This is a genomic window from Lentzea fradiae (assembly GCF_900100955.1).
Taxonomy (GTDB): Bacteria; Actinomycetota; Actinomycetes; order Mycobacteriales; family Pseudonocardiaceae; genus Lentzea; species Lentzea fradiae.
Genome location: NZ_FNCC01000004.1, coordinates 451,248 through 508,918, shown reverse-complemented (window position 1 = coordinate 508,918; position 57,671 = coordinate 451,248). Strand labels below are relative to the sequence as shown.

At 69.6% G+C, this 57,671-nt stretch carries 55 protein-coding genes and 1 pseudogene (2 of these 56 cut by a window edge); 17 read left to right on the top strand and 39 right to left on the bottom strand.

Annotated elements, in window-relative coordinates; translation table 11 throughout:
* Positions 1-533 carry the 3' portion of an ABC transporter substrate-binding protein gene (locus BLT23_RS12100; RefSeq protein ID WP_245743904.1) on the top strand. 463 nt of this gene lie to the left of the window's left edge, so 533 of the gene's 996 nt are visible here — the last part of the coding sequence; the start codon falls outside the window, past its left edge; it ends in the stop codon at positions 531-533.
* 34 nt (positions 534-567) lie between these two features.
* Here BLT23_RS12100 and BLT23_RS12095 read toward each other — a convergent pair whose 3' ends face one another.
* The 4 genes from BLT23_RS12095 to BLT23_RS12080 all read right to left on the bottom strand — a co-directional run bounded on the left by BLT23_RS12095 (position 568) and on the right by BLT23_RS12080 (position 5,368).
* Positions 568-2,073: an aldehyde dehydrogenase family protein gene (locus BLT23_RS12095; RefSeq protein WP_090048491.1), complete on the bottom strand. Its 1,506-nt coding sequence runs from the start codon at positions 2,071-2,073 to the stop codon at positions 568-570.
* 95 nt (positions 2,074-2,168) lie between these two features.
* A complete protein-coding gene (locus tag BLT23_RS12090; protein ID WP_143035908.1) occupies positions 2,169-3,188 on the bottom strand; it encodes a hypothetical protein in 1,020 nt (339 codons plus the stop codon).
* 240 nt (positions 3,189-3,428) lie between these two features.
* A complete protein-coding gene (locus BLT23_RS12085) occupies positions 3,429-3,665 on the bottom strand; it encodes a hypothetical protein (protein ID WP_090048488.1) in 237 nt (78 codons plus the stop codon).
* A gap of 11 nt (positions 3,666-3,676) precedes the next feature.
* Entirely contained in the window at positions 3,677-5,368 is a 1,692-nt protein-coding gene (locus tag BLT23_RS12080; RefSeq protein ID WP_090048623.1) for a sodium:solute symporter family protein, read from the bottom strand.
* A 191-nt stretch (positions 5,369-5,559) separates the two neighbouring features.
* Here BLT23_RS12080 and BLT23_RS12075 point away from each other — a divergent pair, with 191 nt between their 5' ends.
* The gene (locus BLT23_RS12075; protein WP_090048486.1) at positions 5,560-5,751 is read left to right on the top strand and encodes a hypothetical protein; all 192 of its coding nucleotides are present in this window, start codon (positions 5,560-5,562) and stop codon (positions 5,749-5,751) included.
* A 1-nt stretch (position 5,752) separates the two neighbouring features.
* On the opposite strand, the gene nucS is transcribed toward BLT23_RS12075, so the two are convergent.
* The gene (nucS, locus tag BLT23_RS12070; protein WP_090048485.1) at positions 5,753-6,412 is read right to left on the bottom strand and encodes an endonuclease NucS; all 660 of its coding nucleotides are present in this window, start codon (positions 6,410-6,412) and stop codon (positions 5,753-5,755) included.
* A gap of 54 nt (positions 6,413-6,466) precedes the next feature.
* Here nucS and BLT23_RS12065 point away from each other — a divergent pair, with 54 nt between their 5' ends.
* On the top strand, positions 6,467-7,003 hold the full coding sequence (locus BLT23_RS12065; protein WP_090048483.1) for an NUDIX domain-containing protein: 537 nt from the start codon (positions 6,467-6,469) through the stop codon (positions 7,001-7,003).
* Positions 7,004-7,007: 4 nt separating this feature from the next.
* Here the strand turns inward: BLT23_RS12065 and BLT23_RS12060 are convergent, their stop codons facing one another.
* Entirely contained in the window at positions 7,008-7,928 is a 921-nt protein-coding gene (locus BLT23_RS12060) for a GlxA family transcriptional regulator (protein ID WP_090048482.1), read from the bottom strand.
* A gap of 108 nt (positions 7,929-8,036) precedes the next feature.
* On the opposite strand from BLT23_RS12060, the gene BLT23_RS12055 reads away from it, so the two are divergent.
* A complete protein-coding gene (locus tag BLT23_RS12055) occupies positions 8,037-8,618 on the top strand; it encodes a DJ-1/PfpI family protein (RefSeq protein WP_090048480.1) in 582 nt (193 codons plus the stop codon).
* Complete coding sequence (locus tag BLT23_RS12050; RefSeq protein WP_090048622.1) at positions 8,615-9,025, top strand: hypothetical protein; 411 nt, start codon at positions 8,615-8,617, stop codon at positions 9,023-9,025. The genes BLT23_RS12055 and BLT23_RS12050 overlap by 4 nt, the downstream gene beginning before the upstream one ends.
* Here the strand turns inward: BLT23_RS12050 and BLT23_RS12045 are convergent.
* Positions 9,022-9,723 (bottom strand): SDR family oxidoreductase, encoded by a 702-nt coding sequence (locus tag BLT23_RS12045; protein WP_090048478.1) that lies wholly within the window; start codon positions 9,721-9,723, stop codon positions 9,022-9,024. The genes BLT23_RS12050 and BLT23_RS12045 overlap by 4 nt on opposite strands.
* A 117-nt stretch (positions 9,724-9,840) precedes the next feature.
* On the opposite strand from BLT23_RS12045, the gene BLT23_RS12040 reads away from it, so the two are divergent.
* Positions 9,841-10,683: a helix-turn-helix domain-containing protein gene (locus tag BLT23_RS12040; RefSeq protein WP_090048477.1), complete on the top strand. Its 843-nt coding sequence runs from the start codon at positions 9,841-9,843 to the stop codon at positions 10,681-10,683.
* Position 10,684: 1 nt separating this feature from the next.
* On the opposite strand, the gene BLT23_RS12035 is transcribed toward BLT23_RS12040, so the two are convergent.
* Both BLT23_RS12035 and BLT23_RS12030 read right to left on the bottom strand, forming a co-directional pair.
* On the bottom strand, positions 10,685-11,443 hold the full coding sequence (locus BLT23_RS12035; protein WP_090048476.1) for an enoyl-CoA hydratase-related protein: 759 nt from the start codon (positions 11,441-11,443) through the stop codon (positions 10,685-10,687).
* A gap of 17 nt (positions 11,444-11,460) precedes the next feature.
* A complete protein-coding gene (locus BLT23_RS12030) occupies positions 11,461-13,455 on the bottom strand; it encodes a protein meaA (RefSeq protein WP_090048475.1) in 1,995 nt (664 codons plus the stop codon).
* A gap of 103 nt (positions 13,456-13,558) precedes the next feature.
* On the opposite strand from BLT23_RS12030, the gene BLT23_RS12025 reads away from it, so the two are divergent.
* Complete coding sequence (locus BLT23_RS12025; protein WP_090048473.1) at positions 13,559-13,846, top strand: hypothetical protein; 288 nt, start codon at positions 13,559-13,561, stop codon at positions 13,844-13,846.
* Here BLT23_RS12025 and murA read toward each other — a convergent pair.
* Positions 13,836-15,101, bottom strand: coding sequence for a UDP-N-acetylglucosamine 1-carboxyvinyltransferase (murA, locus tag BLT23_RS12020; RefSeq protein ID WP_090048472.1), 1,266 nt, complete (start codon positions 15,099-15,101; stop codon positions 13,836-13,838). The two genes, BLT23_RS12025 and murA, sit on opposite strands and share 11 nt — an antisense overlap.
* Before the next feature lie 35 nt (positions 15,102-15,136).
* On the opposite strand from murA, the gene BLT23_RS12015 reads away from it, so the two are divergent.
* Positions 15,137-15,709 carry a cob(I)yrinic acid a,c-diamide adenosyltransferase gene (locus tag BLT23_RS12015; protein ID WP_090048470.1) on the top strand — a complete coding sequence of 191 codons (573 nt, stop codon included), beginning with the start codon at positions 15,137-15,139 and terminating at the stop codon, positions 15,707-15,709.
* Between the two features lie 63 nt (positions 15,710-15,772).
* Here the strand turns inward: BLT23_RS12015 and BLT23_RS12010 are convergent, their stop codons facing one another.
* Positions 15,773-16,204: a DUF2550 domain-containing protein gene (locus BLT23_RS12010; protein ID WP_090048469.1), complete on the bottom strand. Its 432-nt coding sequence runs from the start codon at positions 16,202-16,204 to the stop codon at positions 15,773-15,775.
* A 22-nt stretch (positions 16,205-16,226) separates the two neighbouring features.
* A complete protein-coding gene (locus BLT23_RS12005; protein WP_090048467.1) occupies positions 16,227-16,592 on the bottom strand; it encodes a F0F1 ATP synthase subunit epsilon in 366 nt (121 codons plus the stop codon).
* A 105-nt stretch (positions 16,593-16,697) separates the two neighbouring features.
* Here BLT23_RS12005 and BLT23_RS12000 point away from each other — a divergent pair, with 105 nt between their 5' ends.
* Entirely contained in the window at positions 16,698-17,186 is a 489-nt protein-coding gene (locus BLT23_RS12000) for a SigE family RNA polymerase sigma factor (protein ID WP_090048466.1), read from the top strand.
* Positions 17,177-18,397: a hypothetical protein gene (locus BLT23_RS11995; protein ID WP_090048464.1), complete on the top strand. Its 1,221-nt coding sequence runs from the start codon at positions 17,177-17,179 to the stop codon at positions 18,395-18,397. Before BLT23_RS12000 ends, BLT23_RS11995 begins: the two co-directional genes overlap by 10 nt.
* Here BLT23_RS11995 and BLT23_RS11990 read toward each other — a convergent pair.
* From BLT23_RS11990 to BLT23_RS11920, 16 genes and pseudogenes are all read right to left on the bottom strand, one after another.
* Positions 18,394-20,124 (bottom strand): ABC transporter ATP-binding protein, encoded by a 1,731-nt coding sequence (locus BLT23_RS11990; RefSeq protein ID WP_090048463.1) that lies wholly within the window; start codon positions 20,122-20,124, stop codon positions 18,394-18,396. The genes BLT23_RS11995 and BLT23_RS11990 overlap by 4 nt on opposite strands.
* On the bottom strand, positions 20,121-21,629 hold the full coding sequence (locus tag BLT23_RS11985) for an ABC transporter transmembrane domain-containing protein (protein ID WP_090048461.1): 1,509 nt from the start codon (positions 21,627-21,629) through the stop codon (positions 20,121-20,123). The genes BLT23_RS11990 and BLT23_RS11985 overlap by 4 nt, the downstream gene beginning before the upstream one ends.
* A gap of 121 nt (positions 21,630-21,750) precedes the next feature.
* Positions 21,751-22,689 (bottom strand): type II toxin-antitoxin system HipA family toxin, encoded by a 939-nt coding sequence (locus tag BLT23_RS11980; RefSeq protein ID WP_245743903.1) that lies wholly within the window; start codon positions 22,687-22,689, stop codon positions 21,751-21,753.
* A 34-nt stretch (positions 22,690-22,723) separates the two neighbouring features.
* Positions 22,724-22,984, bottom strand: a pseudogene (locus BLT23_RS41610) (HipA N-terminal domain-containing protein); the annotation flags it as partial.
* On the bottom strand, positions 22,971-24,689 hold the full coding sequence (locus BLT23_RS11975; protein ID WP_090048460.1) for a GmrSD restriction endonuclease domain-containing protein: 1,719 nt from the start codon (positions 24,687-24,689) through the stop codon (positions 22,971-22,973). The gene BLT23_RS11975 and the pseudogene BLT23_RS41610, both read right to left, overlap by 14 nt.
* Positions 24,690-24,806: 117 nt before the next feature.
* A complete protein-coding gene (gene atpD, locus BLT23_RS11970; RefSeq protein ID WP_218133719.1) occupies positions 24,807-26,243 on the bottom strand; it encodes a F0F1 ATP synthase subunit beta in 1,437 nt (478 codons plus the stop codon).
* Positions 26,236-27,150, bottom strand: coding sequence for a F0F1 ATP synthase subunit gamma (locus BLT23_RS11965; protein ID WP_090048459.1), 915 nt, complete (start codon positions 27,148-27,150; stop codon positions 26,236-26,238). The genes atpD and BLT23_RS11965 overlap by 8 nt, the downstream gene beginning before the upstream one ends.
* Before the next feature lie 8 nt (positions 27,151-27,158).
* A complete protein-coding gene (gene atpA / locus BLT23_RS11960; RefSeq protein ID WP_090048457.1) occupies positions 27,159-28,805 on the bottom strand; it encodes a F0F1 ATP synthase subunit alpha in 1,647 nt (548 codons plus the stop codon).
* A 46-nt stretch (positions 28,806-28,851) separates the two neighbouring features.
* The gene (locus tag BLT23_RS11955) at positions 28,852-29,679 is read right to left on the bottom strand and encodes a F0F1 ATP synthase subunit delta (RefSeq protein ID WP_090048455.1); all 828 of its coding nucleotides are present in this window, start codon (positions 29,677-29,679) and stop codon (positions 28,852-28,854) included.
* Positions 29,680-29,688: 9 nt separating this feature from the next.
* Entirely contained in the window at positions 29,689-30,237 is a 549-nt protein-coding gene (locus tag BLT23_RS11950; RefSeq protein WP_425434371.1) for a F0F1 ATP synthase subunit B, read from the bottom strand.
* Between the two features lie 29 nt (positions 30,238-30,266).
* On the bottom strand, positions 30,267-30,515 hold the full coding sequence (locus tag BLT23_RS11945; protein ID WP_090048453.1) for an ATP synthase subunit c family protein: 249 nt from the start codon (positions 30,513-30,515) through the stop codon (positions 30,267-30,269).
* 64 nt (positions 30,516-30,579) lie between these two features.
* The gene (gene atpB, locus BLT23_RS11940; RefSeq protein ID WP_090048452.1) at positions 30,580-31,356 is read right to left on the bottom strand and encodes a F0F1 ATP synthase subunit A; all 777 of its coding nucleotides are present in this window, start codon (positions 31,354-31,356) and stop codon (positions 30,580-30,582) included.
* Positions 31,357-31,505: 149 nt separating this feature from the next.
* The gene (locus tag BLT23_RS11935) at positions 31,506-31,952 is read right to left on the bottom strand and encodes a Cg1360 family ATP-synthase-associated protein (protein ID WP_090048450.1); all 447 of its coding nucleotides are present in this window, start codon (positions 31,950-31,952) and stop codon (positions 31,506-31,508) included.
* A 106-nt stretch (positions 31,953-32,058) separates the two neighbouring features.
* Positions 32,059-33,198, bottom strand: a complete 1,140-nt coding sequence (locus BLT23_RS11930; protein ID WP_245743902.1) for a glycosyltransferase family 4 protein — start codon at positions 33,196-33,198, stop codon at positions 32,059-32,061.
* Between the two features lie 97 nt (positions 33,199-33,295).
* Entirely contained in the window at positions 33,296-33,946 is a 651-nt protein-coding gene (locus BLT23_RS11925) for an L-threonylcarbamoyladenylate synthase (RefSeq protein WP_090048447.1), read from the bottom strand.
* A 193-nt stretch (positions 33,947-34,139) separates the two neighbouring features.
* A complete protein-coding gene (locus tag BLT23_RS11920; protein WP_090048445.1) occupies positions 34,140-35,087 on the bottom strand; it encodes a TIR domain-containing protein in 948 nt (315 codons plus the stop codon).
* A gap of 301 nt (positions 35,088-35,388) precedes the next feature.
* Here BLT23_RS11920 and BLT23_RS11915 point away from each other — a divergent pair, with 301 nt between their 5' ends.
* A complete protein-coding gene (locus BLT23_RS11915; protein ID WP_090048444.1) occupies positions 35,389-36,993 on the top strand; it encodes a hypothetical protein in 1,605 nt (534 codons plus the stop codon).
* Positions 36,990-37,313, top strand: coding sequence for a hypothetical protein (locus tag BLT23_RS11910; RefSeq protein ID WP_090048442.1), 324 nt, complete (start codon positions 36,990-36,992; stop codon positions 37,311-37,313). Before BLT23_RS11915 ends, BLT23_RS11910 begins: the two co-directional genes overlap by 4 nt.
* Before the next feature lie 239 nt (positions 37,314-37,552).
* Here the strand turns inward: BLT23_RS11910 and prmC are convergent, their stop codons facing one another.
* The 5 genes from prmC to rpmE form a co-directional block, all read right to left on the bottom strand.
* Positions 37,553-38,422 carry a peptide chain release factor N(5)-glutamine methyltransferase gene (gene prmC / locus BLT23_RS11905; RefSeq protein WP_090048618.1) on the bottom strand — a complete coding sequence of 290 codons (870 nt, stop codon included), beginning with the start codon at positions 38,420-38,422 and terminating at the stop codon, positions 37,553-37,555.
* Between the two features lie 14 nt (positions 38,423-38,436).
* On the bottom strand, positions 38,437-39,822 hold the full coding sequence (gene lpdA, locus BLT23_RS11900) for a dihydrolipoyl dehydrogenase (protein ID WP_090048617.1): 1,386 nt from the start codon (positions 39,820-39,822) through the stop codon (positions 38,437-38,439).
* A gap of 9 nt (positions 39,823-39,831) precedes the next feature.
* Complete coding sequence (locus BLT23_RS11895; RefSeq protein WP_176946700.1) at positions 39,832-41,040, bottom strand: acyl-CoA thioester hydrolase/BAAT C-terminal domain-containing protein; 1,209 nt, start codon at positions 41,038-41,040, stop codon at positions 39,832-39,834.
* A gap of 22 nt (positions 41,041-41,062) precedes the next feature.
* Complete coding sequence (prfA, locus tag BLT23_RS11890; RefSeq protein WP_090048439.1) at positions 41,063-42,127, bottom strand: peptide chain release factor 1; 1,065 nt, start codon at positions 42,125-42,127, stop codon at positions 41,063-41,065.
* 88 nt (positions 42,128-42,215) lie between these two features.
* Positions 42,216-42,428 carry a 50S ribosomal protein L31 gene (gene rpmE / locus BLT23_RS11885; RefSeq protein WP_090048438.1) on the bottom strand — a complete coding sequence of 71 codons (213 nt, stop codon included), beginning with the start codon at positions 42,426-42,428 and terminating at the stop codon, positions 42,216-42,218.
* A 254-nt stretch (positions 42,429-42,682) separates the two neighbouring features.
* Between rpmE and BLT23_RS11880 the strand changes: the two genes are divergently transcribed.
* Positions 42,683-43,069, top strand: a complete 387-nt coding sequence (locus BLT23_RS11880) for a hypothetical protein (RefSeq protein WP_090048436.1) — start codon at positions 42,683-42,685, stop codon at positions 43,067-43,069.
* Between the two features lie 79 nt (positions 43,070-43,148).
* On the opposite strand, the gene rho is transcribed toward BLT23_RS11880, so the two are convergent.
* The 6 genes from rho to argS all read right to left on the bottom strand — a co-directional run bounded on the left by rho (position 43,149) and on the right by argS (position 51,722).
* Positions 43,149-45,140: a transcription termination factor Rho gene (gene rho / locus BLT23_RS11875; protein ID WP_090048434.1), complete on the bottom strand. Its 1,992-nt coding sequence runs from the start codon at positions 45,138-45,140 to the stop codon at positions 43,149-43,151.
* 321 nt (positions 45,141-45,461) lie between these two features.
* Complete coding sequence (thrB, locus tag BLT23_RS11870; RefSeq protein ID WP_090048432.1) at positions 45,462-46,307, bottom strand: homoserine kinase; 846 nt, start codon at positions 46,305-46,307, stop codon at positions 45,462-45,464.
* Positions 46,304-47,359, bottom strand: a complete 1,056-nt coding sequence (gene thrC, locus BLT23_RS11865) for a threonine synthase (protein ID WP_090048431.1) — start codon at positions 47,357-47,359, stop codon at positions 46,304-46,306. The genes thrB and thrC overlap by 4 nt, the downstream gene beginning before the upstream one ends.
* Complete coding sequence (locus tag BLT23_RS11860) at positions 47,356-48,672, bottom strand: homoserine dehydrogenase (RefSeq protein WP_090048429.1); 1,317 nt, start codon at positions 48,670-48,672, stop codon at positions 47,356-47,358. Before BLT23_RS11860 ends, thrC begins: the two co-directional genes overlap by 4 nt.
* A gap of 3 nt (positions 48,673-48,675) precedes the next feature.
* Entirely contained in the window at positions 48,676-50,094 is a 1,419-nt protein-coding gene (gene lysA / locus BLT23_RS11855; RefSeq protein ID WP_090048616.1) for a diaminopimelate decarboxylase, read from the bottom strand.
* Entirely contained in the window at positions 50,094-51,722 is a 1,629-nt protein-coding gene (argS, locus tag BLT23_RS11850; RefSeq protein WP_090048614.1) for an arginine--tRNA ligase, read from the bottom strand. Before argS ends, lysA begins: the two co-directional genes overlap by 1 nt.
* A gap of 170 nt (positions 51,723-51,892) precedes the next feature.
* Here argS and BLT23_RS11845 point away from each other — a divergent pair, with 170 nt between their 5' ends.
* The 4 genes from BLT23_RS11845 to BLT23_RS11830 all read left to right on the top strand — a co-directional run.
* A complete protein-coding gene (locus BLT23_RS11845) occupies positions 51,893-52,729 on the top strand; it encodes a thioredoxin-like domain-containing protein (protein ID WP_090048428.1) in 837 nt (278 codons plus the stop codon).
* Positions 52,729-53,421, top strand: coding sequence for a DUF305 domain-containing protein (locus tag BLT23_RS11840; RefSeq protein WP_090048426.1), 693 nt, complete (start codon positions 52,729-52,731; stop codon positions 53,419-53,421). The genes BLT23_RS11845 and BLT23_RS11840 overlap by 1 nt, the downstream gene beginning before the upstream one ends.
* 126 nt (positions 53,422-53,547) lie before the next feature.
* Positions 53,548-55,422 (top strand): acyl-CoA dehydrogenase family protein, encoded by a 1,875-nt coding sequence (locus BLT23_RS11835; RefSeq protein WP_090048425.1) that lies wholly within the window; start codon positions 53,548-53,550, stop codon positions 55,420-55,422.
* Positions 55,423-55,998: 576 nt separating this feature from the next.
* Positions 55,999-57,671: the beginning of a GH92 family glycosyl hydrolase gene (locus tag BLT23_RS11830; RefSeq protein WP_090048423.1), read on the top strand. Its footprint extends 2,560 nt past the window's final position; 1,673 of the gene's 4,233 nt are visible here — the first part of the coding sequence; it begins with the start codon at positions 55,999-56,001; its stop codon lies beyond the right edge, outside the window.

Genomic DNA, 57,671 nt, shown 5'->3' with positions numbered 1-57,671 from the left:
CCCCCACGGTGTTCAGCGTGCGCCCCGGCTACGTGTGGAAGGAGAACTTCGTCCTCAACGCCGCCGCGCTCGACCGCCAGGCCGACGCCGCGAAGATGCTCGAGGACTACACGAAGAAGGCCACCGAGACCGGCGACGCCATCGAGGCCAAGCTGGGCGTGCGCCCGACCGTCACGGCGCTGCGCTTCCTGCCCGGCCGGATCCGCCTGTACGCCAAGAAGTCCTTCATCGGCACGATCCTGATCGACGCCAAGATCCCGCAGCCGGCGGCGTCGCAGGTGGACGACCTGGCCGCCGAGATCAGCACCGAGGAGATCGGCAAGGCCGACGGCGACTTCGTCGTCTACTCCTCCTACGGCGACCCGGCGAAGACCGCGCAGGACTCCGTGCTCGGCGGTCCGCTGTGGAACGGCCTGAACGCCGTCAAGGCCGGCAAGGCGAAGCCCGTCTCGGACGAGACGTACTTCCTGGGCCTCGGCGTGCTCGCCGCGGACGTGGTCCTGGACGACCTGAAGAAGCAGTTCGGCGCCTGACGAGGAACACCCGCGCGGGTGCTCCTCGGTCACGTCAGCGCCCGAAGAGCACCCGCGCGAGCCGCATCATCTGCCTGCCCGCCATGGACGAGCGGTCGTACGTCGCCATGTTGATCACCGACGCGAACTTCCGCTTCGTCACGGCCCTGGCGAAGGAGAACTCGCGCAGCCCGTCGTCGCCGTGGATGCGCCCGAACCCGGAGTCGCCCACGCCGCCGAACGGCAGGCCGGGAACGGCCGCGTAGGTCAGCACCGAGTTGATCGACACCATGCCGACCCGCAGCTCCTTCGCGAGCTCCTCGCCGCGCGACTTCGAGAACACCGCGGCGCCCAGCCCGTACTTCGACCGGTTCGCGAGCCGCACGCCCTCCAGCGCGTTCGGCACGCGGTTGATCACGACGGTCGGCCCGAAGGTCTCCTCGGTGACCGCGAGCGAGTCCTCCGGCACGTCCGCGAGCACGACCGGCTCGACGTACGGCGGCCTGATCGAGTCGGGCCCGCCCACCAGCGCCTTGCCGCCGCGGTCGAGCGCGTCCCGCACGTGCTCGCGGATGATCTCGACCTGCGACGGCATGGTGATCGGTCCGAGGTGCGCGTTCGGCTCCCCTCCGGGCTTGAGCTTCTTGGCGCGCTTCACGACGATCTCGATGAACTCGTCGGCGACGTCCTCGGCCACGTAGACCCGCTCGACGCCCGCGCAGGTCTGGCCGGCGTTCGACACCGCGCCCCAGATCGCGGCCTCGGCGGCGGCGGTCAGGTCGGCGTCCGAGTCGACGATCAGGGCGTCCTTGCCGCCGCACTCGACCAGCACGGGCGTGAGCGTGGCGGCGGCCGCGGCCATGACCTTCTTGCCGGTGCGGGTCGAGCCGGTGAACGCGATCTTGTCGACCCCGGCAGCGCACAGCGCCGCGCCCGTCTCGCCGAAGCCCGTGACCACCTGGAACACCGGGTACTCCGGCACCGCCTCGGCGAACGTCGACGCCAGGAACGTGCCGACGCCGGGCGTGAACTCCGACGGCTTGAACACCACGGCGTTGCCCGCGGCCAGCGCGTACGAGATCGACCCCATCGGCGTGTGCGCGGGGTAGTTCCACGGCCCGATGACGCCGACGACGCCCAGCGGCAGGTACTCGACCGACGCGCTGTGGTTGACCATCAGCATTCCCGAGGAGACCCGGCGCTTGCCGAGCACCCGCCCCGCGTGCCGGGCCGCCCAGTGCAGGTGGTCGAGCACCAGCGTGATCTCGACCCTGGAGTCGTCGGCGGGCTTGCCCGTCTCGGAGCTGATCAGCGAGATGAACTCGTCGGCGCGCTGCGACAGGATGCGGCGCCACGCGTCGAGCTTGGTCTTGCGGCCCTCGAAGCCGAGCCCCGCCCACCACGTGGCGGCCTCGCGGGCCGACGCGACGGCGTCCTCGACCTCGGCCGCGGTGTGGATCGGGTGGTGCGCGACGACCTCACCCGTGCGCGGGTCCAGTGATGCGAACCGCCGCTGCTCGCCATCGGCCGACAGCGCGCTGTCCGAAGCGGTCTGCGTCATGGGGACCTCCCGGTACTCGCCAGTAACCCGACCCTAACGGGTAGCTGTGCAACTTTCAGCCCTCTGGCTCCGCGCGGTGGCGCGGAGCCGCCCGCTCACGCGGAGGGCAGCTTGGGCAGCACGGCCTTGGCGAACGCCTGCGTGGCCTCGCAGCGGTCGAACTCCTTCGACTTCGAGCCGCCCACGATGAACTCCACGATCTCACCGGCGTCGCTGGTGTCCTTGGTGCGCACGATGACCAGCTCGCAGCTCGGGTACGAGGTGTCCTTGAACGCCTGGTAGCCCTTCAGCCCGTCCCCGAGGTCGACCTCGACGGACTTGCTGTCGAACTTGCCGTCCTTCGGGATGCGCACGGTCTTGATGTCGAGCTGCATCTGGGCGCTCTGGCCCGTCCACGAGCACTGGTGCAGGCCGAACGGCAGGGCGCGCGGCGAGGCGCCGAGCACGGGCGAGAGCATCGCCTTGTCCACGATCTCGCACGGGTCGACCTCGACCGGCGAGCCCTTGCCGGGGCTGTACTTGGCCGGGTTGCCGCGCAGCTTGCGGATCGCGCCCTCCAGCACCTTGCGGCCGGGCTCGCACGGCTCCGCCGCCTCGCTGCCCGACCCGGTCGTGATCTGCACCCGCACGGCCATGCCGGGGCTCTCCTGCGTCACGGCGGTGATGAAGCAGGACGAGCTGAGCTTCTGCTCGCCGCTCTTGAGGCCCGCGATCGTCTTCGTCGCGTTCTTCAGGTCCGTCGACGTCAGCGAGTAACCGATGTCGATCGTGACGCTGAGCGTCTTGCCCGCCTTGTCCTTCATGTAGTTGGAGCAGCGCGTGTAGTTGCTGCTCGAGTACCGCGACGGCGTGCCGACCGTCTCCAGCAGGTCCTTCTCGATCACCGCGCACGGGTCGACCAGTCGCAGCCGTTCCGCGGCGAACGCGGGGTCGACGGGCTTGCCCGGCTGCGCCGACGGCCTGGTCGTCGCCGACGGGTCGGCCGGGTCCCGCTCGGCCCCCGCCTGCACGGTGCGGCGGGGCGAGTTGGTCTTGGCGAGACCGGGCCCGGTGGCGCAGCCGGCCATCAGCAACGCAGCGGCGGCGACCACGGCGGTGGCACGAAAACGAGGCACGACGTGCACGGTAGCGACCTTTCCGCGCGTTCGTGGCCGGTACCCCGACTTGCCCCGTGGCCTAAGTCACGCTCAGCTACGGGAACGATTCAGAAGATCGACGCGCTGTACCTGATGAAGACCCCGAAGAGAAGGAGAGACGTGCGAAACCGCATTCGCCGCGCATTCAGCTGGCTCGACGCGTGGACGATCGAGGCGTTCAACCCCGTCTACCCCGGCGGCCGCTCGGAGTCGTAGCGGTCACAGCTCCTTGAGGGGCTGCTTGTCGGTGTCCGCGAACTGGGGCCGCACCAGCGCCCAGGCGGCGAACGCCACGGCCAGCACGGCCATCGCGACACCGGCCCACAGGTTGATGTTGACCCCTTCCGCCTTCCTCAGGTCGTCCTCGCTCGTGAACCCGAGGCCCACGACGACCAGTACGACGCCGTACAGGCCGAAGAGGAACGCGATGATCAGTCGCAGGTCGAACAACCTCATGACGGCCTCCCTCAGGCGAAGACGAAGTAGAGAACAGCGGTCAGGGCGATCACGCCACCACCGAGCAGAGCGGGCGAGCGGTACCAGCCGGCGTCCTCACCGGTGGTGGCGTGCGCCCTGTCCTCCTTCGGCGTCAGGCTGTAGACCAGCCCGACCAGCTCGCTGTCGGGCTTCGGCCTGGTGACCGCGGTGACCGCGACGCTCACCAGGATGTCCACCACGAACGCGAGACCGGCGCCGAGGAAGCTCGCGCCCTGACCGGGCAGCTCGAGCAGCTCGATGCCGAACGACGGCTCCGAGACCGCGTAGATGAAGATCGCGGTGAACGTGCCCGCGAGCAGACCGACCCAGCCCGCCGTCGGCGTCATCCGCTTCCAGAACATGCCCAGGATGAACGTCGCGAACAGCGGCGCGTTGAAGAACGAGAACAGCGCCTGGATGTAGTCCATGATGTTGGACCCGCCCAGCGCCGCGGCGATGAACGCCGTGCCGATCGCGAGCACGCACGCGCCGACCGTCGCCCACCGCCCGACGCGCAGGTAGTACTCGTCCGGCCGGTCCTTCTTCACGTAGTCCTGCCACAGGTCGTACGTGAACACGGTGTTGAACGAGCTGACGTTCGCCGCGACACCGGCCATGAAGCTCGCGAGCAGACCGGTGATGGCGATGCCGAGGATGCCGTTGGGCAGCAGGTCGCGCATGAGCAGCGGCAGCACGTCGTTGTAGGCCACACCGGTGTCCGTGTCACCGGCCTTGAGCCGGGTCATCTCCGGCACGATCAACGCGGCGATGATGCCCGGGATGATGATGATCGCCGGGATGAGCGCCTTCGGGTACGCGCCGATGATCGGCGTGCGCTTGGCCGCCGACATCGACTTCGCGCTCATCGCGCGCTGCACCTCGGCGAAGTTCGTCGTCCAGTAGCCGAACGACAGGACGAACCCAAGACCGAACACGAGTCCGATGACACTCCACACCGGGCTGTTGATGCCGGTCAGCTCCGTCGCGGGCCACGCGCTCAGCTGCTCGGAGTCGGTGACCTTCTCGACGATGCCCTGCCAGCCGCCGACCTTGATGAGGCCGACGATCGTGAGCGGCGCCAGCGCGGCCACGATGACGAAGAACTGCAGCACCTCGTTGTAGATCGCGGCGCTCAGACCACCGAGCGTCGTGTACGCGAGCACCACCAGCGCCGCGACGCAGATGGACACCGGCAGCGGCCAGCCGAGCAGCGCGTCGATGATCACCGCCAGCGCGAACAGGTTGATGCCCGCGATCAGCACCTGCGCGACGGCGAAGCTGACGGCGTTGACCAGGTGGGCGGGTTTGCCGAACCGGCGGCGCATGAACTCGGGGACACTGCGCACTTTCGAGCCGTAATAGAACGGCATCATCACCAGACCGAGGAACACCATCGCCGGGATGGCGCCGATCCAGTAGTAGTGCACCGTCGCCATGCCGTACTGCGCGCCGTTGGCCGTCATGCCCATCAGCTCGAGCGCGCCCAGGTTCGCCGAGATGAACGCGAGACCCGTGACCCACGCCGGCAGGGACCGCCCGGACAGCAGGAAGTCGAGGCTGGAGGAGACGGACCGCCGCGCCATGACGCCGATGCCGAGCACCACCACGAAGTAGATGACCAGCAACGCGTAGTCGAGCGGCCCCGCGTCGAGCCGCAGGTCCGCTTCGGCCAGCACCGACACCGACACTGCCCACCTCCAAGACTTCCAACAAAGTCGAACAACACCGACCAGGAGAGGACAGTACTCCAGGTGCGCGAGGTCTTACCCCGTGTGCGTGATCACGAAACCACGGCATGCGACGGGTCGCTCGTTGAAGCCGGGAGGAGAGAAAACCAGCGCGTGCGTGAGCCCGCGGCGCCTAGGCTCAGGGCATGACGGAAGCGCGCGACGAAGCCGCGTTCGCCCTGCTCGAATCGCTGCCGGACGAGACTCTGGACCGACTCATGGACCTGGTCGTCGCGGGCAAGCCGGTGCAGGCGGTCAAGCTCGCCCGGGAGACCGCCGGCCCCGGCCACTCGCTCCAGGCGGCGATCGAGGCCGTCGGCCTGATGGTCAGCCGGTGACTCAGAAGAGGCGGAACTCGTCCGGCTCGATCCCGCGCAACGCGTCGTAGTCCAGCACCACGCAGCGGATGCCGCGGTCCTCGGCCAGCGTCCGCGCCTGCGGCTTGATCTGCTGCGCGGCGAACACGCCTGCCACCGGCGCCAGCAGCGGGTCGCGGTTCAGCAGCTCCAGGTACCGCGTGAGCTGCTCGACGCCGTCGATCTCGCCGCGGCGCTTGATCTCGACCGCCACCGAGCCGCCCTTGGCGTCGCGGCACATCAGGTCGACCGGGCCGATCGGCGTCGGGAACTCGCGGCGCACCAGCGTCCAGCCCTCGCCCAGGGTCGTGACGTGCTCGGCGAGCAGCTTCTGCAGGTCGGCCTCGACGCCGTCCTTGCGCAGGCCGGGCTCGGGGCCCAGCTCGTGCTTCGAGTCGTGCAGCACCTCGTCGAGGGTGATGATCAGCTTCTCCCCCGCCTTGTTCTGCACGGTCCAGATGTCCGGGTCCTCGATCAGCCAGCAGGGCGGGCTCATCCAGTTCAGCGGCTTGTAGGCGCGGTCGTCGGAGTGGATCGACACCGAACCGTCGGCCTTGATGAGCAGCAGGCGCTGGGCCATGGGCAGATGGGCGGTGAGTCGGCCTACGTAGTCGACCTGGCAGCGAGCGATGACGAGACGCACCGCGACAGGCTACGGGGTGTGTCCACGATCCGGCCGTTAGGTACGGTCCGTGCCGTGGAAAGCCTCGGCACCCGTCTGGTGTACGCAAACCCGTGGATGACCATCAGGGAAGATCCGATCCGCCGCGCGGACGGCACTGAGGGCATCTACGGCGTGGTCGACAAGCCCGACTACGCGCTGGTCATCCCGCTCGACGGCGAGCGCATCCGTCTCGTCGAGCAGTTCCGCTACCCGCTCGGCCTGCGCCGCTGGGAGTTCCCGCAGGGCACCGCGCCGGACCGCGCCGACGCCGACCCGCTGGAGCTGGCCAGGCGCGAGCTGCGCGAGGAGACCGGGCTGCGCGCGGGCAAGCTCGTCGAGCTGGGCCTCCTCGACGTCGCGCCCGGCATGTCGTCGCAGCGCGGGCGCGTCTTCCTCGCCACCGAGCTGACCGAGGGCTTCCACGAGCGGGAGCTCGAGGAGCAGGACATGCGCTCGGCCTGGTTCCCTCGCGCCGACTTCGAGCTGATGATCTCCAAGGGCGAGATCACCGACGCCCAGTCCATCGCCGCCTACACGCTCCTGCTGCTGCACGAGCACTCCCAGCCCTGACGAGCTAAGGGCTCTGGAAGGCCGCCCGGTAGCTCTGCGGCGAGGTCCCGGCGATCCGCTTGAACCTGTCGCGGAACGCCGTGGCCGACCCGAACCCGACCCTGCTCGCGATCAGCTCGACCGGGTCCCTCGTCGTCTCCAGCAGGTGCTGCGCCTGGCGGATCCTCGCCCGGTGCAGCCACTGCAGCGGCGTGGTCCCGGTCTGGTCGCGGAAGCGCCGGTTCAGCGTCCGCGTGCTCATGCCCGCCTGCCGCGCGAGGTCCTCCAGCGTCAGCTCGCGCGCGGCGTTGCTCTCCATCCACTTCAGCAACGGCTCCAGCTCGGCGCCCTGAGGCGTGGCGGGCGGCGTCACGATGAACTGCGCCTGCCCGCCCTCGCGTTCCAGCGGCATGACGGCGAACCTGGCCGCGTCGGCCGCCACCGCCGAGCCGTGGTCGCGCCGGATCATGTGCAGGCACAGGTCCAGCCCCGCCGCGGCGCCGGCGGACGTGAGGAACTGCCCGTTGTCGACGTAGAGCACGTCCGGGTCGACCTCCAGGGCCGGGTACCGGGCGGCCAGCTTCTCGGCGCCCAGCCAGTGCGTCGTCACGCGGAGGCCGTCGAGCAGCCCCGTCGCCGCGAAGACGAACGCGCCCGTGCAGATCGACGCGATCCGGGTGCCGCGCGCCGCTGCCTTCCTCAGCGCCTCGACGACCGGCTTGGGCACGACCATGTCCGGGTCGTGGCCCGGCAGCATGATCGTGTCCACTTCGGACAGGATTTCCAGACCGTGCGGGACTTTCACCTCGAAACAGCCCGCGTCGGCGGTCCTCTTCGGACCGCAGACCCGCACCCGGTACCGGTCGACCCAGTTGAACGCGTCGACCGGCGTCGCGAAGTCGAACGGGACCACGCTGTCCATCGCCACCACCGCCACCTCGTGCACGACCCCGACTGTAGCTGGCGAGAATCCGTTGGAACATGGCATTCCAGCCAGTTCTGCCCACGTCTCCGCGCTCCTACGGTGTGATCACCGAACGCGAGGAGTGCTGAAGTGAAAGCTCAGGTAGTGCTGTTCGACGGCTTCGACGCGCTGGACGCGATCGGCCCCTACGAGACGCTGGTCGCGGGCGGGGTCGAAGCCGAGCTGGTGACGGCGGAGGGACCGCGCGAGGTCCCCGCGGGGCTGGACATGCTGTCCCTGCGCGCCACCGGGAAGCTCGACCCGCAGGCGGGGGGCGTGATTGTCGTCCCCGGCGCGGCCGCCTTCACCGAGGACGAGGTGATCCCCCTGCTCGCCGCCGGCGCGTCCACGGTCGGGCCGGTGCTGAAGGAGACGAACGCGGTCATCGCGACCGTGTGCGGCGGATCGGTGCTGCTGGCCATCGCCGGGCTCATCAAGGGCCGCAACGCGACCACCACCTTCGTCGGGCTGCACGTGCTGGAGTCCATGGGGGTGAACGCCCACCGCGTCCGCATCGTCGACGACGGCGACCTGGTGACCGCCGCCGGCATCAGCTCCGGCGTCGACCTCGGCCTGTACCTGCTCGAACGCGAGGTCGGCGTCCAGCAGGCCCTGACCGTCGAGGAGCTGTTCGGCCACGAGCGCCGCGGCACCGTGTGGAGGGCGGCGTGAGCAAGCTGTTCCTCTCGCTGCACGTCCTGGCCGCGATCATCGCGATCGGCCCGGTCACGGTCGCGGCGAGCATGTTCCCGAAGGCCGTGCGCGCCGCGGACGGGAACCCGGCGCTGCTGCACCGGATCTGCCGCGTCTACGCGCTCATCGGCATCTCGGTGCCGGTGTTCGGGTTCGCGACGGCCGGCGTGATGGGCGTGACCGGCCACCCGTGGGTGGTCGTGTCGATCGCGCTCACGACGGCCGCCGCGTTCGTGCTGGTCCTCAAGGTCATCCCCGGTCAGGAGAAGGCGTTGAGGACCAGGGACGTGAAGCGGCTCGCCCTGTACACGGGCGTGTTCAACCTGCTGTGGGCGACCGTGACCGTGCTGATGATCCTGCGGCCCGGCTCGACCACCGGCGCCTAACGGTCCTGGGTCACCGGCCGGACCACGATCTCGTTGACGTCGACCTCCGCCGGCTGCGCGACCGCGTACGCGATGGCCTCACCGATGGCGGACGCCGGAAGCGCCTTCCTGACGAACTCCTCCATCACCGAGGCCGCGAAGTCGTCGGTGATGCCGTCCGTCAGCTCGGACGCCGTGGCGCCGGGCGAGACCACGGTGACGCGCACGTCCTGGCGTTCCTGGCGCAGTCCCTCGGACAACGCCCACACCGCGTACTTCGTTGCGCAGTACACGGCGGCGGTCGGCATGACCATGTGCGCGCCGACCGAGGCGACGTTCACGACGTGCCCGCCGCCGGTGAACCGGGGCAGCACGGCGGCGATGCCGTTCAGCACGCCCTTGAGGTTGACGTCCACCATGCGGTCCCACTCGTCGACCTTGAGGGAACCCATGAGGGACAACGGCATCACGCCCGCGTTGTTCACCAGCACGTCGACCCTGCCGTACCGCTCGACGGCCGCGTCCACGAACGACCGGAAGGACTCGCGCGAGGTCACGTCCAACGGCGCGTGAGCGGCACCGATCTCGGCCGCCAGCGCCGCCAGCCTGTCCTCGCGACGTGCCCCGAGGAACACCCGGTGCCCGGCGGCGGCCAGGACGCGGGCCGTCGCCTCGCCGATCCCGCTGGAAGCTCCACTGATCACCACGACTTTGCTCATGACACAAAGATCAGCGCGCGCCACCGGACCGGCCAGGACGCCTTCGCCCGAGGCGCGTGCTGCCCAGGTGCGCCACACCCAGGCAGCACGCGGGCACCGCCGATACCCTCGGGAACCATGCTCGGCGAGTTCCTCAAAGCCCACCGCGCCCGCGTCGACCCCGAGTCCACCGGCCTGCCGAGCCACACCCAGCGCAAGGTCAAGGGCCTGCGGCGGGAGGAGGTGGCGGTACTGGCCGGCGTGAGCGCCGACTACTACGCCCGCCTCGAACAGGGCCGCGAGACCAACCCGTCCGCACAGGTCCTCGACGCGCTCAGCCGCGCGTTGCGCCTCGACACCGACGCCCGAACGCACCTGCACCGCCTCGCCGGAGTCGCCGCCGACGAGGGCCACACGACCGACAACGTGAGCCCCGAACTGCGCAGGCTGCTCGACGGCTGGCACGACGTGCCGGCGTTCGTGATGAACGGCGTGCTCGACGTGCTGGCGATGAACCCACTGGCCGAAGCCCTCTACGAGCCGTTCTCCCCCGCCGACAACGCCGCCAGGATGACGTTCCTCGACCCGGCGGCGAGGAGCTTCTACCCGCGCTGGAACTGGGTCGCGCAAAGCACCGTCGCACACCTGCGGCAGACCGCCGACCCGAGATCGCCCCGCCTGCGGCTGATGGTTGCGGAACTGAGCAGGAGCAGCGAGTTCCGCGCTTTGTGGGAACACCACGAGGTGCGCGGGAAGACCCAGGACGCCAAGGAGTTCGTGCATCCGGCGGTCGGCCCGCTGAGGCTGAGCTACCACGCGTTCGACGTGCGGGACGCCCGTGGGCAGACGTTGGTCGTCTACCAGGCCGAGCCGGGCCCGAACGCGGACGCGTTGAAGCTGCTGGCGACCAGTCGGGCGACGCGGGAAGCCGATGCGCGGGAGAAGGTGCCCGTGCCCCTGTGGATGCCTGCGGCGACGTGACCTAGTCGGGCCAGACAGGCGAGCGCTTCTCCAGGAACGACGCCCGTCCCTCCTTGGCCGACGGCGACTGCGACGTCTCCGCCATGACGGCCAGCGCGATCTCGTAGGCGTCCGCCTCCGGCCGGTCGAGCTGCGCGTAGATCGTGCGCTTGCCGACGGCCTTGGACGCCCGGCTGCCGCGCGTCGCCCGTGCCAGCAGGTCGTCGACGGCGGTGTCCAGCTCGGCGGCGGGCACCGCGCGGTTGATCAGGCCCCAGTCCACGGCCGTCGCCGCGTCGATGACGTCGCCGGTCAGCACCAGCTCCATCAGCCGCTTGCGGCCGATCGACCTCGCGACCGGCACCGCGGGCGTGTGGCAGAACCACCCGGCTTTGCCGCCCGGCAACGAGAACCCTGCCGTGTCCGCGGCCACGGCGAGGTCGCAGGACGCCACCAGCTGGCAGCCTGCGGCGGTCGCCAGGCCCTGCACTCGTGCGATGACGACCTGCGGCACGGCCTGGATGGTCTTCATCAGCACCGTGCACAGCTCCAGCAGCAGCCGCACGCCCTCTTCGTCACGTGCGTGCACGTCCGCGAAGTCGTGTCCTGCCGAGAAAACCGGGCCTTCGGCGCCCAGCACGATCCCGGCCGCGTCGGACGCACCGGCTTCGCGGAACGCCTCCAGCAGCTCTGTCAGGTGCTCGGCGGACAACGCGTTGCGCCGGGCGACCCGGTTCATCGTGATGCGGACAACCGACCCGTCCCGGGCAACGTCGACCATTCAGCGAATCTAAGGCCCTAGGCCGGAGAACGCACCTCTCGGATCACGGTGACGATCTCGTCCATGATCTCGGTCAGCTCGTAGTCCTTCGGCGTGAAGACCCGCGCCACGCCTCGTTCGCGCAGCTTGGCGGCGTCGTCCGGCGGGATGATGCCGCCCACGATCACGGGGATGTCCCCGGCGCCTGCCTCCCGCAGACCGTCGACCACCGCGGGCACGACCTCGAGGTGCGAGCCGGACAGGATCGAGAGGCCGACGACGTGCACGTCCTCCTGCACGGCGGCGGCCACGATCTGCGCCGGGGTCAGGCGGATGCCCTGGTAGACGACCTCGAAGCCGACGTCGCGGGCCCGCACGGCGACCTGTTCGGCGCCGTTGGAGTGCCCGTCGAGGCCCGGCTTGCCGACCAGCATCCGCAGCCGCTCGCCGATCTCCTCGCCCGTCGCGCGCACCCGGTCCCTGACCCGTGCGATCTCCGACCCGGCCTCACCGGAAGCCGAGGCGCCGGAGACACCGGTCGGTGCGCGGTACTCGCCGAACGTGTCCCGCAGCGCCTGCGACCACTCGCCCGTCGTCACACCGGCGCGCGCACACGCCAGCGTCACCTCGACGAGGTTCTGATCGGTCTTGGCGGCTTCGCGCAACGCGTCCAGCGACGCCTCGACGGCCGCGTTGTCGCGGTTCGCGCGCCACTGCTGGATCGCCTCGACGGCGTGCAGCTCGACGATCGGGTCGATGGTCTCGATCGCGTTGGCGCCCTCGGCCTGCAACGGCGACGGCTCGGTCGTGTCGAACTTGTTGACGCCGACCACGATCTCCTCGCCCGACTCGACGCGACGGCGCCGGTCCGCGAGCGACGAGACGAGCTGCGACTTCATGTAGCCGGACTCGACGGCCGCGACGGCACCGCCCATCGACTGCACGCGGTCGATCTCCTCGCGCGCACCGGCGAGGATCTCGTTCACCTTGGCCTCGATGACGGGCGAGCCGTCGAAGATGTCCTCGTACTCCAGCAGGTCCGTCTCGTACGCGAGCACCTGCTGCATGCGCAGCGCCCACTGCTGGTCCCACGGACGCGGCAGGCCCAGCGCCTCGTTCCACGCGGGCAGCTGGATGGCGCGGGCACGGGCGTTGCGGGACAACGACACCGCGAGCATCTCCAGCACGATGCGCTGGACGTTGTTCTCCGGCTGCGCCTCGGTCAGCCCCAGCGAGTTGACCTGCACGCCGTAGCGGAAACGGCGGTGCTTCGGGTTCTCGACGCCGTAACGCTCCCGCGTGATCTCGTCCCAGATCTGGGCGAACGCACGCATCTTGCACATCTCTTCGACGAACCGCACACCGGCGTTCACGAAGAAGGAGATGCGGGCGACGACGTCACCGAACTTCTCCTGCGGCACCTGCCCGGAGTCGCGCACCGAGTCGAGGACCGCGATCGCCGTGCACATCGCGTACGCGACCTCCTGCGCCGGTGTCGCGCCGACCTCCTGGAGGTGGTAGCTGCAGATGTTGATCGGGTTCCACTTCGGCACGTTCGACACGGTCCACGCGACCATGTCGGTGATCAGCCGCAGCGACGGTCCCGGCGGGAACACGTACGTCCCGCGCGACAGGTACTCCTTGATGATGTCGTTCTGCGTCGTGCCGGCCAGTGCCGCCGGGTCCGCGCCCTGCTCCTCGGCCACGGTGACGTAGAGGGCGAGCAGCCACATGGCCGTCGCGTTGATCGTCATCGACGTGTTGGCGCCCGCGAGCGGGATCTGGTCGAACAGCTGCCGCATGTCGCCGATGTGGCTGATCGGCACGCCGACCTTGCCGACCTCGCCCTTGGCGAGCTCGTCGTCGGGGTCGTAGCCGGTCTGCGTCGGCAGGTCGAACGCGACGGAGAGACCCGTCTGCCCCTTGGCGAGGTTGCGGCGGTACAGCGCGTTGGACGCCGCTGCCGAGGAGTGGCCCGCGTACGTGCGCATCACCCAGGGGCGGTCGCGTTCACGGTCAGCCGGATACGGCACAGCAACCTCCCACAACGTCGTTGTCCGGAGCGTACTGGCCAGTAACTGTTGGCGCGCGTGCGATTGCTCACTGAATCGAGTCCACTGAGCGCATGATGGAGAGGTGACGGGCCTTTACCAGATCGTCGTGGTCTTCGCCGTTCTCGGCTTGCTGGCACTGGTGCTGAGGTACTTCGCGGGCGACGACCGGCGGCCGGTGCCCGACCTGGACGGCACCGACTTCGGGTTGCTGAGCGAGGTGGCGCTCGTGCCCACCGAGGAGGCGGCGAAGGTCCTCGTGCGCAAGCTGAAGGCCAACGGCGTGCGGGCCACGCGCTCGCGCCACGCGCCCTACCGGGTGATGGTCTTCCCGCAGGACGTCGCGAACGCGCGGCTCGTGCTCAGGAGCTGACCCGCTCCACGTCGGCGCCCAGCTTGCGGAGGTTCTCCACGAAACCGGGGTAGCCGCGCTCGATGTGGAAGATCTCGTAGACCTCGGTGGCCCCGTCCGCGCACAGCCCGGCGAGCACCAGCCCGGCCCCCGCCCGGATGTCGCTCGCCCACACCGGCGCGCTGGACAGCTTCTCGACACCGCGGATCACGGCGTGATGGCCGTCCGTGCGCGCGTCGGCACCCAGCCGGATCATCTCGTCGATGAACCGGAACCGGGCCTCGAACAGGTTCTCGGTGATCATCGAGGTGCCCTCGGCGACCGCGGACAGCGCGATCGCGAACGGCTGGTTGTCCGTGGCGAAGCCGGGGTAGGGCAGCGTCACGAAGTCGACGGCCTTCGGCCTGTCCTCCATGACGACCCGGAAGCCCTCGTCCTCGCCCTCGTAGACGGTCACCTCGGCGCCCGCCATCCGCAGCTTCTCCAGCACCAGGTCGAGGTGGTGCGGGTTCACCCCGCGCACCCGCACGTCACCGCGCGTCATGGCGGCGGCGAACCCCCACGTGGCACCGACGATCCGGTCGCCGATGACGCGGTGCTCGGTCGGCTTGAGCTCCTTGACGCCGTGCACCGTCAACGTGGACGTGCCGGCCCCTTCGACCTTCGCGCCCATCTGGGTCAGCATCAGGCAGAGGTCGACGATCTCCGGCTCGCGAGCCGCGTTGTCGATGACCGTCGTGCCGTTCGCCAGCACCGCCGCCATCAGGATGTTCTCGGTGGCGCCCATGCTCGGGAAGTCGAGCCAGATCTGCGCGCCGTGCAGCCCCTCGGCCTCGGCGACGATGCACCCGTGCTCGATCGACGTGGTGGCACCGAGCTTCTCCAGCCCGCTCTGGTGCATGTCGAGCGGCCGCGACCCGATCGCGTCCCCACCCGGCAACGCCACGACGGCCCGCTTGCACCGCCCGACGAGCGGTCCGAGCACGCAGATGCTGGCCCGCAGCTTGCCCATCGCCTCGGAGTCGGCCTGGTAGCTCAGCTCGGCGGGCGTGGTGATCCTCGCCACGTCCCCTTCGAGCTCGACCTGGCACCCGAGACTGCGCAGCGCGTCGGCCATCAACGGCACGTCGAGGATGTCCGGGCAGTTGGTGATGGTCGTGGTGCCCTCAGCGAGCAGGGCGGCCGCCATCAGCTTGAGAACGCTGTTCTTGGCCCCGACGACGTCGACTTCGCCGACCAGCCGTGCGCCACCGTGTACCCGGAAATGCTCGCTCACGCGGCAATCCTACGGACGGTCATAGAGTGCCACTCATGGCGGTACATCTCACGAAGATCTACACACGCGTAGGCGACGACGGCACGACCGGTCTGGGCGATTTCTCCCGCGTCCCGAAGACGGACCCCCGGATCGAGGCGTACGCGGACGTCGACGAGACCAACGCGTCCCTGGGCGTGGCACTGGCCCTGGGCCAGCTGGCCCCGGACGTCCACGAAGTGGTCCGCAAGGTCCAGAACGACCTCTTCGACGTCGGAGCAGACCTCTGCACCCCGATCGTCCCCGACCCGGAGTACCCGCCCCTGCGCATCACCCAGGCATACGTGGACCGCCTGGAGGGCTACTGCGACGAGTTCAACGAACGCCTGGGCAAACTGGACTCCTTCATCCTGAACGGCGGCACCCCGGGAGCGGCCCTCCTGCACCAGGCCCGCACCGTCGCCCGCCGGGCGGAACGACGCACCTGGGCGCTCATCGACGCCGACGCCGAGCACACCAACGTCCTGACCGCGAAGTACCTGAACCGCCTGTCGGACCTGCTCTTCATCCTCGCCAGGGTGGCGAACCCGGACGGCGACGTGCTCTGGCAGCCGGGCGAGAACGCCTGACGCACACGGCACCCGGTGACCACGAAGGGCGCCTCCCACGCGGGAGGCGCCCTTCGGTGCAGCTCAAGAGGCCCAGGGAATCGAGCGTCCCGGCGGAGACGCCTCCAGCCAGGACAGGAACCCGGTCAAAGCATCCGGCCCCATCGCGATCTCCACCTCGCCGGAACCGGACCGGCACCGCAGCACCGTGGCCCCGACGGGCATCGCGTACGCCTCGGGCCCCGTCGGTTCCCGCCGGGCGTCGATCTCCAGCCCGTCCCGCGAGATCAGCTGGTCGGGCCGGGACCCGAGCGACAGGACGCGGAACCAGGCGAACGAGTCGCCCCGGTAGTGCCCTACACCCAGATGCCAGCCGCGACCGCGGTCGTCGAACTGGCTGCGGAGCGCCACGTGCACTCCGCCTTCACGCAGCAGCCGGACGCGGCGCCAGGCGAAGTAGCAGATGATGACCGCCACTCCGAGAAGGACCAGTCCGGCAATCTCGGTGATCCCCACGGCTGGGCCCTCGCGCCCTGTCTCAGGCCGACTGTTCCACGGCCCGCACGCGCGCTGCCGCCCGTGCGCGCTCGGCGTCGTCCGCGTCCTGCAGCGCCGACCGCGCCGCGTTCACGTCGATCTCGTCCGCGAGGTCGGCGTCCTCGGCGAGAATCGACACGCCCGAGCCGGTCACGGACAGGAAGCCACCGTGCACGGCGGCGGTGACAAGGCCACCGTCGGTCGTGCGGATGCGCACCACGCCACCCTCGACCAGCTGGCCCAGCACGGGCTCGTGACCGGGCAGGATGCCGATCTCGCCCTCGGTCGTCTGCGCCGAAACGGAGGTGGCCGTACCGGACCACAAACGGCGTTCAACGGCGACCAGTTCAACGGTCATCTCGGCCACGCGTATCTCCCTCGTCGTCTGGAGTCGGGTTGAGTCTAAACGGTCGCCTGACAACCTCGCCGCCCCGCCCGGTGTCAGTACCTTCGACAACCGCCGGAGGGGGACATGCAGGACTTCGAGGACTTCGTGGCGTTGCGCTCACAAAGCTTGCTGCGCACCGCCTACCTGCTGTGCGGCGGAGACAGAGGCGCTGCCGAGGACATCCTGCAGGACGTTCTCATGGGCATGTACGGCAAGTGGCGCCGGATCAAGACCTCACCCGAGGCTTATGCGCGCGCATCGATCGCGAACGCGGCGGCGAACAGGTGGCGGCGGCGGGCCCGCAAGCCGGAGGCGCCGTTCGAGCACGCGGAGACGCCGGTCACAGCGGGACATGAGCAACGGGTCGTGAACTCGGAGACGGTCGTGCGAGCACTGGCGCAGTTGCCGAAGAAGATGCGTGCCGTTCTGGTGCTGCGGTTCTTCGACGACCTCAGCGAAGCCGACACGGCTCGCGCTCTCGGCTGTGGTGTCGGCACGGTGAAGAGCCAGACCTCGCGCGGGCTCGCGCGGATGCGGGAGCTCATGGGTGAGCAGGTGTTGACGTGGAGCTGAAGCAGGCGATGGAGGCGGCGACGGCGGACCTCGACGTGCGGCCGGGATTCGTGGGGGACGTCATGGCAGGGGCACGGCGCAGGCAGACGCGCAAGCTGGTCGCGGTGACGGCGGCGGTGGCGTTGCTCGCGGGGGTGGTGACCGGGGTGGTGCTCACGCGGTCGTCCACGCTGCCGCCCGACTCGGGCGACCACCGGCTGACCGCGGCACCGGCCGGTGACCTCGCCGGGGACGCGGACTTCGTCTCGCGGGCGCTGGCGACGTGGAACAACGGCCCCGAGCAGTCGTGGCGGCAGGCCGGGCAGGTGAAGGACCTCTCCGCCGAGGCGAACGTCTTCTGGGCCGGCACCACGCCGGAGGGCCCGGCGGCGCTGGTCGCCCAGGCCGTGCGGCTGGACGGCCAGTCGGAGTCCCGCACCGTCGTCGGGCTCGTGTCCGGGGGCAACGTGGTGGACCGGGAGATCGACTTCGGCCGCGAGTCCGGGCTGTTCCAGCTCGGCAAGGAGCGGTCCACCCACATCGTGCAGACGCTGGGCAGCAGGGTGTTCTGGTCGGTCAACCCGGTCAGGGGCGGCGACGGCCGCCTGACGCGCGCCTGGCAGGAGGCCACGGGGCCCGGCGGGGTCGCGGTGGTGAGCGCGAAGCAGTCCGACCGGCCGGTGTTCGTCCGCGGCGACACGGCCCCGGCGCCGGACGACTTCACGCGCGAGCCGCTGACCGCGAGGGAGGACAAGCGTCCCGACAACGCGTTCTACCCTCACCCCGGCCTCGGCTGGAAGGGCCGGCTGCTCGCGGCGGACCTGCCGGAGGGCGCACCTTTGACGCCACCGGCCCGTGCGCTGTCGCCGGACCAGGAGCTGCGTGAGAAGGCGTTCCTCGACTACGCGGTCGGGTGGAACGACATCGGCGCGTGGATGGCGCACGCGTGGCTGCCGGACGGAAGGCATGCCGAGGTGATCGAGTCGCTCGGTGAGCTGTACGGCCTGATCCACCGGCCGGACGGCGAGTTCAGCGCCGCTGTGCTCGGCGGGCCGGTCTCTGCGGTGGAGCCCATGCTCGTGCCGCTGCCGGACGGCCAGGGCACGTTCGTCATCCGGTACGGCACGCGCATCGGCCCGGACGAGCGCCCCGACGCCTGGCTCGCACCCGCGGGCACGACGGAGGTGACTGTCTGGGAGGGCGACACCCCCAAGGTCGTGCCCCTTCCCTAGTCACCGTGCCAGGAACGCCAGAGCGTCGCGTAGGTGCCGTTCCTGGCCACCAGGTCGTCGTGGGATCCCAGTTCCACGACGCGGCCCGCGTCGACGACCGCGATCCGGTCGGCATCACGCGCGGTCTGCAGCCGGTGCGCGATCGCGATCACCGTGCGACTCCCCCGCACGGCCGCGATCGCGCGCTCGGCGTGCCTCGCTGTGGCCGGGTCGAGTGACGACGTCGCCTCGTCCAGCACCAGCGTGTGCGGGTCGGCGACCTCGACCCTGGCGAGCGCGAGCTGTTGCGCCTGCGCGGGATCGAGCTCCAGTCCGCCCGCGCCGAGCGGCGTGTCGAGCCCGTCCGGCAGGTCGTCGAACCACCGCGCGTCCACGGTCCGCAACGCCTCCACGAGCCGGTCGTCCGAGGCGTCCGGCACGGCGAGCGCCAGGTTCTCCCGCAGAGTCCCGATGAACACGTGGTGCTCCTGCGTCACGAGCACGATCGGCTGCTCACCCGCCGCCGCGAGGTCGGCCACCGGCACGCCGCCGACGCGCACCGACCCCTCCGACGGCCGGTCCACCCCGGCGATCAACCGGCCCAGGGTCGACTTCCCGGCACCGGACACACCGACGACCGCGAGCCGTTCGCCGGGCCGCACCACGAGGTCGACGCCGTGCAACACCTCGTGTCCGTCCACATAGGAGTAACGGACGCCGCGCACCTCCACGAGGTCGCTCTCCGGTTCACCGACCGCGGGCGCGCTTTCGGCGTTCGCCCCGATCCCCTCGACCCGTGCGAAGGACGCCGCGCCGCGCTGGAGGAACTCGACCCACATCATGATGCGTTCCAACGGTTCCACGAGCCGCCACACGTAGAGGCTGCCGGTGACGACGACCTCGATCTCGACGGCGTCCCCCGCGTAGAACAGGCCACCGGCGAGCAGCACCAGCGCGGTCGGGACCATGCTGACGAAGTTGATGACCGGAAACAGCACGTTGCGCAGCCGCAACGTCCGCAGCCGGGCGTCGTAGTGGGACGCGATCGAGGCGTGCGCCTTCCCCACCAACCGGTCGCGCAGCCCGTAGGTCTGGATCGTCCTGCTGCCCTCGCCGACGGCCGCGGAGATCTCCGCCACGTCACCCGCCGCCTGGCTCTCCGCGAGGTAGGCGGGACGCGCCCGCTTGAGGTACCAGTGCAGCACCCACGCGACGAACGGCATCCCGGCGAGCGCGGCCAGGCCCAGCACCGGGTCCAGCACGAACGTCGCCACGAGCACGACCAGCAGGTTCACCGTCCCGGTGAACACCTCCGGCACGCCGTCCCGCAGCGCCTGCCCGACGACACCGACGTCGCTGGTCACGCGGGTGAGCAGGTCGCCGGTGCTCAGCCGGTCCACGACCCGCGCGGGCAGCGCGAGCGAGCGCGTCACCGCCTCCTCGCGCAACGAGGCCAGGAACCGCTCACCGAGCCGGAACGTCTGCAACCCGCTGTAGCGCACCAGGAACAGGTGCACGACCGCGGAGGCGAGCACCCCGAGCGCGATCATGTCCACAGTGGACAGCGTCAGCGTGCCGTCCTCGACGCCGCCGACGATCTTGCCGACCAGGTACGGCGCCACCAGCCCGGTCAACGCCGCCAGCGACGTCAGCACCAGGACCACGGCGAGCGCCCGCCGTTCGCCGCGCAGCAGCCGCACGGCCGCCCGCCGCACCTCGTGCCGCTCCGCGATGGGCAGCCGCGTCATCGGGTTCCCTCCAGGCACAGCGCTTCGTCGGCCTGTCCCGCCCACAGCGGCGACGACGAGACGACCACCGTGGTCCGCCCGCGCCTGGCCTCCTTGACGCGCTCGGCCACCGCGGCCTCGGTCACCGCGTCCAGTGCCGACGTCGGTTCCACGAGCACCAGCACCTCCGGGTCGCTCAGCAACGCCCGCACGAGCCGCAGCCTCTGGCGCTGCCCGCCGGACACGTTGCGCCCCTGCGACTCCAGGTGCGAGTCGAGCCCGTCCGGCATCGCCTCCACGACGTCACCCGCCGCCGCGGCCCAGATCGCCCGCCGCACCGAGGCGTCGTCGTGCTCCCCCACCGACACCGCCTCCCGCACCGGTCCGGGGAACAGGTAGTCGTCGTTGTCCGCCACGACGACCTGTCCAGGCAACCGTTCCACGGCCTCCCGAGCCGCCGCCGCGTCCGAGGAGACCAGCACCGTCAACGCACCGGGCTTCACCTCCAAGGGCTCACCGTCGCCGGAACGCTCCTCCGGCCGCAGGCTCAGAAGATCCACGACCCGGCGCGCCGACACCAGCGCCCGCGGGATCGCGTCCGCACCCTCCACGAAGAAGCTCACCGGCACGATCAGCGTCCCGACGTACAGGTAGACCGCGACCATCTCCGCGACCGTGATGGCGCCGCTCACGGCCATCCGCGCCACGATCCACGTGACGACACCGAGGAACAGCGTCGGCAGCCCCCACAGCACCTGCACCCAGCTCAGCCAGACCGACACCCGGTACCCGTCGCGCAGCACGTCCCGCGACTTGGCCCGGAAACGCTCCTCGAACGCCGGCTTGCCGCCGATCCCGGACAGCACCTTCAGCCCGGCCACGATGTCCCCGGCCCGCGAGCTCAGCTCGCCCTGGCTCTGCCGGTACCCGGCCTCCACCACGTGCAGCCGCCGCAGGACGGGCGTGGTGACCACCGCCAGCACCGGCACGCCCAGCAGCACCACCACCGCGACCACCGGTGAGATCCGCACCAGCAGCACCGCCGTGACCGCGTACGCGACCACCGCCCCCACACCGGGCCCCGTGCTGGTGAGCGCGTGCGCGATCCGCGTCGTGTCGCCGTTCTGCAGGTACGTCAGGTCGCCAGCGGACAGCTTGCGCCGCACCACCCCGCCGAGCCTGGTGACGTGCTCCACGACCAGTTGGGCCGTGCGCAGCGCGGCATCCGTGCGCACCAGCGTCATCGTGCGGTGCCGGGCCACCCCGATCAACGCCAGCAGCGCCACCACGACGGTGAGCGCCGCGCACCACCACACCAGCGCCGTGCGGTCACCGCCGCGCAGACCGTCCTCAATGGCCCTGGAGATGAGGTAGGGCGGCAGGACCAGCCCGCACATCCACAACGACCCCCACCACGCTCCGGCGAGCACCCTGCGGCGTTGCGCGAGCACCAGCCACCACAGGTACCGCCAGGGCGATCGAACGTCCGGTGTGCCCGGATCGTCGTACGGTGCGTGTCGGCCCATGCCCCGACCCTGCCACCACCCGCCGCGCGGCACGACCGATTTCGCTCAAGGCCCGGAACGCCGGTAGGGCCGTCCCTCCACAAAGGAGGAACGGCCCTACCGGCATCGCGACAACGCGAAGCTAGTCAGAGGAGACCAGCAAGGTGCGCAACCGCTGGTCGATGCTGTTCGTGATCGCCGCCCGCAGCTTGGGATCCGGCATGAGCGTGTCCGCGAGCTCCGGCCACCGCGTGCGCACCAGATCCGTGGTCTCAGCGGCGTGTTCGACCAGGTCCGCACCCGACACACCAATGCGGTGTTCCAGCAGCTTGAAAGTGCCGAGCGACGCTCGTTCGAACCGCCTCGAACCACCGAACTTCAGTCCGAGATCCTCGCGCTCCATGTACGGAGCGGTGGACACCAGGTCGTACGCGGGGGCAAGCGTGGGCACGCGGGGATCGCGGTAGATCAACGACCAGTTCTTCAGATGGGCATCGCCGTTCGAAATCAGGATGTTGAAGGCAAGCCGTCTTGCGAACTCCTGCAACGCGGCAAGGTCATGACGCCGGTAGATCAACGCGGCAACCGTCTCGAAGTTGCCCTGGTACTTGGCGGGCGGGTAGAAGTTCCTCACCTGCGCCAGATCCTCGATGTGGACCAAGCGCCGATTCTCGTCACGATCGAACCGTCTCACGGCGTAGGCCCACGACTCTCCGTTGGGCCACAGGCGATCAGGTAGTCCGTCGATCTGTTCCCGGTGCACCAACCGCACGTCGGGCACCTCAACGCCACAAGCCGCCGCCAGGGTCATCATCGCGTACTCGTTGTGCGGTACGTGGGGGAACTCGCTGTCCGGCAGCTTGACGATCCAGTCACCGCCCTCGCCGTACGCAGGCAAGGTGAGCCGCTCACCGGTCGCCACCATCGAGAACTTCATGGTCACGCCCGCGAGTGAGAACTTGAGCCGGCGGTAGTCGTTCTCGGACCGCGCGGTCAGCCGGGGAGCGGGAGCGGTGTCCCAATCGAGATCCGGTGCCTCTTCGCCGGGCGGGAACAACCCGCACAGCTCCGGGTAGGTCATACCCGACCTCCGCGAGCAGTTCCATCTCTCGGTCAGGTGACACGTGCCGTGCCGTGGCGATCCAACGACGCTGCACGCCTTCGTGAAGCAGGTTGGAGAACCACGGAGGCAGCCGCAACGCCGCGGCATGAACGGCAGAGAGGTCCTGCTCGAACACCAACCCGAGGACAGGACGCTCAGGATCGTCCACGTACGCGTCAGCCAGGACGAACCGGGTGTGATCACCACGCTGGTGAAGAGTGCCCACGCGCCGGCCGTGCAGACGCACTTCGAAACGGGACTCAGAAAGAACCATCTTCGTCCTCGTCCTGCCCCTCGTCGATCACGAGGTCCTCCAGCGGCGGAGTGTTCTCGAAATCCCATTCGCACATTCGCTGGAGGAACTGCTCCAACTGCTTCTCGAGAAGACTCCTCCTGCTCGCGATGAACTCTTCCACACGGCCGTTGGCCAGAAGCTCCGACATCGGCGGCGTGATCGCATGGGTGTTCAAGACAGTCGCCCATGCCTCATCGCCCATGTTCAACGGCCTGCTCATCAGTTCGGTGTCGATCCCCTCTTTGGGGAGCCCTTCGTCGGGAGCGAGGATGCGGTTCGCAGCCGAACTGCGCAGAGTTTCCCGCACGATGCGACGATCGAACACCGTATGCACCGCGTTCGCCGCGGTGCTGCTGTCCTGGAGCGCCGCTGACAACTCTGCCTGTTCGTACTGCTCCCCCGTGAGAAGTGATCTCGGCCCAGCGTTCCACCACGCGGCGAGCACAATCTTGCCCTCGCCCACGTTCGTCCAGAACTTGCCCAGATCAGGCAGCGGGTACCTGTTGCCGGGAACCGTCGCCAACAGATCCTGAACCGTGCCGGACAGGTCCCCCGGCCGCACCCGGTTGGTGAGCTGCCGGGTCGTGCCGGTGGTGCTGCCTTTGAACAGGCTGGGGCCTGCCAGGGCTGTGCGCCAGTACCAGCGACGCAACAGCTGGAGGTTACGAGGATCAGGGTCCGGGTGGTGCGCGAACACTCTGGTCAGCACGATGAGCAGGAACTTGTACGCGACCATCGTGATGTGCGGAACGCCGGCCACCTCCTGGAGGAACCGCACGGCGCGCACCAGAGCCGCTTCTCCTTCTTGGAAGAAGGTGTCCTTCTCCTCGAGAGGAAAGTCCACCTGTCCCTTCCGATCAGGTGAGAACTCAAGCCTGATCTCTCGTTCGACGTCCGGACCTCGCCTGGCGAGCAGTGCCCTCAGCACCGTGTTCTCGTCGATCTTCCCGAAGTTCAGATCGGCGGCGACCCGATCCGCGATGAGGGAGAAGTCGAAGTTGTCATCGCTTGCCGTTCCGCTCTTCGAGTTCAGCGCGGAGAAAACCTCGGCCTTCGTCAGCCGCTTGCCGTAGTTGTTCATCCGGTCGAAGATGTCCTGCAGAACGTGCTCGTCGTGGTGGCTGACGACATACGCCGGAACCTGGTACTGCCGCAGGATCTTCGCGATCTCGGTCGCCTGATCGAGGCGATCGCCGATCGCGGGGTTGTCCGCGAACCACCGCAACAACTCCTGCAGGTCGAACAGGACCGGCAGCGGAACGACCCACGGCTTGGCGGTCGCCCCCCTGACAGTCGAGCCCTTCGTGGTGAACGCCTGCTCGTGCAGGTCGTAGAACAGCGAAAACGGCGCGCGCCGAGAGCCTTCGCGGTGCAAGGCGTTGGCGAGACTGACAAGCCGCTGCTGACCATCGACCACGAAATGCGCCCGGCTGGTTTCGGCAGCGCTCACACGTAGATTGCCGAGGACAAGTTCGTCCGCTGGAGCGGGCTTCTGCCACAGCAACAAGCTGCCGATCGGATAGCGCTTGACGATACTGTCGAAGAGACGCGTCACATCCTGCTGGCCCCAGCGGAAGTCACGCTGGAAGTACGGAACACGAATACGTCCGTCCCACGTCCACTTGACGAGGCTCTCCACGTCGAACGAAGTCGCGGTCTGCTCGCTGCCGAGTCCACCTAGCACCGTTTCCTCCCAAGTTCACGTCAAGGATTGCAGGTGGCGCTGACAAACGCGCGCAATAAACGCAGCAGGGCCGGAACCCTTCCGGGTTCCGGCCCTGCTGACAGGAAGAGAGCTGGCTCAGTTGCCGGCCAGCTTCTTGGCGTTGGCCTCGACGTCGTCCAACCCGCCGCAGGAGAAGAACGCCTGCTCCGGGTAGTGGTCGAACTCGCCCTTGCAGACGCGGTCGAACGCCTCGACGGTGTCCTTGATCGGCACGAACGAACCCGGCTGACCGGTGAACTTCTCCGCGACGAAGAAGTTCTGGCCGAGGAAGCGCTCGAGACGACGCGCGCGACCGACGAGGACCTTGTCCTCCTCGGAGAGCTCGTCCATACCGAGGATGGCGATGATGTCCTGCAGCTCCTTGTACTTCTGCAGGATTCGCTTCACCTCCTGGGCGACCCGGTAGTGCTCCTCGCCGACGATCGACGGCTCGAGGATTCGAGACGACGACGACAGCGGGTCGACGGCCGGGTAGATGCCCTTCTGGGAGATCGGACGGGAAAGCTCCGTCGTCGCGTCCAGGTGGGCGAAGGTGGTCGCCGGGGCGGGGTCGGTGTAGTCGTCCGCGGGCACGTAGATGGCCTGCAGCGAGGTGATCGACTTACCCCGGGTCGAGGTGATGCGCTCCTGGAGCTCACCCATCTCGTCCGCCAGCGTCGGCTGGTAACCCACGGCGGAAGGCATGCGGCCCAGCAGGGTCGACACCTCGGAACCGGCCTGGGTGAAGCGGAAGATGTTGTCGATGAAGAGCAGCACGTCCTGGTTCTGCACGTCGCGGAAGTACTCCGCCATCGTGAGAGCGGACAGGGCGACGCGCATACGCGTGCCCGGCGGCTCGTCCATCTGACCGAACACCAGGGCGGTGTCCTGGATGACACCCATCTCGTCCATCTCGAGGAGGAGGTCGGTGCCCTCACGGGTGCGCTCACCGACGCCGGCGAAGACCGACGTGCCGGAGAACTCACGCGCGATACGCGTGATCATCTCCTGGATCAGCACGGTCTTGCCGACACCCGCGCCGCCGAACAGGCCGATCTTGCCGCCCTTGACGTACGGGGTGAGCAGGTCGATGACCTTGATGCCCGTTTCCAGGATCTCGGTCTTGCCCTCGAGCTGGTCGAACGACGGAGCCTTGCGGTGGATGCCCCACTGCTCGCCGTCGCGGCCGAGGCCCGGCTGGTCGAGGCAGTCGCCGAGGGCGTTGAAGACGTGGCCCTTGACGATGTCGCCGACGGGGACCGAGATGGCGCGGCCGGTGTCGGTGACGGTGGCACCGCGGACGAGACCGTCCGTCGGCTGCATCGAGATGGTGCGGACGAGGTTGTCGCCGAGGTGCTGCGCGACCTCGAGGGTCAGCGTCTTGGCGACGGCCTCGAACGTGATCTCCACGTTCAGGGCGTTGAACAGCTCCGGCACGGCGTCGCGCGGGAACTCCACGTCGACGACCGCACCGATCACCCGGACCACACGGCCGGTGCGGGTGGTGGTGGCAGTAGCACTCATGTCACTCATCACTTCCTGCGCCACCGGTAAGCGCGGCAGCGCCACCGACGATCTCGCTGATCTCCTGGGTGATCTGGGCCTGACGGGCCGAGTTCGCCGCCCGGCTGAGGTTCCGGACCAGCTCCGTCGCGTTGTCCGTCGCGGCCTTCATGGCCGTGCGACGAGCCGCCGACTCCGAAGCCGCCGCCTCCAGCATGGCCGAGAACAGGCGCGTCTTCACGTACTTCGGCAGCATCGCGCCGAGCAGCGCCTCGGCGCTGGGCTCGAAGTCGTACACCGCGCGCGGACCCTTGGGGGTCTCGCCGGTGTACTCGACCTCCATCGGAGCGATCCGGCGGGCGGTCGGCGTCTGGCTCAGCATGGACTTGAACTCGGTGTACACGATGTGGATCTCGTCCACGCCCTGCGCACCGTTCTCCGTGCCCTCCAGGAACGCCTTCACCAGCGCGTCACCGGCCTCGACCGCGTTGACGTAGTGCGGGGTCTGCGAGAACCCGCTCCACGCCCCCGTGACCTCGCGGCGGCGGAACTGGTAGTAGCCCTGTCCCTTGCGGCCGGTCACGTACAGCACCGGCTCCTTGCCCTCGGACCGGAGCAGCTGCAGCAGCTGCTCCGCGGCCTTGAGGACGTTCGCGTTGTAGCCACCGCACATGCCCTTGTCGCTGGTGACGACCAGGACCGCGGCGCGCTTGGGGTTCGGCCGCTCGGTCAGCAGCGGGTGGTCGAGGTTGGCCGAGGCTTCGGCCAACGCGGACAGGACGTTCGTGATCTCGTCCGCGTACGGCCGGGAAGCCGCGACCCTGGTCTGCGCCTTGGCGAGGCGAGACGTCGCGATGAGCTCGTACGCCTTCGTGATCTTCTTGGTCGAGTTGACCGTTCGGATCCGTTGGCGGAGCTCCCGAATCTGTGCTCCCATGGCTCAGATCACTTCTCGGTGGGCTCGGGCTTGTGGACCTTCACCGACTCCTGGCCGACCTTGTCGGCGTCCATCGCCTTCTCCGGAGCCTCGTTCACGACCGTCGAGCCGTCCGAAGCGGTGAACTGCTTCTTGAACTCGGCGATCGCGTCGGCCACCCGGCTCTGCGAGTCGTCGGAGAAGACCTTGGTCTCGACGATGCCGTTGAGCACGTCCGCGTGGTTGCGGCGCAGCGAGTCCTTGAACTCGGCGACGAACCGGCGGATGTCGCCGACGGCGACGTCGTCCAGGTAGCCCTTGGTCGCGGCGAAGATCTCGACGACCTGCTCCTCGACGGGGACCGGCGAGTACTGGCCCTGCTTGAGCAGCTCGACCAGACGGGCACCGCGGTCCAGCTGGGCGCGCGAGGCGGCGTCGAGGTCGGACGCGAACGCGGAGAACGCCTCCAGCTCGCGGAACTGCGACAGGTCGAGGCGCAGCGAGCCCGCGACCGACTTCATCGCCTTGATCTGCGCGGCACCACCGACGCGGGAGACGGAGATACCCACGTTGACGGCCGGGCGGACACCGGCGTTGAACAGGTCGGACTCGAGGAAGCACTGACCGTCGGTGATCGAGATGACGTTGGTCGGGATGTACGCCGACACGTCGTTCGCCTTGGTCTCGATGATCGGCAGACCCGTCATCGAACCGCCGCCGAGCTCGTCCGACAGCTTCGCGCAACGCTCGAGGAGACGCGAGTGCAAGTAGAAGACGTCGCCGGGGTACGCCTCGCGGCCCGGCGGGCGGCGCAGCAGCAGCGAGATCGCGCGGTACGCCTCGGCCTGCTTGGTCAGGTCGTCGAAGATGATGAGGACGTGCTTGCCCTGGTACATCCAGTGCTGGCCGATGGCGGAGCCGGTGTACGGCGCCAGCCACTTGAAGCCGGCGGAGTCCGAGGCCGGGGCGGCGACGATCGTCGTGTACTCGAGCGCGCCCGCCTCCTCCAGCGCGGTCTTGACGCCCGCGATGGTGGAGCCCTTCTGGCCGATGGCGACGTAGACGCAGCGGACCTGCTGCTTGGGGTCGCCCGACTCCCACGCCTTCTTCTGGTTGATGATCGTGTCGATGCAGACCGCGGTCTTGCCGGTCTTGCGGTCACCGATGATCAGCTGGCGCTGGCCGCGGCCGATCGGCGTCATGGCGTCGATGGCCTTGATGCCGGTCTGCATCGGCTCGGACACCGGCTGGCGCTGCAGCACGGTCGCGGCCTGCAGCTCGAGGGCGCGGTTGTCGTCGGCGACGATGTCGCCCAGGCCGTCGATCGGCTGGCCCAGCGGGTTGACGACACGGCCGAGGAAGCCGTCGCCGACCGGCACGGAGAGGACCTTGCCCGTGCGGCGGACCTCCTGGCCTTCTTCGATCTTGTCGAAGTCACCGAGGATGACCGCACCGATCTCGCGGACCTCGAGGTTCAGGGCGACGCCGAGGACGCCACCGGGGAACTCGAGCAGCTCGTTGGTCATCGTGCCCGGAAGGCCCTCGACGATGGCGATGCCGTCGTAGGTCTCGGAGACGGTACCGACCTCTTCCCGGCTGACCTCCGGGGAGTAGCTCGAGACGTACTTCTCGATCGCACTGCGGATCTCGTCCGACGAGATCGTCAGCTCCGCCATGTCGTTCCTGCTCTCACTTCAACGTTTCTGGGAAATGGCTCGGGGGCTAGCTGGCGAGATTGCGGCGCAGTGCCGCCAACCGGCCGGCGATGCTTCCGTCGATGATCTCGTCGCCGATCTTGATCGAGAGGCCGCCACCCAGCGAGGGGTCGACCTCCACGTGCAGCGCGATCGGGCGCGAGTAGATCGTGGTCAGCGTCGCGGTCAAGCGGTCGATCTGCTCGGCGGTCAGCTCCACCGCGGACTTCACGTGCGCGACGGACCGCTGACGGCGCTTGGCCGCCAGGTCGGCGAGCTCGGAGAGCCCGTCCGCCACGCGCATCCCGCGGGGGTTGCGGACCAGCTGGTCGACGAGCGTCTTGGTGACCGGGCTGACCTTCCCCTGGATGAGGGAGTCGACCAGTGCGACCTTGCCCGCGGTGTCGCCGGCGGGGTCCGCCAGCAACAGCTCGAGCTCGTTCGACCCGGCGACGATGCGGCCGAGCCGGAACAGCTCGTCCTCGGTCGAGTCGAGCTGACCGGCGCGCTCGGCGCGCACCAGCAGAGCGGTGCGGGCGAGCGACTCGACACCGTCGACGAGCTCGCGCGGGCTGGACCAGCGCGCGGTCACGACGGCGACGAGGACCTGCAGGGTCGCGTCGCCCACCTTGCCCGCGAACAGGCCGCGGACCAGCTGCTCACGACCGCCCGCCTCGGAGGAGGCGTCGGCGAGCGCGCCGCGCAGCGAGCGCTGCGCGACCAGCAGGTCGAGCACGGAGAAGAGCTCCTCGCCGAGCTTGGCGAGGTCGTCCGTCGACGTGGTGGCGTCGGCCAGCTCCAGCAGCCGCAGTTCCGCGGCTGCCAGAGCTTCACGACTTGCGGCATGCAACGTCATCGGCTGCCTCTACTTGCCCGCGGGCGCCGCGACGGCGTCCAGCTCGTTGAGGAAGCGGTCGACGGTGCCGCGGCGGCGGGACTCGTCCTCCAGGGACTCGCCCACGACCTTGCTCGCCAGCTCGACGGCGGTGCGGCCGAGGTCGGCGCGCAGCTCGGCGACGATCTGGGCGCGCTGAGCGTCGAGCTGGTGCTGGCCCTGCGCGATGATGCGCGCGGACTCGGCCTGCGCCTGCTCGCGCATCTCCTCGACGATCTGCAGGCCCTCGGCCCGCGCGTCGTCGCGGATGCGGGCGGCCTCGGCGCGAGCCTCGGCCAGCTGCTCCTTGTACTGCTCGAGAGTGCGCTGAGCATCGGCCTGAGCCTGCTCCGCCTTCTCGATGCCACCCTCGATCTTGGCCGTCCGCTCCGCGTACAGCGCCTCGAAGCGCGGTGACACGAACTTCTTGATGACGAAGAAGAGGAGCAGGAACGCGACGAGACCGAGGATGATCTCCGAGGTGTGCGGAATGACAGGGTTGACCTCGTCCCCCGCAGCCAGGATCAGGGTGTCGTACACGACGTCTCCTAACGCGTTGAAGGGTTAGGTCAGGCCGCGGTCGCGATGAAGTACACGACGAAGCCGATCAGCGCGAGGACCTCGACGATGGCGAAGGTGGTCCAGGCGAGGCCGAGCAGCACGCCGCGGGCCTCGGGCTGGCGGGCGGTGCCGCTGATGACCGAGGAGAAGATCAGACCCACGCCGATGCCGGGGCCGATGGCGGCGAGGCCGTAGCCGATGGCCGCGAGGCCCGGGTTGATGTTGGCGGCGTCCTGGGCGATCTGGAGAGCGCTCACTGTTGCTGTTCCCTTTCCAACTCGGTCCGCGAGTCTTCGCGGATCGGAGGCTTTGTGCTGTTACTCAGTGCTCTTCTGCCAGCGCCATGCCGATGTAGCTGGCAGACAGCAGCGCGAAGATGTACGCCTGCAGGCACATGATCAGTGCCTCCAGGAAGGTCAGCGCGATGGCGAAGGCGAAGGACACCGGCGCCACGATGACGGTCAGCCCGCCGTTGAGCAGCAGGAACTCACCGGCCAGGGTGAACACCAGCAGCAGGAGGTGACCCGCGAACATGGCCGCGAAGACTCGGATCGCCAGCGTGAGCGGGTTCAGGATGAACTTCTGGAAGAACTCGATCGGGATCAGCAGCGGGAGCACGAACCAGGGCGCGCCCGGCGGAACCGTCTGGTGCTTCAGGTAGCCCACGAAGCCGTGCCGCTTGAACCCGACGAAGTGGTAGACCGGGTAAACGACGAGCAACGAGACGGCGAGCGGGAAGCCGATGTGCGACATCGTCGGGAACTGGATGATCGGGATGAGCCCGAACAGGTTGTTCACGAGGATGAAGGTGAAGATGGTGAGGATCAGCGGGATGAAGGGCTTGAAGTCCTTCGCGCCGATCTGCTCACGCGCGATGTTGTTGCGCCCGAAGTCGTAAAGCGACTCGGCGGCGAACTGGAACTTCCCGGGAACGACCTTGAGGTTGCGGGTCGCCGCGATGAAGAAGGCGCCGATGATCAAGATCGACAGCACCAGGAGAACCATCGGCTTCGTGACCGAGCCGAAGATCGGCGGGAGGAAGAAGTCCTTCACACCCGGAGCTACGAACTCACTCCCCGAAGCCAGCAACTTGGTCACTGTGTTCCTTCCGGTTCTCCCGGCCGGCGTTCACTCCGCCGGGGGAATCGTCACGATCTGGACTTAACGTACCTTACGGTCCGCAAGCGACTGCCAGAGGCACCCCTGCCTTCGGGTGTCCCTGGCCTGCGCGGACCATATCAGCAGGTCTAGGCGCCTTCTGAGGCGGGGACGACCATCTGGCTGCGACTGCGCTTCGAGGCCCTGGCCTCCAGGAACGACGTGACGAGAACAGTCGCCACCAGCGTGATTCCGAGCGCCTTGGGTTCGAGCCAGTCCTGGTTGCGCAGCAGGATCACCGCTGCCAGCAGGACGATCAGCTTGCCCATGAATCCGCCGAGTGCGGCGACCATCACGAACATCGGGTCGAGCGCCGCCGTCTTGCGCATCAACAACAGCGTGGCGAGGCTCGAGCCGATGGCGATCGCACCACCGATCAACGACCCGGCGAGACCCTCGGTCCCCCAGATCACCGTTGACACGACCACGCCGAGGACAAAGGTGCCGAGCGCGGCCCACGCGGCCTCGCGGAACATTTCCCCGGCGAGTCGCTGGACGGTCAGCTCGTGCGTGACGGCCTTGTCCGCGTCGCTCATGACTCGGAGTTTAGGGGCCGACTTCGGGGTTCTCGCAGGCAGCCCCGGTTAACGGCGGTTAAAGCGACCTGGAACACACCGCGCCGGTCATTCCGGTGTCACCGGGTCACGGCTTGCGCGCTTCGCGCAACCGCGGGATGACCGAGACCACGAACGTCACGACCAGACCGATGACGAAACAGGTCGCCACGATGACCGGGTCGAACAACGTCAGCGCCACCGCGCCGAACGCCAGCACGCCCGCCCACAGGTAGATGAGCAGCACGGCGCGGCGCTGCGAGTGGCCGATCTCCAGCAGCCGGTGGTGCAGGTGCATCTTGTCCGGCGAGAACGGGCTCTCGCCGCGCCGGGTGCGCCGGATGATGGCCATCAGCAGGTCGAGCAGCGGCACGAACAGCACGGCGGCGACGACGATCAGCGGCGAGAGCAGACCGAGCAGGTCCGCGGCGCTGCCGGTGGCCTGGTTGATCTTGCCGGAGGCGCTGGTCGTGGCGGCGGCGAGCATGAGGCCGATGAGCATGGACCCCGAGTCGCCCATGAAGATGCGCGCGGGGTTGAAGTTGTGCGGCAGGAACCCCAGGCAGGCGCCCGCGAGCGCGGCGGCGATCAGCGCGGGCGGGTACGCCTCGACCGCGCCCTGCCGCTCGACCAGCAGCCCGATCGAGAACGCGCAGGTGGCGGCGGCGGCGATGAGCCCGATGCCGGCGGCCAGGCCGTCGAGGCCGTCGACGAAGTTCATCGCGTTGATCATGGTGACCGCGAGCAGCACGGTCAGCAGCGCGCCCTGGTTCTGGTCGAGCGAGATGGTCGCGCCGCCGTCCCACGGCACCCACGCGATCATCCACTGGAGGCCGAACAGCACGAGGATGCCCGCCGCGGTGACCTGTCCCGCGAGCTTGGTGAGCGAGTCGAGCTCGAACCTGTCGTCGATCGCGCCCACGAGCACGATGACACCGCCGGCGACGATCACGCCGTACGGGTCGTTGGAGAAGTCGAACGCCGCCCGCAGCACCGGCAGCTGGTGCGCCACGAACATGCCGCACAGCACGCCGCCGTAGATGGCGACGCCGCCCATGCGGGGCATGGGCTGCACGTGCACGTCGCGCTGCCGCGGGTAGGCCACCGCACCGAGCCGGAACGCCATCGCGCGCACCAGCCCGACGAGCAGGAACGTGACGACGGCGGCGATCAGCGCGACGAGCAGGTACTCGCGCACGGGAAGGACGAACGAGGATGCGGGCCCCACGGGCCTACCAATCATTCGGGGGTTGGATCATTTCGGGGTCGGTCGGGGTGCTCGCCACGGTACTCGCGGCGTCATGATCAATTCTGGCAGCCGCGCCTCAGCGCGCGACGTCCACCTCGACACCGAGCACCTCGTTGACCTCGGCTCCGCTGACCGCGCCCTCGCGCAGGATCACCGCGTCGGGGCCGGTGAGGTCGACGATGGTCGAGGGGATGTTCTCCCCGCTGAGCCCTCCGTCGAGGTACACCGGCACGGCGTCGCCGAGCTGGTCGAGCGCCTCCCGCGCGCTGGCGGCGGGCGGGTGCCCCGTCTTGTTCGCGCTGGACACGGCCATCGGGCCGACGTCGCGCAGCAGCTCGAGCGCGACCGGGTGCAGCGGCATGCGCAGCATGACCGTGCCGCGGGTCTGCCCGAGGTCCCACGCGAGGCTGGGCGCGTGCGGCAGCACGATGCTCAGCCCGCCGGGCCAGAACGCCTCGATGAGCGCCCGCGCCTGGCGGGGGACGCTCAGGACCAGCCCGTCGATGGTGGTCCAGGAGCCGACCAGCACCGGCACCGGCATGTCGGGCCCGCGGCCCTTGGCGGCGAGAAGACTCCGGACGGCTTCGGCGTCGAACGCGTCGCAGCCGAGCCCGTAGACGGTGTCGGTCGGCAGGACGACGAGGCGCCCGCTGCGCACCGCGCCGGCTGCCGCGGCGAGTCCCGCCGCGCGGTTGTCCGGTTCGCTGCAGTCGTAGACCGTGCTCACCTCGCTGAGCCTAGCCAGCCGTCCCCGGCGGGTGGCGCAAGGCCCGCGATGTGCCCTCCGAACGGGTCCGCTCCCCGGACCGGCCGCACACGCGGTCACGCGCGAGGCGACGGTTCCTCCGGGCGCGTGACCGCGTGCCCTCCCCGCAGCAGAACTTACGTCCGTTCGGCCCTGAAAACCTTCTGACGTCGCGTTATTGACCAGGTTTTGGCAACTCCGGCCACGTCTGGACGACCCGCGTGCCGCTGCGCAGCGCGACGAGCCCTTCCCGGAACACCGCCATCGTGCGGCGGGCGGGCACGTCGGAGACCTCCAGGCGGTGGGTGCTCGCCAGCAACGCCTCCACTCCGGGGAGCACGTCGTCGAGCTCCGGCGGGAACGCCCACGACGCACCGGTCACGCGCAGGACCCGGTCCACCTCGAAGGCGCGGCGTTCGAACGCGCGACCGGCGTCCCGCAGCCGGGTGGCCGCCGCGAGCAGACCGGACCAGTCGCCGAGCCGGGTCCGGAACTCCGCGACGACGGCGCCCGCGACCTCGGCCATGCGGGAGACGTCCGCCGAGAACCGGTCCAGCTCACCGGCGGCGTCGGCGGGGGCGGCGGGGGTGCCGGCCGCCAGCGCCTGCTCGGCCGCCTCGACGGCGTCGACCACCTCGGACGCCAGCGCCACCATCGTGCGTCGCCACGCCGGTGAGCCCGGACCCTCCAGCCACGCTTCGCGGACGCTGCGGTGCTGGCGTTCGCGCACGATCCGGACGGCCAGGTCCTCGTTGTCCTCGGTGAGGAAGTCCTCGCCCAGCAGCACGACCGGCAGGAGCAGGCCGCGCACGCCGTCGACGACGGCCTGGTTGTGGAACAGGAACAGCTCTTCGCGGCAGTACGGGCGGTCGAAGTAGCGGCGGGTCAGCACGGGGACGAACGCGGTGGCGCCGCGCACCGCCGCGCGCAGGACCGGCTGCACGAGGTCGCCCCAGCCGATCTGGTCGCGGTCGAGGAACACCTCCAGCGCCCGGCCGCGGTCGGCGTGGGCGTAGTGCCGCAGCGACTCGGCGAACGGGCCGACGAAGTCCATCACCACGTCGTCCTGCCGCGCGTAGCTGAGGAAGAGGCGGATCGGCGGAGCGTCCGGGAAGGGCGTCATCTGCCCTCGTTCGGCGCATTGACAATTCGCTGTTCCGGCATTCGCACCCCATTCCGAGCTGGCACCGTTATTGTGCCACCGATAGGGTGAAATATGCGTTGTCCGCTGTCTCAGCACGTCCGTGACCAGCACAGACACCCGTCGCTTAATTCAATGACAGAAAGTGGACAGGACAATGTCAACTCCGCCGGAAGCGACAGGAAAGGCAGTTCCGAAGTTACGCGACGACACAACGCGCTTCCTCTGCGGAGCCGCTCACCGCGACGAGGAGTTCGCGGACTCGGCCATTCGCGAGTACCTCGTGGAGGCGACCCGGTCGATTCCCCGCTCGCCGGGCGTCAACGCCGGCGCGGTGCTGCGGGAGGCGGTGGCGGCGCGCACGCGGCGCAAGGTGCGCGACTCGCTGGCGCTGGTGCTGGCGGTGGTGGCGCTCTTCGCCGGAAGCGGAACGTTCCTCGGGGCGTGGTTCCTGGTCGCGGTGGGCGCGGCGCTCGCCACCTCGGCGCGGCCGGCGTTCGAGCGCAAGCCGCGGCAGGCCCTGCCGCCGCACATGCGCGGACCGCTCGCGCTCGGCACGATCGCCAGCGTCATCGCGCTGTTCTTCGTGCTCTACAAGTTCACGGAAGATCTCGCCGCCGCCGACAGGTACAGCAGCTACTACTGGGAGGAGTACGAGCCGGAGAGCTACGACGCCGGGCTCGCGATCACGATCGTCGCGGTGATCCTGCTCTTCGCGGTGCTGCTGGCCGACCGGGTCGTCGTCTGGCTGCTGGTCACGAAGAGCTTCCGCCGCACGCACTTCCGCACGAGCGCGGGCGAGGAGGGGCTCTGGCGCAACGAGTGGAAACTGCGGCGGCTCGGGCACTCGAGCTACGTCGAAGCGCTCGCGCTGTACCCGGTCGACGAGGACGAGGAACCTGACGACCCGGACGCGGCCCAGGTGGTCGTCTACCACGGCTACCGGCCGTTCGTCGGGTCCGGGACGATGTTCGAGCCGTGGTCGATGGCGCTGCCGCTGAAGCCCGCCCGAGGCGCGAAGACCGACGTGCCGCTGCCCGGGTTCACCCTGGTCGAGCTGTACGAGCACCTCACCGCGGAGCTGCTGAAGACGGGCAGGTCGCCCTCGCTCTCGCCCGGCCACCGGCTGCGGGAGCTCAGGACGAGCGACAAGGTCGTCGTCTCCTCGGTCGAGCTGGTCGACCACATCGACGACGAGGCGGCGCGGATCGTCCTGCCGGACAGGGACCACTCGCCGCGCACGACCGTCGACAGGTCCGTCGTGGACGGTCTGGTGTCCCGGCCGATGGAGTGGATGCGCCACTATCGCGCGTTCCAGGTCGAGACGTGGGACCGCGACGTCGTCGTGTCGGCCTACCTGACGTTCGGGCTCGACGACGAGATGCTCTACGCCGAGTGGACTCCGTGCATCCTGCACCCGATCGTGGAACGCCACCGCGAGATCGACGTGCTGCCGGAGCAGTCGGGCCGACCACTGCTGGAGGCCGCCGCCGACCTGGTGAGGTTCCCGGCGACGCTCGCGAAGCGGTTCGCGACGGCGGTCAGCTGGATGACGCCCATCCACCAGGCGGAGGGCACGTTCGTCGCCGAGCGCTACGGCGCCAAGACCAGCCTGCGCGAGCTCGCCAGCAGGAAGGAGGTCGACAACTACTTCCAGCTCACCGACGTCGAGCGCTACATCAAGGTGCTGGAGTCGCGGCTGCTGCGGACGCTGGGCGAGTTCCTGGAGAGCAGGGGCATCTCGGTCACCGAGTTCATGGAACAGGCCATGCAGGTGACGAACAACAACGTGCACATCACCGGCCCGGTGATCTCCAGCAACATCGCCACGGCCGGCAAGGCGCGCACCGGTGACACGTCCATCCGCAAGGCCAAGGAACGCTCATGAACGAACGGAACTTCGAGATCCGCGGACCGGTGATCGGCAGCAACGTGGGCACCAGCGGCTCCGCCAGGACCGGCAACGTCCACATCGGACGCATCCAGGACGTCAGCGCCGTCCTGCGGCTGCTCGACGAGCTGCGCGCCGAGCTGCGCGCGACCCTGGCGCCGACGGCGACCATCGAGGCGGTCGACGACCTGCGGGCGGAGGCGCGCAAGCCCAGGCCGAGCAGGGACGTCGCGCACCACCTGATGGAGGAGCTGGCCGACCGCGGCGTCGGCGAGCAGATGAAGGACCTGGCGAGGGCCTTCGACGCGCTCTTCTGAGCGCTGTGCCAGAGGTGCCGTTCCGCCTTTGCCCATCACACCCCCGTGTGTCATCCGCCCAGCGGTCCCCGCCTCCCCCGCGTGACGTGGCTTTAGTACGCGGGGACCCCGCGTACGCCGAGACAGTACGAAAGGGCCCCGCGTGCGGCAAGGGAAACGCGAAAGAGAGTTGCGAGCGGGGCAGAGGGGTTACGGACGGCATTGCCGGAAGGTTACGGACGGCATTGCCGGAGGCAGGCTCAGAGACCGGCTTTGCGGGCGGTCGCGAACCGCGGCCGTCCGGCCAGGTCGGCGTGGTCGGCCACGTCCGTGAGCACCCGGCGTGCCGACAGCAGCGCCGGCACCGACTCGCCGTGCGTGTCGTCGTGCTCGATCGCCACGGCACCGCCGGGACGCAGCCACCGGGCGGCGGCCGACACGACGTGCCGGATCACGTCCAGGCCGTCCGCGCCGGAGAACACCGCGTGGTGCGGGTCGTGCTCGCCCACCTCGGGCTGCACCGGGGTTCCCTCCGGCACGTAGGGCGGGTTGCACACCACCAGGTCGACCTGACCGTCCAGATCGGACAGCAGGGACGGGTCGGTGGCGTCACCGGAGTGCAGGCGGATCGGGGTGTCCCCCGCCGCGATGCGGGCGTCGGCGTTGCGGCGGGTCCACGCCAGCGCCTGCGGGTCGATCTCCACGGCGTGCACGACGGCGTCCGGCCGGGACGCCGCGATGGCCAGCGCCAGGGCGCCCGTGCCCGTGCACAGGTCGACGACCACGGGTGCCGTAACGCCCGCCACCGCCTTCAGGCCCCACTCCAGCAGCAGCTCGGTCTCCGGCCGCGGCACGAAGACCCCCGGCCCGACCTCGACGTCCACGGGCCCCATCGGAGCCCAGCCGAGGATGTGCTGCAACGGGATGCGCGAGGCGCGCACCCGCACGAGCTTGTGCAGCTGGTCGATCACCGGCGGGTCGACCAGCGGAATGAGCGGCAGCCGCCCCCGTTCCACGCCGAGCACGTGGGCGGCCAGGTACTCCGCGTCGACGCGCGGGCTGTCCACCCCCGCGTCCGCGAGGATCCTGGCCGCCTCGGAGACGGCGAGGCGGAGCGGCTGCCGGTTCATCATCGGTCGGGACCTCAGAAGTTGATCATGTGCCCGGCCAGGCCGTGCACCGCTTCCTTGACTGCCTCGCTGAGCGTCGGGTGCGCGTGGACGTTGCGCGCGACCTCGTGGACGGTGAGGTCCCACTGCTGCGCCAGCGTGAGCTCCGGCAGCAGCTCGGTCGCCTCGGGGCCGATGATGTGGCCGCCGAGCAGCTCGCCGTGCTTGCCGTCGCTGATCAGCTTCACGAAGCCGCCCGGCTCGGCGAGACCGTGGGCCTTGCCGTTCGCGGTGAACGGGAACTTCGCGACCTGGACGTCGAAGCCCTTCTCGCGGGCCTGCTCCTCGGTGTAGCCGAACGACGCGATCTGCGGCTGGCAGAACGTGGCGCGCGGGATCATCACGTAGTCGAGCTCCATCGTCTCGGCACCCGCGATGGTCTCGGCGGCGATGACGCCCATCGACTCGGCGGTGTGCGCGAGCATCAGCTTCGCGGTGACGTCGCCGATGGCGAAGATGTGCGGCACCGAGGTGCGACCGCGGCCGTCGATGTCGATCGCGCCGCGCTCGGTCAGCTTCACGCCGGTGTTCTCCAGGCCGTAGCCCTCGACGCGCGGCACGAAACCGATGGCCTGCATGACCTTGTCGGCTTCCAGGACCTCCTCCGCGCCGTTCTTCGACACGGTGACGCGGACCTTCTCGCCCGACTCGTCGATCGACTCGACGCGCGTGCCGACGCGGACGTCCACGCCCATCTTCTTGTAGCGCTTGAGCAGCTCGGCGGAGACCTCGGCGTCCTCGAGCGGCACCATCCGGTCGAGGAACTCGACGATGGTGACCTTCACGCCGTAGTTGTGCATGACGTAGGCGAACTCGACGCCGATGGCGCCCGCGCCGGCGATGATGATCGACCCGGGCAGGTCCTCGGTCATGATCTGCTCTTCGTAGGTCACGACGCGGTCGGACTTCCGCGTGTTCGGCAGCAGCCTGGTCGTGGCGCCCACGGCGATGATGGCGTGGCCGAAGGTGATCGTGTCGTCCCCGACGGTCAGGGTGTGGTCGTCGGTGAAGCTGGCCCACCCGTTGTACTCGGTGATGCCGTTCTTCTTCATCAGGAAGTGCACGCCCTTGACGCGCCCGTCCGCGACCTTGCGGCTGCGCTGCCACGCGGCGCCGTAGTCGAAGCTGACCGTGCCGTCGACCTTGATGCCGAACGTCTTCTGCTCGTGCGTGAAGAGGTGCGCCAGCTCCGCGTTGCGCAGAAGTGCCTTCGACGGGATGCAGCCGACGTTCAGGCAGACGCCGCCCCAGTACTTCTCCTCGACGATGGCGGTCTTCAGCCCGAGCTGAGCCGCACGGATCGCGGCGACGTACCCGCCGGGACCCGCACCCACGACGACGACATCAAAGTGTGCGCTCATGAGCACACCCTAGGTCCCGAGCTGCTCCCGCAAGAACTCAACCGTCCGTTTCCAGGCGTCCACCCTGGCGTGCGCGGTGGCGCGCGGAACACCACCACCCGAGAAGGTGACACCGGGCCCCGGGTAGGTGACGTCGGTGACCGGCCGGTGGGGCGGGCCCGCGATCAGGTGTCCTGCCTCGGGATACACGACGTGCTCGTGCGGGAAGGGGTGGTCGTGGTCCTTCAAGCGCCGCAGCGCGACCTCGCTCAGCTCCACGCAGGGCCACGAGTCGTCGTGCCCGGACGAGATGAGCAACACACCGCCGGAGATCCGTTCGACGGGGATCTCGGCCTCCTCCGGGACGCCGTCCTCCAGGTCGAACGCGAGCCGCAGCGGCACCGGTTCGCCGTCGACCATCTTGGCCCGCAGCTCCTCGCCCACGTAGTACGGCAGGTACGGCAGCGGCTCGCCCTTGCGCGTCCACGAGGCGGCTTCGTACGAGAGCTTCTGCAGCAGGTTCGCGCCGGGCCCGATCGCCTGCGTCACCACGCCACTGCCCACCACGCTGACGACCGCCTTCACCTGCGGGAACGTCGAGCCGACCAGCAGCGCCAGCTCACCGCCGCGCGACCCGCCCACGACACCGATGCCGCTCGCCCGCTCGGACAGGTACTCGATCGCGTCGCCGAAGTACTCCAGCGGGATGTCGACGAGGTGGTCCGGCAGGCCCTCGACGCCGAAGTAGCCCAGCGCCAGCGTGACGAACCCGTGCGCGGCCAGCAACGCCGCGTCCGTCTCCTGGAGACCGCCCTCGGAGCCGCCCAGCACGATCACGCCCGGCAGGTCGCCACCGTCGTCCTCAGGGGCGAAGAGGGTGCCCACGAGACCGTTCTCCCGGACCTCCTGCCGTTCCACGCCCTCGGGAACGGCGAGCCGCTCCAGCACGCGGTCGCCGACGCCCTCGACGGACAGCACGACCGGGCCCGCCTTGCCGCCGGTGCGTTCCAGCGTCCAGAACAGGCCCATCGGGTCCACACCGGAGTAGGCGCCCTCGGCGGGGGCGTGCCGGGTCAGGTCGACCAGACCGCGGTCGTCGGCCTCGAAGACGGCACGGGAGGCGCGGTCACCGGTGGACAGCGCGACGGTGATCGACTGGCCGGGTTTCAGCCCCGCCACCCTGATCTCGACCGGTGCGTCCAGAGGCGCGCTGAGCGGTTCCACCAGGATCTCGGCCACCACGCGCCCCTCTCACGTCGGTCTACCCGCCTGCGAGCCGTTCCGCCCGGTCAGCGGCGGCGAGAGCCTCCACCACCGCGTCCAGGTCGCCGTCGAGCACCTGGTCCAGGTTATGCGCTTTGTACCCAACCCGGTGGTCGGAGATGCGTGATTCGGGGAAGTTGTACGTCCGCACGCGCTCGCTGCGGTCGACCGTGCGGATCTGGGTGCGGCGGGCGTCGGACTGCTCCTGCGCCTTCTGCTCCTCGGCCAGCGCGGCGAGCCGCGACTGCAGCACCTGCATGGCGCGGGCCTTGTTCTGCAGCTGGCTGCGCTCGTTCTGGCAGGAGACGACGATGCCGGTCGGCAGGTGCGTGATGCGCACCGCGGAGTCGGTGGTGTTGACCGACTGGCCGCCCTTGCCGCTGGACCGGTAGACGTCGACGCGCAGGTCCTTCTCGTCGATCTCGACCTCGGCGGTCTCCTCGGTCTCCGGGAAGACCAGCACGCCGGCGGCGGAGGTGTGGATGCGGCCCTGCGACTCGGTGACGGGCACGCGCTGCACCCGGTGCACGCCGCCCTCCCACTTCAACCGGCTCCACACGCCGTCGGGCGTGGGGCTCTTGGTCTTGATGGACACCGTGACGTCCTTGAAGCCGCCCAGGTCGGAGTCGGTGCCGTCGAGCATCTCGACCTTCCAGCCCTGGCGCTCGGCGTACCGCGTGTACATGCGCAGCAGGTCACCCGCGAACAGCGCGGACTCCTCGCCGCCCTCACCGGACTTGATCTCCAGCAGCACGTCGTCGGAGTCGTGCGGGTCGCGCGGCAGCAGCAGCTCGCTGAGCTTCTCCTCCAGCTTCGGCAGCTGGTCCTGCAGCTGGTCCACCTCGTCCTGGAACGTCCTGTCCTCGGCGGCGAGCTCCTTCGCCGCCTCCAGGTCGTCGCGCAGCTGCTCGATCTCCCGCGCCGTCCGCACGATCGGGCCGAGCTGCGCGTAGCGCTTGCCGAGCTTGCGCGCCCCCGCCTGGTCGGCGTGCACGCCGGGATCGGCGAGCTTCTTCTCGAGCTCGTCGTACTCGGCGAGCAGGCTGGGAAGCGACTGCGACACGGTCTTCGGCTCCTCTGAGATGGGCTGTGCGGACGACAACGGCGCCTGACCCCGGCAGTTCTGCCGGGATCAGGCGCCGTGGAAGCAGCTACTTGTTGCGCTTGCCGTACCGCGCCTCGAAGCGCGCGACGCGACCGCCGGTGTCCAGGATGCGCTGCTTGCCCGTGTAGAACGGGTGGCAGTTGGAGCACATCTCGACGCGGACCTCGGCCGCCGAGGTGGTGCTGCGGGTGGTGAAGCTGTTGCCACAGCTGCACGTCACCTCGGTGGTGGTGTACTCCGGGTGAATTCCAGTCTTCAAGATCTTGTCCCTTTCAAGGATGGCCGCCGGGTCCCAGTTGGTGAACGGGTGAACCGGAGCCGGACTCGACCGTTTAGTTTGCCAGACCGTTCAACACGTGCAAAAACGCGGTTGTTCCCCGGACGTCCCGACGCCCGTCGCCGTGCGGTAGGTCACAGCCGTTCACCGTCCCCTGTAGGCCGTTCAGCGCAAGGTGCGGCCGTCGGCCGGATACCGCCCCAAGAAATTGGTTCGGGTCCATCAGACTGTTCGCCGTGTTCTGCGCCGCCGAACGCCCGATGAACCTCGCGTTGTGGCTCTCGGTCCCGTTCCTGTTCACCGCCGCCGTGTTCGGCCTGATGGGGTCGGCCGGGCTGGTCACGGCTTCCTGGAGCACCGTGGGGCTGTCCCCGGTGGTGTCCGGGGCCGGGATCGCGGTGGCCATCGGCGTCTCGGGCGAGGTCCGGTGGACGCGGCCCTGGCAGCGGGTCTGGCTGCGGTGGCCGTACCTGGTGGCACTGCTGACTTCCGGGGTGATCGTCGGGGCGGTGGAGGTGCCCGCGCTCGTGACGACCGTCGTGGGGCTCCCGGTGCTGCTGGGGCTGGTGTTCCTGTGCCTTGTGGAGTCCGACGAGAACTGGTCCGCGTCCGACTCCCGCTGACCGCCGCCCGGCATTCGAGTGAACGGCACGAAAAAGCCCCCGCCGACCTGCGGCGGGGGCAATTTCACGTGAAACGCGCTCAGTCCTGCTCTGCGCCCGGCGTGGTCTTCGCGACCTGCATCAGGAACTCGATGTTGGTGCGGGACTTGCGCAGGCGGTCGAGCAGCAGGTCGATGGCCTGCTGACCGTCGAGGGCGTGCAGGACGCGGCGCAGCTTGTGCGTCACGGCCATCTCGTCCGGCGACAGCAGCAACTCTTCCTTGCGCGTGCCCGACGAGTCGACGTCCACGGCCGGGAAGGTCCGCTTGTCGGCGATCTTGCGGTCGAGCTTGAGCTCGGCGTTGCCGGTGCCCTTGAACTCCTCGAAGATCACCGAGTCACCCGCGGAGCCAGTCTCGACCAGCGCCGTCGCGATGACGGTCAGCGAACCGCCGCCCTCGATGTTGCGCGCGGCACCCAGGAAGCGCTTCGGCGGGTACAGCGCCGTCGAGTCGACACCACCGGACAGGATGCGGCCCGACGCCGGTGCCGCCAGGTTGTACGCACGACCCAGACGCGTGATCGAGTCGAGCAGCACGACCACGTCGTGACCCATCTCGACCAGGCGCTTCGCCCGCTCGATGGCGAGCTCGGAGATGGTCGTGTGGTCCGACGGCGGCCGGTCGAAGGTCGAGGCGATGACCTCGCCCTTCACCGAGCGCTGCATGTCGGTGACCTCTTCCGGGCGCTCGTCCACGAGCACGACCATCAGGTGGCACTCGGGGTTGTTCTTCGTGATCGCGTTGGCGATCGACTGCAGCACCGAGGTCTTGCCCGCCTTCGGCGGCGACACGATCAGGGCGCGCTGGCCCTTGCCGATCGGCATCACCAGGTCGATGACGCGGGTGGTGAGGATGTGCGGCTCGGTCTCCAGGCGCAGGCGCTCGTTCGGGTAGAGCGGCGTCAGCTTCGTGAAGTCCGGGCGGTTGCGCGCCTCGTCCGGGTCCAGGCCGTTGATCTTGTCGACGCGGACCAGCGGGTTGAACTTCTGGCGCTGCTGCTCGCCCTCGCGCGGCTGGCGGACGGCGCCCGTGATGGCGTCACCGCGGCGCAGGCCGTACTTGCGGACCAGCGACAGCGACACGTAGACGTCGTTCGAGCCGGCCAGGTAGCCCGACGTGCGGACGAACGCGTAGTTCTCCAGCACGTCGAGGATGCCCGCCACCGGGAGCAGGACGTCGTCGTCGCGCACCTCGGTCTCGCGGTCGGGACGCTCGCCGCCCTCACCGCGGCCACCACGGCGGCGGCGGTCGCGGAAGCGGCCACGACGGCCGTCACCGTCGTCGTCCTGCTGGTTACCGCCCTGGCGGTCGCCGCGGTCGCGGTTGCGGTCACGGCCGCCCCGCTCCCCGCGGTCGGAACGCTCGCCGCGGTCACCGCGGTCGGAACGCTCACCCCGGTCGGACCGCTCGGAGCGCTCGCCCCGGTCGGACCGCTCGGAACGCTCCGGACGGTCGGAACGCTCGGCGCGGTCGGACCGCTCGGAGCGTTCCTGCCGCTCGGAGCGTTCCTGCCGCTCGGAACGCTGCTCGGGCTGCTGGCCCTCGCCCGCCTCCGCGTTGCCGCCACCACGGCCGGAACGACGGCGCCGGTTGCCCCGGCGGCCGCCCTCCTCACCGGAGGTGCCGGTCTCGGCGGGGGCAGCGGCGGCGGGCTTCTCGGCCACGTCGAGCTGCTGCTGAACAGGCTTCTCGGCGGGCTGCTCGACCGTCTTGGCGACCGCGGGCTGCTCGGCGGGGGCCTCGGCCTTCGCGGCGGCCTTGGGGGCCTTCGCGGGCTTCTCCGCTTTCGCGGGGGCGCCGGAGCCCTGCTTCTCCTTGATGGCCGCGATGAGGTCGCCCTTGCGCAGACCTGCGGTTCCGGTGATGCCCAGTTGGCCGGCGAGCTCGCGGAGCTCAGCGAGGACCATGCCGGACAGACCCGCGCGCCTGCGCGGCGTCGTGCCGTTCGAAGGGGTGGACAGAGCGGTCTCCTCGGCTCCAGAACCTGACGCAGCTGCGACTTCGCTGCTCAGCAAATCGGTGTTGCTCACACATGTCCTTCCTGACCAGGCCCCGCCTCCTACGCGGCCCAGCGGACCCGCCTTCCCACGTCAACTGGGGAACGACGGTCAGTCCGATGAAGACGGAAGCACACACCGCTTCCGGCAAGCACGGGACTTTTCTCAGGTCACACGGCGATCGGGTGCCTCTTTTGCGTCCGCCCCGCCCGCACGGCACAGAGCCGGAACACAAAAGGATTGCGACCCGGAACGAGTGTCCGGGCGCGACACCGGCGCCCGTGCGCGCGGTGACTGATCGCCCCCGAGGGTAGACGTCGCTTGTCCACCATGCAACAACCGGGGTCGGGCGTGTCAGTCCAATGGACGAACGCGCACGCCGGACCGGTCGACGTCGAGTCTCCGCACGTCGAAGCCGTGCACGTCGACCTCGGGCGGGAGGCCCCCGAACGCGATCACGGTGGGTCCCGCTCCGGACACGCAGGCGGGAACTCCGAGCTTGCGGAGATCGTTGATCACTCGGACGGTGTCGGGCCACGCGGGCTCGCGGTAGTTCTGGTGGAGGCGATCCTCAGTAGCCGCAAGGAGAACGGAAGGATCGGACGTCAGCGCGTGCACGGCGAGGGCGGCCCGGCCGGCGGCGTGCGCCGCGTCGGCGTGCGGCACCTCGGCCGGAAGCAGGCCGCGCGTCGTCTTGGTGGACGACTCCTGCGCGGGGATCAGCACGACCGGACGCACGCGTGCGTCCGCGTCCATCCGGACACTGCGATAACGCTCACCTTCCGACCACGCGACGACGACACCCCCGAACAGGGAGGCGGCGACGTTGTCCGCGTGACCTTCGAACTCGGCCGCGATCTGCAACGCGTCCGCGTCCAGCTCGCGACCCGTCAGGGTGAATCCCGCTGCGACACCCGCCACGATCGCGGCGGCCGACGAGCCCAGTCCCCGTGCGTGCGGAATGGTGTTGCGGCAGCGCAGCGCGAGGCCGCCGGTGTACCCGGCGGCCCGCACGGCCCGCACGACGAGGTGGCTCTCGTCGAGCGGGACCTCACCCGAACCGGCGCCGTCGACGACGACCGAGAGGCCGTCCGCGGTGGCGACCTCCACGTCGTCGTACATGCCGAGCGCCATGCCCAGCGCGTCGAACCCCGAACCGAGGTTCGCGGTCGACGCGGGGACGGAGACGAGGAACCTCACGCCAGCTCCAGCGCGTGCGCGACGGCACCGGGGTCGACCGGGACCGGCTCGACCTCGGTCGTGCCGAGCAGCGCCGTGTCCGGGTCCTTCAGGCCGTGGCCGGTGACGGTGCACACGACAGTGGAGCCCTTCGGCAGCCTGCCGTCCTCGGCGGCCATCAGCAGACCGGCGATGGACGCGGCGGACGCGGGCTCGACGAAGATGCCCTCCGACGACGCCAGCAGCCGGTAGGCGGCCAGGATCTGCTCGTCGGTCACGGCGTCGATGAGACCGCCGGACTCGTCGCGCGCGTTGACCGCGCCCGTCCACGACGCCGGCGAGCCGATGCGGATCGCGGTGGCGATGGTCTCCGGGTTCGGCACCGGCTGCCCGCTGACCAGCGGCGCGGCCCCCGCGGCCTGGAAGCCGAACATCCGGGGCAGGCCCTGGTCGTAGGACGTGTAGCCCTTCCAGTACGCGGTGATGTTGCCCGCGTTGCCGACCGGCAGGCAGTGCACGTCCGGCGCGCGGCCGAGCACGTCGCAGACCTCCCACGCGGCGGTCTGCTGGCCGACGAGCCGCACCGGGTTGACCGAGTTCACGAGCGTGACCGGGTACTCGGCGGCGGTCTTGGAGGCGAGCTCCAGGCAGTCGTCGAAGTTGCCGTCGATCTGCAGGATCTTCGCGCCGTGCATGACGGCCTGCGCGAGCTTGCCCATCGCGATCTTGCCGCTGGGCACCAGCACGGCCGCCGTCAGGCCCGCCTTGGCCGCGTAGGCCGCGGCGGAGGCCGACGTGTTGCCGGTGGAGGCGCAGATCACGGCCTTGAGGCCGGAGGCGAGCGCGTACGTCATGGCCACGGTCATGCCGCGGTCCTTGAACGAGCCGGTCGGGTTCGCGCCCTCGACCTTCACGTGCACGTCGCACCCGGTCGCCTCGGACAGGCGCTTGGCGTGCACCAGCGGCGTGCCGCCCTCGTGCAGCGTCACGACCTCCGCGCCCGCCGGGATCTCGATGCGGTCCCGGTAAGCGTTGATGAGCCCGGGCCAGCCGGCTCTCGCAGCGGCGTTCATTCCTCGCCCTCCACCCTCATCACGCTCACGACCTCCCGCACCACGGGCAGGCCGCCGATCTTGTCCACAGTGGACCGCAGTGCGGCGTCGGTCGCCGCGTGCGTCACGATCACCAGGCTCGCGTCCTCGGTGCGGCCTTCCTGGCGCACCGCGGCGATGCTGACGTCGTGTTCGGCGAACACGGCTGCGACCTGCGACAGGACACCCGCCTTGTCCGCCACGTCGAGGCTGATGTGGTACCTCGTGGGCGTGTTCCCCATGGGCTGCACGGGAAGCGCCGCGTAGGCCGACTCGCGCGGACCGCGTCCGCTCGCGACCTTGTTGCGCGCCACGGCGACCAGGTCGCCGAGCACAGCGCTCGCCGTCGGGGCGCCACCGGCGCCCTGCCCGTAGAACATCATCTCCCCCGCCGCGTCTGCCTCGACGAACACCGCGTTGAACGCACCGTTGACGCTCGCCAGCGGGTGCGTCCTGGGGATCATGGCCGGGTGGACTCGAACGGCGACTGACTCTTGGCCGGACGGGCTCGTGACGCGCTCGCAGATCGCGAGCAGCTTCACCGTGCGCCCGAGGCCCTTGGCCGCGGCGACGTCGGCGGCGGACACCGCGCGGATGCCCTCGCGGTGCACGTCCGAGGCCGTCACGCGGGTGTGGAACGCCAGCGACGCGAGGATCGCGGCCTTCGACGCCGCGTCGAACCCGTCGACGTCGGCGGTCGGGTCGGCCTCCGCGTACCCGAGGCGCGACGCCTCCTCCAGCGTCTCGGCGTAGCCGGCGCCGGTGGCGTCCATCGCGGACAGCACGAAGTTCGTCGTGCCGTTCACGATGCCCATGACGCGCGTGATGCGGTCGCCCGCGAGGGACTCCCGCAGCGGGCGCAGCAACGGGATCGCGCCGGCGACGGCGGCCTCGAAGTAGAGGTCCGCGCCGGACGCGTCGGCCGCCTCGAACAGGTCGGAACCGTGCTCGGCGAGCAGCGCCTTGTTGGCCGTCACGACGGACTTGCCGTTGCGCAGGGCCTCCAGCAGCAGGCCGCGCGTCGGGTCGATGCCGCCGATGACCTCGACGACGACGTCCACGTCGTCCGACTTCACCAGTGCCGAGGCGTCCGTGGTCAGCAGGTGCTCCGGCACCTCGCGGTGCTTGTTCGGCCTGCGCACGGCGATGCCCGCGAGCTCAACCGGCGCGCCGATGCGCTGGGTGAGGTCCTCGGCCTGGTCCGTCAGCAGCCGGACTACCTCCGTTCCCACCGTGCCGCACCCGAGCAGGGCGACACGGATGGGCTTCCCGGGGCCCGTCTCTTTGACTGACACTGCCTATACCTCCAGACGGAACAGGTCGTCCTCGGTCTCGCGGCGCAGCAGGAGCCGCGCCTCACCGTCGGTCACCGCGGCGAGCGCGGGCCTCGGAAGTCGGTTGTACCCGCTCGCCATCGAGTAGCAGTAGGCCCCGGTCGCAGCGACCGCCACCAGGTCGCCCGGCGCGAGGTCGTCGGGCAGCCAGCAGTCGCGCACCACGATGTCGCCGGACTCGCAGTGCTTGCCGACCACGCGGCACAGCACAGCCCGCGACTCGGGCTCCGCGGCCCGTGAGACGAGCTTGCAGTCGTAGACCGCGTCGTAGAGCGCCGTGCGGATGTTGTCGCTCATGCCGCCGTCGACGCTGACGTACCGGCGCCGCGCGCCGCCGTCGAGCTCGATGTCCTTGATGGTGCCGACCTCGTACACGGTGACCGTGCCGGGGCCGACGATCGCGCGGCCGGGCTCGACCGCGATGCGGGGCATGCCCAGCCCGTTGTGCTCGCACTCCTTCTGCACGATGTTGTGCAGCTGCCGCGCCAGCTCGGCGGGCGGGGGCGGGTCGTCGTCCGGCGTGTACGCGATGCCGAGACCGCCGCCGAGGTCGACGGTGGTGAGCGAGTCGATGCCGCCGTGCTCGGAGCGGATGTCCGCGAGCAGGCCGATGACCCTGCGGGCCGCGACCTCGAAGCCGGAGGCGTCGAAGATCTGCGAGCCGATGTGGCTGTGCAGACCGGCCAGTTCGAGGCCGCTCGCCTTGAGCACGCGGCGCACGGCCTCGGCCGCGTCACCGGAGGACAGCGAGAAGCCGAACTTCTGGTCCTCGTGCGCGGTCGCGATGAACTCGTGCGTGTGCGCCTCGACGCCGACCGTGACGCGGATCAGGACCGGCTGCACGACACCGCGGTCGCGCGCGATCTGGTCGAGGCGCGCGATCTCCAGGAACGAGTCGACGACGATCCCGCCGACGCCCGCCTCGACGGCGGCGGTCAGCTCGGCCACGCTCTTGTTGTTGCCGTGCAACGCGATCCGCTCGGCGGGGAAGTCGGCGCGCAGCGCGACGGCCAGCTCGCCGCCGCTGCAGACGTCGATCGAGAGGCCCTCTTCGGCCACCCACTTCGCGATCTGCACGCTCAGGAACGCCTTCGACGCGTAGTGCACGAGCGCCGGGTCGCCGAACGCCTCCGCGTGCTCGCGGCAACGTGCGCGGAAGTCCTGCTCGTCCATGACGAACAACGGGGTGCCGTACTGCTCGGCGAGCGCGCGAACGTCCACACCGGCCAGTTCGACGGCACCGGACTCGGCGCGCCGGGCGTTGCGGGGCCACACGTGCGGGTCGAGGTGGTCGAGCTGGTCGGCGGTGGAGGGGCGGTCACCGGCGGTGTTGCCGGGGACCACGACGTCGGCGTGCCGGGGTCCGGCCGGGTGCGCGCGCATCACATGCGCTCCGGGGCGCTCACGCCGAGCAGGCCGAGACCTGCGGCGAAGACACGCCTCGTGGCGTTCACGAGCTGAAGCCTGACCTGGTGCAACGGAGTCGTCTCCTCATCGCCGCGCGGGAGGACGCGGCAGTCCTGCTGGAAGCGGTGGTACGTGCCCGCGAGCTCCTCGAGGAAGCGGGCGACGCGGTGAGGTTCACGCAGCTCGGCGGCGGTGGCCACCACTCGCGGGAACTCGCCGATGGTGCGGATGAGGTCGCCCTCGCGCTCGTGGGTGAGCAGCGCGAAGTCCTCACCGGGGGTGATGCCGAGGTCTGCGGCGTTGCGCTGGATCGACGCAGTGCGCGCGTGCGCGTACTGGACGTAGTAGACCGGGTTCTCGTTGTTGTGCTTGCGCAGCAGGTCGAGGTCGATGTCCAGGGACGAGTCGACCGACGACCGGGCCATCGCGTAGCGCGCCGCGTCCACGCCGACGGCGTCGACCAGGTCCTCCATCGTGATGACGGTGCCCGCGCGCTTGCTCATGCGCACCGGCTGGCCCTCGCTCACGAGGTTGACGAGCTGGCCGATGAGCACCTCGACGCACGCCGGGTCGTCGCCCAGGGCGGCGGCAGCGGCCTTCAGCCGCGCCACGTAGCCGTGGTGGTCGGCCCCGAGCATGTAGATGCACAGGTCGAAGCCGCGGCCGCGCTTGTCGACGAGGTAGGCGATGTCGCCCGCGATGTAGGCCGGGTCACCGTCGCTCTTGATGACGACGCGGTCCTTGTCGTCGCCGAAGTCGGTGGACCGCAGCCACCAGGCGCCGTCCTTCTCGTACAGCGAGCCGTTGGCCTTGAGCTTCGCGACGGCCTCGTCCACCCGGCCGCCGGTGTGCAGCGAGTCCTCGTGGAAGTAGACGTCGAAGTCGGTGCCGAAGTCGTGCAGGGTGCGCTTGATCTCGTCGAACATCAGCCCGACGCCGACCCTGCGGACGGTCTCGGGGTCGGAGAGCGCGCCCGGTTCGCGGCGCAGCACCTCCGCCGCGATGTCGCTCACGTAGGTGCCCGAGTAGCCGTCCTCGGGGGCGGGCTCGCCCTTCGCGGCGGCGATCAGCGACCGGACGAACCTGTCGATCTGAGCGCCGGCGTCGTTGAAGTAGTACTCGCGGGTGACCTCGGCGCCGCGGGCCGCCAGGACCCGGCCGAGCGCGTCGCCCACGGCCGCCCAGCGCGCGCCGCCCAGGTGGATGGGGCCGGTCGGGTTCGCCGAGACGAACTCCAGGTTGATCCTCTGCCCGGCCAGCTCGGTGCCGGTGCCGTAGCCGTCGGCGAGCGCCGCGCGGACGATCGCTCCCCGCGCCTCGGTGGCGATCGTGAGGTTGAGGAAGCCCGGCCCCGCCACCTCGGCCTTCGCGATGGCGTCCTGGGCCTGCAGGGCCTCGGCGAGCCAGGTGGCGAACTCGCGGGGCTGCGCGCCGGCCTTCTTCGCGAGCTGCAGGGCCACGTTCGTGGCGTAGTCGCCGTGCCCGGGGTTTCTCGGGCGCTCCACCGTCACCCGCTCGGGGGTGAGCGAGGTGTCCAGACGCCGGTCGGCCAGCAGCCGGGCAACCGTGGTCCGAACCAGGTCGGCGAGCGCTTCAGGGGTCACGACCACTGAGTCTAGAGAAGCGTTGTCGCAGGTCTCGACCGGGTTACCGGGTCTCGGAGGGTGAGACGGCAAGTGTTAACGCGCACGTGGTATCGCCCTGTGCTGACAGCGACCAGACATGGTGTCCCTACACTGACGCCGGTTGACCCGGGACGACATCTGAGGCGGACATGGTAAGCGGCAAGAAGACTAAGGCGACGCGCAACAGCGTGGCCGCGGCCCGTTCCTCGGTGGTGGGCAGCAAGCCCAAGCCGTGGGGCACGATCATCGCGGTGATCGCCGTGCTGGGCCTCGCGGGCGGTGTTTTCGGATACGCGTTCACGCAGATCCAGGAGAACAACGCCAAGGAGGCCGCGCTGGCCAAGTGGAAGCCCTCCGACGAGAACAAGGACCCGTCGCTGGCGCTCGCGGGCATCGTCACCAAGACCTACGAGGGTTCCCGCCACGTCGAGCCGAACCAGCGCGTCGCCTACGACCAGACGCCCGCGTTCGGCGGCCCGCACGACGCCCAGTGGGCCGACTGCACGGGTGTCGTCTACGACCAGGCCGTCCGCACGGAGAACATGGTCCACGGCCTGGAGCACGGCGCCGTCTGGATCGCGTACAACCCCGACCAGGTCAAGGACGACGCCCTGGCCAAGCTCAAGAGCAGGGTCGAGGGCATCCCGTACATGATGCTGTCGCCGTTCCCCGGTCTCGACAAGCCGGTCTCGCTGCAGTCCTGGGGCCACCAGCTGAAGCTGGACAACGCCGACGACGAGCGCATCGACCAGTTCATCTCGTCGCTGCTGCGCAACCCGAACACCTACCCCGAGGTCGGCGCGACGTGTGAGAACACGGCGTTCCTGTCGAACCCGGCCCCGTTCGTGGCCGAGGCGCCGGGCCCCGACGCCGTCCCGATGGACGGTGGCAAGCAGGAGTCCGTGACCGAGGAGCAGGCGCCGCAACAGCCGGACATGAGCACGCCGCCCGCGTCCGAGTCGGTCTCGACGCCCCCGTCGAGCTGATGGCCTCTCCCACCGGCGAGACGACCGGGCGGCCCTCCGGAGCCGCCCGCGTCCTCGTCATCGGCGCCGCCGTGCTGGCCGTCCTGCTCCTCGGCGCCGCGGTGGGCCTGCTCGTAAAGCTCCCCGGCTCCACCTCGATGTCCGCGGTACCGCCCTCCGGTTCCGTGGACGTCGGGTTCTGCCAGGACATGTCCCAGCACCACCTGCAGGGCGTCCAGATGGCCAACATCGCGCGGGACCGCTCCACCGATCCGGAGGTCCGCCAGCTCGCGTTCGACATCGCCTCCACCCAGCTGGAGCAGATCGGCCGCATGAAGGGCTGGCTGATGATGTGGAACGAGCACGAGCAGAACCTCTCCGGCGTCTACATGTCGTGGATGAACGATTCGGGCGTGCACGGGCACGGCGCCACGACCCCGGAGGCAGGCAAGCCCCTGATGCCCGGCATGGCGGTCACCGACGAGCTCACCAAGCTCCGCACGATGCCGCCCGGCCGCGACCTCGACGTGTACTTCCTGCAGCTCATGCTGCGCCACCACGTGGGCGGGGCCCCGATGGCCGAGTACGCCTCGACGCGGGCGAGCCAGCCGTTCATCCGGACGCTCGCCGAGAACATGCTGAAGTCCCAGAGCTCGGAGACCGAGCTGATGAAGGACTACCTGGCGAAGCGCGGAGCCGCCCCGCTGCCGTAGCCGGTGCCGTCCTGGCGCGAGGGCCGTTCCCAGCGGGGGCGGCCCTTTCGGCCACCCGTGCCCGTGAGCGGTGGACAACCGCCTACCCCTGAGTAACGTGGGTCACACCCCTACTCGGAGGTAACCATGTCCGTCGACGAGCGCGCGGCCCGGCAGGTCGCCGAACAAGCACGGGAGACCCGCTGGCAACGGCCGAGCTTCGGCAAGGAGCTCTTCCTCGGCCACTTCCGCCTGGACCTCGTCCACCCGCACCCCACCGGCAGCGCCGAGGACCGCGACCGGGGCGAGGCGTTCCTCGCGAAGCTGCGCGAGTTCGCCGAGACCAGGATCGACAACGCCGTCATCGAACGCGACGCGCGCATCCCCGACGACGTCCTCACGGGACTGAAGGACCTCGGCGCGTTCGGCATGAAGATCAAGCCCGAGTACGGCGGCATCGGCCTCACCCAGGTCTACTACAACAAGGCGCTGATGCTCCTCGGCAGCGCGAGCCCGGCGGTCGGCGCCATGCTCTCCGCGCACCAGTCCATCGGCGTGCCGCAGCCGGTCGCGATGTTCGGCAGCGACGAGCAGAAGCGGGAGTTCCTCCCCCGCTGCGCCGCGGGCGAGATCACCGCGTTCCTGCTGACCGAGCCGGACGTGGGCTCCGACCCGGCGCGGCTCGGCACCACCGCCACCCCCGACGGCGACGACTACGTCCTCGACGGCGTGAAGCTGTGGACCACCAACGGCGTCGTGGCGGACCTGCTCGTCGTGATGGCCCAGGTGCCCGGCCGCGGCATCACGGCGTTCGTCGTGGAGGCGGACGCGGAGGGCATCACGGTCGAGAACCGCAACGCGTTCATGGGCCTGCGCGGCCTGGAGAACGGCGTCACGCGGTTCCACCGGGTCAGGGTCCCGAAGAAGAACGTGATCGGCAAGGAGGGCGCCGGTCTCAAGATCGCGCTGGCCACCCTGAACACCGGCAGGCTGAGCCTGCCCGCCCTCTGCGCGGGCAGCGCCAAGTGGTGCCTCAAGATCGCCCGCGAGTGGAGCGGCGAACGCGTCCAGTGGGGGCTGCCGGTGGGCAGGCACGAGGCCGTCGCGGGCAAGGTCGCCTTCATCGCGGCGACCGCCTACGCGCTGGAGGCCGTGCTGGACCTGAGCTCGGAGCTGGCCGACGCGGGCAGCCACGACATCCGCATCGAGGCCGCGCTCGCGAAGCTCTGGGCGAGCGAGAAAGCCTGGCTGGTGGCCGACGAGCTGGTGCAGATCCGCGGCGGGCGCGGCTACGAGACCGCCGAGAGCCAGGCGGCGCGCGGCGAACGCGGCATCGCGGCCGAGCAGGTGCTGCGCGACCTGCGGATCAACCGCATCTTCGAGGGCTCCACCGAGATCATGCACCTGCTGATCGCGCGCGAGGCCGTCGACGCGCACCTCAGCGTGGCGGGCGACATCATCGACCCCGATGCCGACCGGCAGGCCAAGGTGAAGGCCGCGGCGCGGGCAGGCGGGTTCTACGCGAAGTGGTTCCCCACGCTCGTCGTCGGCAAGGGCCAGAGCCCGGCCGGGTACGCGGAGTTCGGGCCGCTCGCCAAGCACCTGCGGTTCGTCGAGCGGTCCGCGCGCAAGCTCGCGCGGCAGACGTTCTACGCGATGTCGCGGTGGCAGGGGAAGATGGAGCGCAAGCAGCGGTTCCTCAGCCGGATCGTCGACATCGGCGCCGAGCTGTTCGCGATCAGCGCCACGTGCGTCCGGGCGGCCCAGGACGACAACCCCGGCTCCCGGCTGCTGGCCGGCGCGTTCGCCGAGCAGGCGCGGGTGCGGGTCGACGAGCTCTTCGAGAAGCTGTGGACGAACACCGACGACAGCGACCTGGCGCTGGCCGGGCAGGTCCTCGCCGGACGCTTCACGTGGCTGGAGGAGGGCGTCGTCGACACGTCCATCCCCGGGAGGTGGATCGCGGACTCGGCTCACCGCGCGTCGACGGCGGAGAACGTCCACCGCCGGACACCGCGTTAGCGGCGTGCGTGGCCCCCGTTGCTGCACTGGGCAGGCTGATGGTGGTGCGGGCGCGGCACCTGCCCAGTGCATCGGCCGGTAGGGGGCTACGTCCCCCGCATCCCCCTACCGACTCCCTGCAACGGAAGGACACACCCTCCAGGAGGAGGTGTCGTAACGCTAAGCCACAAAACACCGTTAACTGTTACGACATACGAGTGAACTACCAGGTAGGGGTCATCTGACTACTCTCAGAGAGTAACTTAGAGCACTGTGTCGCAGGCCACTCCGAGGCCCGGAAGTGGCCGACCGGCGCGCCAACTGTCCACTGTAGACGTCCTAAGTGGACTCTCGGGCGCGCCTTCCCGGCCGCCGGCCACCCGGCCCGGCAAGTTCGGCCGGCACCGCACCGGCGTACGTCGCGGCCGGCTCGCAGCCGTTCACCTGGCGATTCTCTCGATCTTGGTCTGGTCCACTACGGGCAACTGTGGAAAAGGACAGGTTGGCAGACAATTCGCGGCCCCTCTCTTGACAACGATGTCACGTGTCGAAACGCTCCGAGCACGAAGGGTGAGGCTCGGCGGCGGAAGGGTTGCAATGAGGCAACTGGTGAAGAGACGAACCAGGGCTCTGTTGAGCGTTGCGATCACTGCGACACTGGTGGGCGGCGTCACCAACGGCCACGCGGCCGCCGCACCAGAGGAGCAAGGCGTGGGCTTTTCGACGTCCTTTGAGGACGGACAGGCACTGCCCTCGTGGGCGAACACGGTCGAGACCGACGCCTCGGGCAACCCGAAGACGTCGGGTGTGCTCGGCTCGGACGGGTCGGGGATCCCCGGCAACGTCGCCGACCAGGTCCTGGAGGTCAAGGCCAGCGGCGAGTTCCCCGAGGCGAACGAGGTCAAGGAGAACCTCGTCGACGGCAGCGTCACGACCAAGTGGCTGGTCTTCACCAACCAGGCGTGGGCGTCGTTCCGCTTCGGCGCGGAGCAGACGATCAGGAAGTACGCCTTGACGTCCGCCAACGACGAACCCACGCGCAACCCGCGTGACTGGACGCTGCAAGGGTCCACCAACGGCACCGACTGGACCGTGGTCGACACCCGCACCGGCTTCTCGTTCACCGACGAGCCGTTCCAGACCAGGGTGTTCGACATCGCGAACCCCGGCGCGTACACGCACTACAAGCTCGACATCACGCGCAACAACGGCGCGTCCGGCGTCATCCAGCTCGCCGAGGTCCAGCTCTCCGACGGCAGCGACACCCCGCCGCCGCCCACTATGCGCAGCGTCGTCGGCAACGGCCCCACGGGCGGCTACACGGCCAAGTCCCGCGTGGGCTGGACCGGCGTGCGGGCGTTCCGCTACCAGGGCAGGCACACCGCCGAAGGCCGCGCCTACAGCTACAACAAGGTCTTCGAGGTCGACGTCCCGGTCAAGCGCTCGACCGAGCTGTCGTACATGATCTTCCCGAACTGGGTCGACGACAACTTCGGCTACCCGAGCACGTACGTGTCGGTCGACCTCGCGTTCTCCGACGGCACCTACCTGAGCGACCTCAAGGCCGTCGACCAGCACGGCGCGGTGCTGTCGCCGCAGGGCCAGGGCGCTGGCAAGTTCCTGTACGCGGGCCAGTGGAACAAGGTGGCGTCCACGATCGGCGCCGTCGCGGCCGGCAAGACGATCAAGCGGATCCTCGTCGCCTACGACGGGCCGAAGGGCCCGACGGAGTTCGGCGGCTGGCTCGACGACCTCAAGATCACCGACGCGCCGGTGAAGAAGCAGTACGCCAAGCCCTCGGACTACGTGCTGACCACCCGCGGCACGAACTCGAACGGCTCGTTCTCGCGCGGCAACAACTTCCCGGCCACCGCGGTGCCGCACGGCTTCAACTTCTGGAGCCCGATGACGAACGCGGGCACGAACCGGTGGCTGTACGCCTACCAGCAGTACAACAACGACCAGAACCTGCCGTCGTTGCAGGCGTTCACGGCCTCCCACGAGCCGAGCCCGTGGATGACCGACCGGCAGACGTTCCAGGTGATGCCCTCCGACAAGGCGCCCACCCAGGACCGCGCGCTGCGCGGGCTCACGTTCCGCCACGACAACGAGGTCGCGAAGGCGCACTACTACGGCGTGACGTTCGAGAACGGCATGAAGACCGAGATCGCGCCGACGGACCACGCGGCGATGTTCCGGTTCACGTTCAACGACGAGGGCCAGAAGAACGTCGTCTTCGACAACATCGAGAACGACGGCGGCCTCACGCT

Bases quoted from the DNA above. Each gene is read 5' to 3' on its own strand.
- BLT23_RS12095 (WP_090048491.1), bottom strand. From the start codon at position 2,073: ATGACGCAGACCGCTTCGGACAGCGCGCTGTCGGCCGATGGCGAGCAG.
- BLT23_RS12085 (WP_090048488.1), bottom strand. From the start codon at position 3,665: ATGAGGTTGTTCGACCTGCGACTGATCATCGCGTTCCTCTTCGGCCTG.
- BLT23_RS12075 (WP_090048486.1), top strand. From the start codon at position 5,560: ATGACGGAAGCGCGCGACGAAGCCGCGTTCGCCCTGCTCGAATCGCTG.
- BLT23_RS12045 (WP_090048478.1), bottom strand. From the start codon at position 9,723: ATGAGCAAAGTCGTGGTGATCAGTGGAGCTTCCAGCGGGATCGGCGAG.
- BLT23_RS12040 (WP_090048477.1), top strand. From the start codon at position 9,841: ATGCTCGGCGAGTTCCTCAAAGCCCACCGCGCCCGCGTCGACCCCGAG.
- BLT23_RS12035 (WP_090048476.1), bottom strand. From the start codon at position 11,443: ATGGTCGACGTTGCCCGGGACGGGTCGGTTGTCCGCATCACGATGAAC.
- BLT23_RS12015 (WP_090048470.1), top strand. From the start codon at position 15,137: ATGGCGGTACATCTCACGAAGATCTACACACGCGTAGGCGACGACGGC.
- BLT23_RS12000 (WP_090048466.1), top strand. From the start codon at position 16,698: ATGCAGGACTTCGAGGACTTCGTGGCGTTGCGCTCACAAAGCTTGCTG.
- BLT23_RS11990 (WP_090048463.1), bottom strand. From the start codon at position 20,124: ATGACGCGGCTGCCCATCGCGGAGCGGCACGAGGTGCGGCGGGCGGCC.
- BLT23_RS11985 (WP_090048461.1), bottom strand. From the start codon at position 21,629: ATGGGCCGACACGCACCGTACGACGATCCGGGCACACCGGACGTTCGA.
- BLT23_RS11980 (WP_245743903.1), bottom strand. From the start codon at position 22,689: ATGACCTACCCGGAGCTGTGCGGGTTGTTCCCGCCCGGCGAAGAGGCA.
- atpD (WP_218133719.1), bottom strand. From the start codon at position 26,243: ATGAGTGACATGAGTGCTACTGCCACCACCACCCGCACCGGCCGTGTG.
- BLT23_RS11965 (WP_090048459.1), bottom strand. From the start codon at position 27,150: ATGGGAGCACAGATTCGGGAGCTCCGCCAACGGATCCGAACGGTCAAC.
- atpA (WP_090048457.1), bottom strand. From the start codon at position 28,805: ATGGCGGAGCTGACGATCTCGTCGGACGAGATCCGCAGTGCGATCGAG.
- BLT23_RS11955 (WP_090048455.1), bottom strand. From the start codon at position 29,679: ATGACGTTGCATGCCGCAAGTCGTGAAGCTCTGGCAGCCGCGGAACTG.
- BLT23_RS11935 (WP_090048450.1), bottom strand. From the start codon at position 31,952: ATGAGCGACGCGGACAAGGCCGTCACGCACGAGCTGACCGTCCAGCGA.
- BLT23_RS11920 (WP_090048445.1), bottom strand. From the start codon at position 35,087: ATGACGCCCTTCCCGGACGCTCCGCCGATCCGCCTCTTCCTCAGCTAC.
- BLT23_RS11910 (WP_090048442.1), top strand. From the start codon at position 36,990: ATGAACGAACGGAACTTCGAGATCCGCGGACCGGTGATCGGCAGCAAC.
- prmC (WP_090048618.1), bottom strand. From the start codon at position 38,422: ATGAACCGGCAGCCGCTCCGCCTCGCCGTCTCCGAGGCGGCCAGGATC.
- lpdA (WP_090048617.1), bottom strand. From the start codon at position 39,822: ATGAGCGCACACTTTGATGTCGTCGTCGTGGGTGCGGGTCCCGGCGGG.
- thrC (WP_090048431.1), bottom strand. From the start codon at position 47,359: ATGAACGCCGCTGCGAGAGCCGGCTGGCCCGGGCTCATCAACGCTTAC.
- lysA (WP_090048616.1), bottom strand. From the start codon at position 50,094: ATGCGCGCGCACCCGGCCGGACCCCGGCACGCCGACGTCGTGGTCCCC.
- BLT23_RS11845 (WP_090048428.1), top strand. From the start codon at position 51,893: ATGGTAAGCGGCAAGAAGACTAAGGCGACGCGCAACAGCGTGGCCGCG.
- BLT23_RS11840 (WP_090048426.1), top strand. From the start codon at position 52,729: ATGGCCTCTCCCACCGGCGAGACGACCGGGCGGCCCTCCGGAGCCGCC.
- BLT23_RS11835 (WP_090048425.1), top strand. From the start codon at position 53,548: ATGTCCGTCGACGAGCGCGCGGCCCGGCAGGTCGCCGAACAAGCACGG.